The following is a 51,701-nucleotide window of genomic DNA, read 5'->3' as shown; positions in this document are numbered from 1 at the left end:
GGTGGCCACCCCGGCCCGGGCAATCCAGCATGGCCCAAACGGACCGCAATGTCATAAGACAAGCGGGATCCGCAGGTGCAGTCGATATTGGCCAACCGCAAACGAGAACTCGGCATCTTCATCGACAGCGGCCGCAGGTTAGGGGCAGAACTGGCGTTCAACCATGGCATCGACCTGGGGAGCCGGCGCGGGCTTGGCATCGGGATGTGAGGTGAAGCAGGCTGACGGCTCTGCGCCACTTTTTGCTGTTCGACAGCAATTTCACCGCGCCTGAAAGTAGACGCTCGAATTATGACTGGGTCTGGGACAGACCCGCCGTTAGGGCCAGCCGCAGCGAATGACCGCTCCTGTCCGAATCGGGCACTGACCGTGGGTGTCGGAAGTGCCGTCAACCTTCCGCAGAACGCCGTTTACGGTAGACGTTCTTGCCACCCCTGTTCAGGAACCCATCCAGGCTACTTCTATCATCGAGCTCTTTCGAGCACCTAGAAATACCTGGTCTGCGTGGCCGTCAGGCCTGCCGCGTTTGGCGACGCCAACCCCGGCAGGATCCGAAGCGGCAATCAATCAGCCGCAACGACTTTGCTCAATCTGAAAATGGTGGCCGATGACCGCGCGATGTCGACGGTAGCAGCAGGGACGCTGCGGGAGGTGAGGTCCAGGCGGGCCTCACGGCTGTCGAGGGACGGGCCGCTCAACGTGGCGACGCTCTGGTGGCGGGGCAGCGGCAGGCGGACGTCGGTGCTGACTTCCTTGTTAAGGATAGCGAGCAGCGTGCCCTGAGCCGTGTCGGCTGCATAAGCGACGACGTTGAGGCCCTGCGCGTCCAACTGGACGGTCCGCATGCGTGCGCCGCTGAACAGCCCGGCAAACTTCATGCCCCAATAGACCGGCTGCGGCTGCACTTGCCCGTCCATATTGCCGATCGGCGTGTAGAAGGGGCGCGGGCGGGGCTGCGCGTCGGGCAGCATCTTTTCGCCCGCAAGGCCGCCGACCGAGTTGGCAACTGCAGGGCCAGCGCCGCCGTGCAGGTTCACGCTGGAATAGCCCAGCGACATGAGCTGGAGCATATAATCAGCGGCCCAGAGCGCGGCGACATAGCTATCCGACACGCCCGGCTTGCCACCGTGGTAGGCGGTGTTGCCTTCCGTCATGCGGTAGGCAACGCCCATCTTGCGCGCGGCGTCGCTGGTCAGCTTGCCTTCCTGAGCCTCCCGAGTCGAGCGCAGGAGGAGGCGGTCGGGCTTGATCCGCGGATCATTGGGACCGCCCTTGTAGAAATGATGCGACAATGCCTCGATCCGCGGCGGATTCTTGATCGAGGCCCAGCGGTCGGCGATGGCAGGCAACCAATCGAGCTTGTAAGCGACGTCGGGCAGGATGAAGCGGGCATCCGGGCTGACCGCCGTGATCGCATGGGCAGCGGCGAGCCATTCGGCGAGATAGGTGTCGGGACCCCAGGTCTTGGGATCGCGCAGGTGCGAGCTGAACACATCAACTTCGTTGCCAATGACGAACGCGACCAGCCGCTTGCCAAGCCGCCGTTGGACATAGGCTGCCTCGCGCGCCATGTCATGCGGCACGCCATTGCCAAGGTTAAGGCCATAAATGCACCGCCATCCGGTCGCATCCAGGAAGCCCTTGAGCGCATCGATGGCTGCTGGGGTGACGGCGTAGCTCAGGTCAGGGCGCGGCTGGCCCGGCTTGATCGGCCGTTCGATGCGCGGCGGCTGCGTGTCGCCGGGGCGCTCCTTCCACCAGGAAAATTCGCTGGTGTTGCCACCGATGCGCAGGATGCCAGCCGGCGTCAGGTCACGGAAAGCGCGGACCAGCGGGCGGTTGCGCGCGTTGAAGAAATCGGGCGTTTCAAGCTGCTGCGTCTCGTAGGACAGGCCGACGAAGTCGCGGGGCACCAGCGGTCCTTGCGCCGATCCATTGAGTGAGAGCGACAGGGTCGCCGGAGTTTCCGCAGCGCGCGCCGGGACGATCAGCGCCCCGGCCGCCGTCAATATTCCCGCGTTCAGAAAATTACGGCGGTCTATCATTGCTCGAACCTCTTGGATGATAATTACCGGCGATCTACGTTTCTGCCGACTTTAAAGAAGCCAACAACGATGGGGCAGAGACAGTAAAGGTGCTTGGTCCCATACCTCGGCGCTGCCGAGAATGGCGGCTTTCTGTCGCCGTCAGGATTTCGGGCGCACCGCGCAGATCGACTTCGGCTGCGACGACCTAGGCGCTGTGCAACGCAACCGGAAAGAAGCGCGCCATGCTGGTAGGCGGCTTCCGCATGGTCCTGACCTGCTTGCGGCGCTCGCCGGTTTTCGTTCGCTCGGTTCAGCGCCATCGGATCGCCTACAGCGGCTTCACCCTTGCAATCCCTTGGTCCGCTGCCCGGACCAAAGGATTGCGGACCGGCAAGCTGAAACAGTCGGCAGCCACTTCGAACAAGTCTCCGACCTTCGTCTGCACCTTGTCGGTGAAGGAGAGGGTGGCTGTACCGAAGAAATGCACATGCACGTCGCCGGGCCGCCGGAACTGCGCATATTTGAAATGGTGATGTTCAAGATTGTGGATGCTGTGCGACATGTTGGCTTCACCGGACAGGAATGGCCGTTCCCACAGGGTTTCGCCGTCTCGCAAGATGCGGCTGACGCCACGAACATCGGCAGGCAAGTCGCCCAGCAGCAATTCCGGTCCCAAGGCCGCCTGCCGTAGCTTGCTATGCGCGAGCCATAGATAATTGACCCTTTCGGTCACATGATCTGAAAATTCATTGCCGAGGGAAAAGCCGAGACGAAAGGGCGTGCCGTCCGGGCCGTTCAAATAGATGCCTGCAATCTCAGGCTCTTCGCCTCCATCACCGGCGAAGTGCGGCATGGCGAGCGGAGCGTCCGGCGATACGAGGATCGATCCGTCGCCCTTGTAGAACCATTCCGGCTGCACTCCTTCCTGGCCGTCACCGGGCTTGCCGCCCTCTTCGCCCATCAGGAACATGCGCATGCTGTCGGTGGCATACCCTGCGGCAGCCGCTTTGTGCATTTTGTCGCGGCCTTCGGCGGAACCAAGATGGGTGAGACCAGTCCCGCTGATCAGCAGATGCGCTGGATCCGGGTGGTCGATCGGGGCCAGAAGTCTGACGCCTTGCAGCGAAATTCGGCTCCCACGCAACGCATTGGCCCGCTCCAGCAGCGTCTTGCGCCGTTCGATAGCGTCGAGAGCGAGGTCGCGAATGGATGAGACCCCCACCAGCTGGTGAGCGTCGCCCTGTGCGTCCAGTGCGGCGACGCCACGTCCGGCGTCATCGGCATATTGTATGAGTGAACGAATCATGCGGGCTCTCTTTCGCCATCGATCCGGCGAGGAAGTTTCCATGGGTTGTCATGCTTCACCGGTACAGGCAGCAGCTCGTCGGGAATGTCCTGATAGCAGACCGGCCGCAGGAAGCGCGCCATGGCCAGGGTGCCGACGGAGGTGGAGCGTCCGTCTGTGGTTGCCGGAAAGGGCCCGCCATGAACCATCGCCCAAGTCACTTCCACGCCGGTTGGCCATCCATTGGCAAGGATCCGTCCGGCTTTTCCCTGGAGCAAGGGCAGTATCCGGGAGGCGGTAGGCTCATCTTCGGGGTCGAGGTGGATGGTGGCCGTCAGCTGCCCCTCCAGCCCTCCGATTGCTCGCGCCATCGCGTCTATATCCTTGCAGCGGACCACCACTGATGATGCACCGAACACCTCCTCCCGCAGGGAGGCGTCGCTGGCGAAAGCTTCCGCACTGGCGGCAAACAGCGCTGCGCTGCCGCAGGTGGAGTGTGCGGGACCGACAGCGAGCAAATCTGCATTGGGATTGGCGCGCAATGCGGCGACACCCTTGGTAAAGGCGAGGTGGATGCCGGCCGTCAGCATCACTTGAGGCGAAGCCGCTGTCACAGCGCCTGTCGCAGCGGCGAAGAAGCGGTCGAGGTCCGGACCGTCCATGGCGATTACGATACCGGGGTTGGTGCAGAACTGCCCAGCCCCGAGCGTCAACGACGTTACAAAGTCCCTTGCCAGGTCTTCCGCCCGCGCGTTCAGCGCATGGGGCATGAGGATGACAGGGTTGATTGCGCTCATTTCCGCATAAACCGGAATGGGTTCTTCCCGCGTTGCAGCGATGGCTGCAAGAGCCAGTCCCCCCGCGCGCGATCCAGTGAAGCCGACTGCCTTGATGCGCGGATCGGCCACCAGCGCGCCACCCAGCTCATTGCTCGCGCCTGGGAGGTAGGAGAAAATGCCCGGATGCAGATCGCAGGCGGCGACCGCACGGCCGATCGCGCGCGCCACCAGCTCGCCCGTGGCGGGGTGGGCCGGGTGGCCCTTCACGACGACGGGGCACCCGGCTGCGAAGGCGGAAGCCGTGTCGCCCCCCGCAACAGAAAAAGCGAGAGGGAAATTCGATGCGCCGAAAACAGCCACGGGGCCGAGTGGTACATTCATGCGGCGCAGATCAGGCCGCGGGGGCGTGCGGTCAGGCATTGCAGGATCGATCGTGATGTCGAGCCAGAGACCGGCGCGGACTTCCGACGCGAAAAGGCGCAACTGGTTTATCGTGCGCGCCCGTTCGCCTTCAAGCCGGGGCCGTGGCAATCCGCTTTCGACCATGACATTGGCGATCAGATCGTCGCCAATGGCTTCAATCTCATACGCGACAGCTTCCAGAAAACTGGCGCGAGCCTCTGGACTGAGCGTGGCAAAGCTTTCCGCCGCGCTTGCGGCTAGCAAGCACGCGTCTGCTACATCTTCATTCCCCGCAGTGGAGAAATATTGTGGGCCGGCATCGCCATTCGTCGCGTCAAACCCTGTGAATTTGGGCGCCCGCTGACGTGCCTCTCTGCCAATTAAAATGCTGCCATCAATCACGAAGGAAAACTCCCGATCATCGAAATTTTCAGAACTATGCGGGCCATTTTGCCCCTGCGACCAACGGGGGTGCAGAGTCTCTTCGATCTCTCCGAGCCGAGCGCGACACCGCAGGATGAAACTTGGGCAAAGGAAATCATGGGGCTCGCTAAGCTGTGTGGCTCGTTCGTCTGATTGGCGAAGCCGAGCATTACCAAACTCATGAAGGCAGATATACTCATACAAGTAAAACATCAACCGCAAGCGGCGCTCGGGTAGGGTGAAGGTCGAAGTGACCCACACCGGCGGGATGAACGACGACGAGGGGGTAGAGATCGCGAACGCAGGCCGCGGCCGATCTGCGCAAAATGCAACGATGTGGTTTACTTATTAGGCAGGGGACGTATAACGGTCGACGATTGATAGGAGATCATGTGCGCCACTCTATTCGCTTCATGACGCTAATGCTTTGCAGCGTCGCTGCGGCTGCGTCGGCTCATGCAGGTGAGCTGCCGCGTCTGCGCACGGAAGATGGGCGGCATGCGTTGCTGGTGGATGGCAAGCCCTATCTGATGCTGGGCGCCCAGGTGCATAATTCCAGCAATTATCCCTCGGTACTGCCTCAGGTGTGGCCGGTGATGCAGGCGCTGAGCGCCAATACGATCGAAATTCCGGTCGCCTGGGAACAGTTTGAGCCTACCGAGGGCAGGTTCGACTATAGCTGGGTCGATACGCTGCTCGCCCAGGCGCGCAAAAATGACATGCGCGTTGTGCTGCTATGGTTCGGAAGCTGGAAAAACGGCGATTCAACCTATACGCCGGAATGGGTGAAAAGCGACACGAAGCGCTTCCCCCGTCTGCAGAAGCGGGACGGCCGCCCCACGACCACGCTTTCCCCGCTTGGTGAGGCGACACTTGCTGCCGACCGCAAGGCCTTTGTCGCGCTGATGCGGCATTTGCGCGAGGTCGATCGCGAGCACACCGTCATCATGGTCCAGGTTGAAAATGAGATCGGGAGCCACGGCGTTGCTCGCGATTATTCGCCTGCAGCCGAGCGGCTTTTCGCGCAGCAGGTGCCCGAAGACATCCGCCGCGCATCAGGAAAGCAGTCGGGGACATGGGCGGAGGTGTTCGGCAAGGAGGCGGACCAGGCATTCGCCGCCTGGACCTATGCGCGGTTCGTGCAGGAAGTTGCTGTGGCTGGCAAGGCTGAGAAGAACTTGCCCCTCTACACCAACGCCGCGGTCTTTGACGCGACGGGCACTGCCATGGCCGCCCAGGTTGCGAGCGGCGGCCCCAATTGGAATGTGCTGCCAATCTGGAAGACGGCTGCGCCTGCGCTGGATCTCATCGGACCTGATCTCTATCTGCCGCTTGAAAAGACCTATCTGGGCCTGCTGGATCGCTATGCGCGCCCAGACAATGCGCTGTTTGTCCCCGAGACGAGCAACGCAATCTGGGCTGTTCGTTTCTTTTGGGCCGCGTTGGGGCGCGGGGCTATCGGCTGGGCGCCATTTGGAATGGATGCGACGAGCTACTCCAATTACCCGCTCGGCGCGCGAAAGTTGGACCCTGCCACAATCGAGGCATTCGCCGCCCCTTACCGCCTGTTCCGGCCTATCGCGCGCGACTGGGCTGCGATCGCCAGCAAGCACCCGACCTGGGGCACCGCCAAGAACAGCGCAGGTGAGGACTCGACCTCCATGGGCAGCTGGAAGATTTCCGTCACCTATGGGCGCAACAATTTCGACATTCCCTGGCCGGGCATGGAGCCGCCGCCTTGGGCGAAGGAGCCTGTCGGTGGCGGTGTTGTCGCTCAACTCGGCCCCAATGAATTCCTGGTTGCCGGACAATATAGTCGCTTTCAGTTCATGCCCGTCGATCCGGCCGTGAACGGGCAGATCATGAGCGCGGAGGAGGGGACGTTCATCGATGGCCGCTGGCAAGCAAGCCGCCGCTGGAACGGTGATCAAATCTCCTACGGCTTCAACTTCAACGAACAACCTGCGCTGCTTCGCGTAAAGCTTTCAACCTACTAGGTTTCTGGATCAGCCCTGGCGGTGCGCAAAGCGCGCAAAATACAAACTGTTTCTAATCACGACTAAGTCGTCGAAATTTGAGGGGGTCTGCAGGAACATGGCAAATGACGTGGTCAGGATGATTTTAGGTCCCTGTTCCAGCGCTCGACCTGGACTGTCTCGGGTCGCCTGCCTGATGGCCACTGGCGCGATGTTGTTTTCCATGCACCCGCTGCAAGCGGCTGGCGCTGACCGATTTGCGACTTATGCGAACCCGGTCGATCTACCCTACCGCTACCAGGCGCCTTCGCCCTTTCGCCCGCTTCAGCCGCGGCCCAAGGAATCCTTCCGGGAAGCTGCAGATCCCACGATTGTCTTGTTCAAGGGCCGCTACTGGCTTTTCGCTTCGCACTCGAGCGGCTACTGGCATTCGACGGACCTTCTTCGATGGCAGTTCGTCCAGCCGACAGGTTACGCTGTTGACAAATTTGCTCCGACCGTCGTGGTCATCAACGACAAGCTGTATCTCGCCACCAGCGAGGATACCCCGCATATCTGGGTGACCGACGATCCAATGAGCGGAAAATGGCGCGTGGCGGCAGACATCAGCCCCGGCTATCAGGACCCTGCCCTATTTCTGGACGATGATGGACGGCTCTATCTTTACCACGGCTTGGCATCCAAGGGGCCGCTCCATGCTGAGGAGCTTGATCCCAAGACGTTTCAGCCGATCGCGAAGGTGGACATCCCCCAGTCGCGCAATCCGGACGAACGGGGCTGGGAAGTTCCCGGTGACAGGAACGAGAAGTTTAAAGGCATGACCTTCGTCGAGGGCGCCTGGATGACGAAGCGCAAGGGGCGCTACTATCTTGAATATTCAGCCCCTGGCACGGAGTTCAAGACTTATGCCAACGGGATGCTGGTGTCGGAAAAGCCGTTAGGGCCGTTCGTCTATCAGGATTATAGTCCGTTCGCGTTCAAGCCGACCGGCTTCATTACAGGAGCAGGCCATGGATCGACCTTCCAGGGGAAGGATGGGCAGTGGTGGCATGCGGGAACGATGACGATTTCCCAACGACATATTTTCGAGCGGCGTTTGGGGCTGTTTCCGACGAGCTTCTCGCGATCGGGTGAAGTTATCGCAGACACCTATCTGGCCGATTACCCGCGCTACATCGGGGGGAGCCGCAAACTTACGGGATGGATGCTGCTCTCGCGGCTGAAAAGCGTAAGCGCCTCTTCGACGCTGGACGGATATTCTGCGAAAGACGCGGTCGATGAGGATGTGCGGAGTTGGTGGTCAGCCAAGACCGGCGGGGCAGGCGAATGGTTTCAGGTAGATCTCGGCGCGCCCAAGCGGATCGAGGCGGTGCAGATCAACTTCGCCGATCAGGACGCCAAAGCGCTGGGGGTCAGTGCGGACGTCTATAATTATATCCTCGAACTCTCACTGGATGGCCGGACATGGAAGGCCGCAGTCGATCGCTCGCAAAACGGCGTCGATGCTCCCCATGACTATGAGGTCCTCCCCAAGCCAGAGCGCGCTCGCTTTGTCCGTTTGCGAAACATCCATTCGCCTGATGGGGGGAAATTTTCGCTCTCGGATCTGCGGGTCTTCGGCAATGGTGGAGGCGTAAAGCCCGCCAAGGTGCGCCGCGCGTCTCTTCGCCGGGACGGCGATGACGGGCGCAGCGCAGTGATCAACTGGGCACCGGCAAAGGGGGCCGAATTCTACGTCGTGCGGCTTGGGGTCCGCCCCGACCTGCTGAACCAGAATTACCAGGTTTATGATGGAAAGACGTCGATCACCGTAGCGAGCCTCAACATTGGGAAAGGCTACTGCGTCACGATCGATGCGGTGAACGAAAATGGCATCACCCGCGGGGGGAGGCCTGCCTGTTCACGATGAGCGGGCGTTCACACGCTCAAAATTCCCAATGTTACAGAAAAACAGGATAAAAGACCGATGGATGAGATGCCTGTCTGGACACGCCGCCAGTTCACAGCCCTGAGTGGAGCGGTTGGCGCCGCCGCGTTGACTTCGCCAGCGTGGGCGGAGGAAGCGAGCCAGGTTGTCGAAATAGATCTTCGGCGCGAAACAGGCAAGCTGGACCATATCTGGTCACGCGTCATGGGATCGGATCGTGCGGCGATCACGATGAGAGAACCATGGCGCAAGGATCTCGAACGCTTCAAGAACGAAGCCGGTCTTAAACGCGTGCGTTTTCACGGAATTTTCAATGATGAAATGGGCGTGGGCGCGAACGGCAATTTCCAGAACGTCAACGCCGTCTATGATGGCCTGCTGGACCGTGGCGTGCAGCCCTTCGTCGAACTGAGTTTCATGCCGCAGGCGTTGGCGAGCGGAACGAAGAAGTTCGGCTTCTACAGGGCTGATGTCAGCCCTCCGCGCTCGATGGAGAAATGGTCCGAACTGGTCGAGAAGTTTGTGCGGCATCTGGTACAGCGTTATGGCGCGTCGGAAGTGCGGCAATGGTATTTTGAAGCCTGGAATGAACCGAACCTGACGTCCTGGTTTTGGGGTGGAACGCAGGAGCAATATTTCGAGCTTTACAAGGCGAGCGCTCGCTCGGTTAAGGCTGTTGACCCGTCGATCAGGATCGGCGGCCCGGCGACCTCTGCTATCCAATGGATCCCTCAGTTTCTGGAATATTGCGAAAAGACTGGCACGCCGGTCGATTTCGTATCCACCCACATTTACCCTGGCGATGACCAGGCGATGATCTTTGGCAAGGCTGATCGATACCGGGAATATGACGTCGTGCCGGCGGGCGTGGCGCTCGCCCGCAAGCAGATCGATGCGACGCGGTTCAAGGGAGCCGAATTGTGGTTGAACGAATGGTCATCCGACAGCCCGGCCATGATCGCGCACGCCATTACGCAAAGCCTTCCTCACTGTCATGCCATGGGTCAATGGCAGATCAGCGGCGAATATGAGGAAAATATGGTCGCAAACTGGGTCTTCAAGGAAGGACAGAATGGTTGGGGAATGCTGGCCCGGGGCAGCGTCGCGAAACCTGAGTTCAACACCTATAAGTTGCTCAATCGCCTGAGTGACCGCAGACTTGCGGTAAAAGGACCCGCCCTGGCCTCGACAACGGACAGCGGAAAATTTGCCGCTCTGGTCTGGAATCTCGCCGATGTGCAGCAGGCGCCAGGCATCCCCGGCGCGAGCAGGGAGCGCAAGGTTACAGGTACGCGCAAAGCGATGCTCGTGAGGATGCGCGGCGCGCAGGCGGGGCAGCGGGTACAGGTGAGTTATGTCGATCAGGAGCGCGGTTCCCCTTATCCTGCATGGCGCGCCATGGGGTCTCCGCAATATCCCACGCGAGAGCAGATGGACGCCATCCGCAAATCGGCGGAGTTGGCTGCGCCTGAATTGAAAATGCTCAATGGACGTGGCGAAATCATCCTGGATCTTCCGCCAGAAGGCGTAGCGCTGGTTGAGGCTGTCTGATCCTGGGAAGGATGGTCTTCAGGCTGTAACATTGACCGACCCGAATGCGGACGGCCGACGATGTTGGCCGTGATGTCGAGTGTGTTGCGCCTGAATGGCCCCAAGTTAATAATCGAGAGAGAGATCAGATCATGTTCGCCAACAGGGTAACGGCAAAGCTTCTGGCAGCCACCGCGATGGCATTTTCAGTGTGGAACGTGCAGGCATCGGCTGAGTCCTTGTCGGAGGCGTTCAAGTCACCACCGATGGAGGCCAAGCCCCGCCTTCGTTGGTGGTGGCCGGGCGACGCTGTAACCGATGTGGAGTTGCGGCGCGAAGTCCAGCTGATGGCGCAGATGGGCTTCGGCGGTGCCGAGGTGCAATCATTTTCGCCAAATTTCGTGAAGTTGACCCCTGAAGAAAGGGCAGTGGTCAACGACTATGCCGAACCCAGCTTCGTCGCGCATCTGCGCGCGGCGGCGGATGCCGCGAAGAGCGCTGGTCTCAGTCTTGACTATACTTTGGGCTCGGCCTGGCCGTCGGGCGGTGGCGAAGCGATACCGCCGGAAAAGGCGTTCACCGAATTGGCCATGGCGCGCACGATGGTCATTGGCGGCACGTCCGGCCCAATCAAGGTCGAACAGCCCAAGCGGACCAAGAGGCTTGGCGCTCTCAACTTCTTCGATCCGCGTACAAAAGATCCTAAATATGCGGACTGGGGTAAGCGGATGGACGCGCGGGCGCGCACCGTGGCCGTGGTTGCGATGAAAGGCAGCGCGCCTGACCTGAAGAAACGCGGCGGCATGAACGGGATGACCATTTCGCCGTGGAGCGATGTGCTGACCTCCGGCACACTAGATCCGGCCAGCCGCATTGTCCTGACCGACAAGCTGCGGGAGGATGGCACGCTCGACTGGTCGCCTCCGCCTGGTGACTGGCAGGTCTTCGTCTTCCGGCAATTTGCTTCTGACGTCGGGGTCTTGGGCTCGGCCGGACGGGGGCCTCAGCTTATCCTGGACCACACCGACCCCACGGCCTTTGCAGCCCATGCCGCACGCGTCGGCGATCCCTTGGGCAAGAACCCGCCGGGCATGCGCTCGACCTTTGTCGATTCGCTGGAACTGATGCAGGATATTCAGTGGGGCCCAAAACTGCTGGAGGAATTCAAGAAACGGCGCGGATATGATCTGACGCCTTATCTTCCCTTCGTGGTGCAGCCGGGCTGGATGCAGGCATGGGACGAACATTATTCATTGCCCTATTTCGACGCCGCAAAGAGCGACATCGCCGAGCGGGTGAGGGCGGATTATCGCCATACGGTGTCGGACATGATCATCGCGGGCTTCATCGAGCCCTTCGTGGCGTGGAACCATGCCCATGGCCTGAAGGCCAAGTTCCAGGCGCATGGCGGCGCGTTCGACACCATTCGCGGCTATGGACTTGCCGACATCCCAGAAACCGAGGATCTGGTTCACAGCGGTGATCCGCTGTTCATGCGCCTCGCCCGCTCCGCCGCCAACCTTTATGGACGCCGCATCGTTTCGGCGGAAAGCCTGGTGTGGCCCGACCGGGCATATAGCGTTACGCCCACGGAAATGCGGCGGCGCACCGACCTCATCATCGCCGGCGGCGTCAACAGCATGATCCTGCACGGCATGAACTACCGTTTTCACGCCGAAGACTGGCCGGGCTGGCACGCCTTCCAACCGAGTCCTTTCTCCCTGGGGTTCAGCGGTCCGCTGAACGAAACCAACCCGGTCTGGCCTGCCATGAGGCCGCTTGCTGCCTATATGGGCCGGTTGCAGGCCGTCATGCAGGCGGGCGAGCCGGTAGTTCCGGTTGCTTGGTTCTATGGCCGCTACGGCTATTATATCGGTATCGAGGATGATGGCGCGGGCAAGCAGGCGGGCGAAAAGGCTTTCCTTGCCGCCGGATATGATTTCGACCGGATCAATCCTGACTCGATAGCGCAGGCGAGGGTCGAGGGTCGACGGCTCATATCCAAGGGAGGGCACGCTTATGGCGTGCTCGTGCTGCCGCCGATCGACGGCATTCGCGCTGATACGATGGAAGCGATAGCTGGCTTTGCCAAGGCGGGACTGCCTGTCTTCTTCACCGATCACGCACCCCGCCGCGATGAAGGACTGGCCGAGGCGAAGAAGCGCGACGCTCGCGTGAAGAAGGCGGTAGCTGGAGCGATGAAGGCGGGAGCCAAGATCGTGCCTGCAGCGGAGCTGCCTGCCGCGATCCGCGCCGCAGGTGTCGCGGGAAATCTTCGCTTTGATGGCGACGCTTCGGACCTGGTGTTCGTTCAGCGGTTGGTCGACGGGCAGACCGTCACCTTCGTTCACAATCGCAGTGACAGCGCACGAAATGTCACGCTGTCGTTGCCCGGCGTCGGCGGTGTTACGCGCTGGAATGCGATGGATGGCAGCGTCAGGCCCGTCTCCGCAAGCGCGACGGCGGACATGACGCGGCTGCCTCTGTCGCTTGCTTCCGGGGAAAGCGCACTCCTTGTCCTCGATCCCAAGGCCAGGCCCCAGACCTTGGCGGCCCCGGCTTTAATCGGATCAGCGACCTTGCCCGCCGAAGGCTGGGCGCTGTCCGTGTCCGGTCATGTAGCGCGCAAGCCCTACGCCCATGATTTCGGCGAGGTCGCGCTGCAGGACTGGAGCAAGGTGCCGCAGCTGGCGGGCTTCTCCGGCGAAGCGAACTACAGTCGTTCGATCACGGTCGATCCATCCTGGTTCAAGCAAGGCACCCGCGTCAGTCTAGACCTGGGACAAGTGTATGACATGGCGACGGTGACGATCAACGGCCGCACTTTGCCGCCGGTTATCGCCGCGCCGTTCCGCCTTGATGTAACGGATGCGCTGCGGCCGGGCGCGAATATGCTCAAGGTGACTGTGGCGAATGTTCCGCAGAACGGCATGATCGACCCCAGTAACCCGGCCTTCAAGAAGCTGAAGCCCGTCGCGGCGGGGTGGGTTGGCGCAGGACGGCTGGAAGCCAGTCGTTGATCAGAAGCGCGAGCGGGGAAGTCCCGCCCCCCTTTGCTCGCTCTGGTCGCGTCCGCAGGTCATTACCAGCGGTCGCGAGCGAGGAGCATCAGGTCGACGACTTCCCTTCCATGCGCTTCGATATCCTGGGCCGTGAGTTCGCGGACCAGATCATATTGCAGGAACCAGCCATGCACGGCGGTGAGGATATGTTCCGCCACCGCTTCAGGCCGGGCAACCGGAATGCCGTCTCTTTGCGCGGCGGCGCGGATGTCGTTCGCCAGTAGCCGAACCGCGTTCAGATAGCCCAGATCATGCATCAGGGGCGCAAGGTCGGGAAAGCGGTGGCGGTTCAGAAGGATCAGCGCGTGAAGGCCGCGGAAGAGCGGATCCACCAGAAGCGACGCCATGTCCGCAACCCGCAGGTGCAATATCTGGCCTATGTCGGTGATGCGGTCGGTGGCTTCGACCCGAGAGACGGCGTACCAACGCGCCAAAGTTTCCCTAACGACCGATCGAAACAGGTCGGATTTGGTGGCGTAGCGGCTGTAAAGGGTCGTGCGAGTTATTCCGGTTGCCGCCGCGATCTTTTCCATCGACACGCCGTCAAAACCGTCCGCAAGGAACATGCTGCGCGCGGTCGCAAGGATTGCTTGCTCGATCAGGGCCACTTCCGTGGAAGTGGGGCGGCCCCTTCTTAAAGCGAGTTTCGCAGGAATGGGAATTCGGCGTGCCATCCGCACCTTCTGATGCGGTGCCGTCGCGATGGCAACGCCGTTCCACAGCGGCCAGCTGATTGTCAGTGATCCTGCCTTACGAAAAACGCTTTATGCCCTTCAACATGAAGTCGCGGGCCCCGCGATGGCAGATTCAGGGGTGCGCGCGGCCGCTGCCGCGCGCAGAAAGATCAGGTTCTTCATAAAATTCATCAGTTCACAGGGTTCGGTGCGCCGGGGGTCGATGTTTGGGCGGACGGCCCCGGCCAGACCTGCGCGAAGAAGGGATTTGATGCGGCGACCCGCGGATAGCTTTCGATATCGGTCTGGCAGGTGGGGCACCAATGGCCGCCCGCCAGATAGAGGTTGGGCGACATAGAGAAACGATGACCGAGGCTGCATTCCCATTCCACGGGTGTGAAGGCGTCATCGACCGCGTCCACATGGCATTTTCCGCCCCGGAAACCGGCGGCGGCGCGCAGGTCATCTGCAGTCCACTCACCCTTAGGTTTGGCGTCATCATAGCCATGGGCGAGTGCGACCGCTTCGCGCGAAGGCTGCGCCAGGGGGAAGTCGTCCCAGCTGCTTGGGATGCGATCCCACTCCTCCCGTGATCCAAAATAGGCGTCGATATGCTCCACATCATTGGTCCGCAGCCAGGTAAGGGGTCCACCGGGACCTTCCGCGACCTTAAGTATCTGCTTGCGGGCGAGACCTGGGAAGAAGCGCATGAGAGTACGCAAAGCCCAGGGTATGCGGCGCGACAACTCGGCGAAGAAATCGTCGATTGAAAAGCGACGATAGGGGACGAGTTCCTGCAAACGGTCGGAATCGAGATACCATTGCCCGTGGAAGTTGCGCGTTGCCAGCCATTTGGGGTCGAGGATGCGGCGGAAATCGCTGACGCCCATCGCAGCCATCATCCTGACCATCAGTTGATGATTGACGAGCCGCCCGGTTTCACCACCGCCTATATTGTAGAAATGGCGCCAGAAATGATCTGGAATGCGGTCGCCGCACAGCTTGGCCATCAGATTTGCGGAATCCTCGACGGTCGACCATTCCATTACGCCGTTTGGAGGATTGTGGAACATGATCGGCCCTTGCGTCTTCCACATGTCGTAATGGGCCATGCCGGTCTGGCGGATGGAAACCCAGTGCCTGAGGCCTGATTCCGCGACGATTGCCTCCGCCCGCGCCTTGGTCCCAGCATAATGTCCATTATAGCCGATGCAGATGGGGTCGCCCGTCCGGCCCCAATGGTTGGGAGGATTGCGGCTGCCGGTCTCCGCAACCGTGCCGATATAGACAAGGCGGATCTGATCGGCGTGGGGCTGGCGTCGGATGGCATCCACGACATTCTGCGTGCCGCCGACATTTACCTTTTCAACGAGAGCAGGGGGAAGTTCATCGGCAAGCGGCGAAACCAGCGCACCCATGTGCAGGACGACGTCTACGCCCGCGACGGCACGATCTACCGATACGGGGTCGGTGAGGTCGCCCCATGCGTAATCGATATTGTGCTGCTTTTGCAGGCGGCGAATGACGGGATGAGATTTTTCTTCCGGGCGCACGAGGACCCGGACCGTCATGCCGGGCGTCTGCAATAGTTCGTCAACAACGGCTCTGCCCATATTGCCTGTCGCGCCCGTCACCAGGACAAGCTTTCCGGTTCCTGCCACCTTCGTTCCTTTTGCCGTTCTTCTGGATAGCGGCGGCTTAGGCCATTTAACTGCGCACGCCAATTGAAATGTACATTGATGTCCATTTATAGCGTGCCGCAGACTCAGGAGACAATTTATGACCAGCCCGCACAGCGAACCTCGTCCTGGCGACCCTCATTGGTATAGCGAGGTGCAAGCGCCGCTCATGATCGAGGATGCTGACGCGTTCGCTTGGGATGGCGCAGAAGACGTAGTCATCGTTGGCTATGGCGGCGCTGGCGTTGCAGCAGCGCTCCAGGCGCGGGAGGAGGGGCTTTCCGTGATCGCCATCGACCGTGCCGACGGGGGAGGGGCGACGCGCATCAACGGAGGCATCTTTTACGGAGGCGGCGGCACCCCTGCGCAGCTCGAAGCTGGCGTCGAGGACAGCGTAGAGGACATGTTCAACTATCTTCGCCTGGAAACCCAAGGGGTTGTCAGCGACGACACGCTGCGGCGTTTCTGCCAGGAAAGCGCGGAAACGGCAGGCTGGCTCGCCGGGCACGGTGTCCGCTTTGAAGGGCGGGTTTACAAAAAGAAGACCAGCTATCCCCACACCGACTATTCCCTCTATCATTCCGACAACAGCCTTGCGCCCAACTACAAGGCCGTGGCGAAACCTGCCGCGAGAGGCCATCGCGCGCTGGTCGATAAACTGGATGCGCCTATGGGCTACGGTAAGGGCCTTTATGACCCGTTGAGGGAATCGGCGCAGCGCGCCGGCGTCAAATCCCTGTCTTCGACAAGGGTCAAACAGCTCGTCATGGATGGCGATGGACGCGTGGTGGGCGTGGTCGCGGTTCAGGTGGAGCGCGATACGGCAGAAGGAAAGCGTTATGACGCACTGATGCGTCGCGCAACCGCGATGGTGCTTCGCTTGCCGCCGTCCATGCCTGGGGCTGCGATCATCGCTCGCCTGGCTTCACGCCTGTTCAACAAGGCCCAGGAAGTGGAGCGGCAGGCGGGCGCGACGCGCATGATCCGCGCACGTCGGGGCGTATGCCTCGCGGCGGGCGGCTTTATTTTCAACCGGCAGATGGTCGCGCATTATGCGCCAAAATATTTGAAAGGCATGCCGCTTGGTACGCCAGGGGATGATGGCAGCGGTATTCGCTTGGGTCAAAGCGCGGGGGGCGTTGTCTCGCGCCTGAACCATGTCAGTGCTTGGCGTTTCATCAATCCGCCCATGGCCTGGGCGCAAGGCATGATCGTCAACCGACAAGGCCGGCGATATGTCAATGAGATGCTCTATGGCGCATCGATCGGCATGCCGATGGTCGAGGATCATCAGGGCGTGTGCTGGATCATCCTTGACGATGAAGGCTATCGGCGGGCGAAGCTCCAGTCGAAAAGCAAGGCAATCTTACCCTTTCAACGTTACCCTGCGCTGGCCGCCATGCTTTTGGGATCGAAAAAGGCGGGCTCGGTCAAAAGCCTTGCCGAAAAGTGCGGGATCGCGCCGGACGGACTTGAGGCGGCGGTGGCAGATTATAATCAACTTGCCGAAAATGGCGCCCGCGATCCATTCGGCAAGGCATCGGAGGACATCGCCCCGATCGTGAAAGCGCCTTTCCACGCCATCAACATGTCTATCGACGCGAAATTGGGATTCCTGCCTGTCCTGACGCTCGGAGGCCTGCAAGTGCAGGAGGAAAGCGGTGCGGTCCTGGACCAAGAGGGTAAGCCCATCCGCGGACTTTACGCGGCCGGCCGGAATGCAGTCGGCATATGCTCCAACATCTATGTGAGCGGCTTGTCCGTTGCCGATTGTATCTTCTCTGGACGGCGCGCTGCGCGGTCCCTGGCAACGCCCAACTGAGCAGCCGGTAGGTCATACAGATCAAAGACAGAATGAGACTCTCTCGCTGCGCCGGTGCTGCACCCTGGGTCGAGCTGCACGGCGGCCCAGGGCGTATTGCCAACGGTCGTCGCGCCAGGCCCGCGACCGAAGTGTAAATCTACAGTCGAGCATATTTGTCAGCAGATCGTGTGATGAGTTGTGGTGGTGGCGCCCGTCATCAACAGGGGCGCCACCCGCAGGCCTTGGAAAACCGCTAACCCTGCATAGCTTCAAGTTCCAGTCCCTTCGTTTCCCGAACAGTCATCCAAACGAACAGCAGCGACAGCAGGGCAAAGGCAGTGTAGGCGCCATAGGTGACGGGCAAGCCGATATTCTTCGCCAGCCAGGGGAAGCTTGAACTTACGAGGAAGTTTGCGAGCCACTGTGCCGCGCCTGCCACCGCAAGCGCCGAACCTCGCATCTGGTTCGGGAACATTTCCCCGAGCATGACCCACATTACGGGGCCCCAGCTGAGGTTGAAGAATATGACATAGATGTTGGCGGCGAGGAGGGCGACAAGGCCCAGCCCCTCAGGCAGCCGGAGCACCCCGTCGATTATCGTCGCATTACTGAAGCACCATGCCAATGTTCCAAGCGTCACCGTCATGCCCGCAGAGCCGATCAGAAGCAGCGGCCGACGCCCGATCCGGTCGATGAGCAGGATCGAGATCAGGCAGGCCAAGATCGATACGGCGCCCGAAAGGATGTTGATCTTCAGCGCGTCGCTCTCTGTAAAGCCCACCGCCTGCCACAGCACCGCGCCATAGTAGAAGACGACGTTGATGCCGACGAGTTGCTGGAACACGGCAAGGCCAATGCCAACCCAGACAATCTTCCGCCAACCGCCGCCGGGCTTACGGATATCTGCAAGGCTCGGTTGGTGATCATGGGAAAGCGACGCGCCGATCTCATCCATCTTGGCAGCCGCCGCTTGGGGGCCGATAAGGCGATCAAGCACCAGCCTTGCTTGTTGCAGCCGTCCCTTGGCAATCAGGAAGCGCGGACTTTCCGGGATGCCGAACAAGGCGACCAGGAACAAAAGCGCGGGGAGCGCCTGAACCCAGAACATCCATCGCCATGCTGGCTGTCCGGCCCATGCGGTGCCAAGTGACGACCCAGCTATGTCTGCGAGATAGTAGTTGGCGAGAAATGCGCCCGTCAGCCCCGATATGATCATCACTTGCTGGATGCTCGACAGCCTTCCGCGAATATGTGCGGGAGTCACTTCACTGATATAGGCGGGTGAAAGGACACTCGCCGCGCCGACCGCCATTCCGGCGAAAAACCGGGCAATTCCCAGGACCGTTGCGCTGAATGCGCCCCCGGACGCAGCCGCGCTGATGATGAAAAGGATCGCTGCCACAATCATGACGGAGCGGCGCCCCCAAATATCGGCGAAACGGCCGGCGAGGAAAGCGCCCAAAGCGCACCCTGGAAGCAGGGCGCTGACGGTCAGCCCGAGTTGGGCCTCGTTGAGGCCAAATGTGTGCCGAAGCCCTTCCTGCGTGCCGTTGATAGCCCCCGAATCATATCCGAACATGAATCCGCCGATCGTCGCTACGGCGACTATTCGGCTGATCAGCGCCAGATTGACGCGCCCATGCGCAGCCCCATGCATAGCTGAACCCCTCCTGATTGTGAGCGCTAACATGGCGAACTTGGCGGTGCCGTCAAGTCTCTCCCTATAGCGCTGCGTCAGATCCTCGTATGACAAGCTCGAAATTCAGTCTGACATGCTCTGGCTGAGCGCTTGCGAGAGGTCGTTTGGACCGGACAGCGCGAGCAAGCAGGTCGATGGCGAGGCTCGCCATCGCCGAAATCGGTTGCCGCACCGTGGTTAACTCGGGCCAAATGGTCGTGGCGATTGCTGTATCGTCAAATCCGCAAACCGTGAGGTCACGCGGTACGTCCAATCCGCGTTGATGCGCGGCGCTGATGATACCAGCCGCCATATCGTCATTCGCAGCGAAAATCGCGCTGGGCGGTGATGGCTGGTCGAGCAGGGATGACGCGGCTATCAGACCGCCGCGATAGGTAAAATTGCCCTGTGCGATCAGTTCCTCTTCCGGCGCGATACCCGCCAGAAGCAAAGCGCGTTCATAGCCTTTCCGTCGGAGGTGGCTGGCGGTCTGGTTGGGGTCGCCTGCAGCAAATCCTATCCGGCGGTGACCGCGGGCAAGAATATGCTGTGTCATAGCGAAAGCAGCTTCCTCATCATCTATCAGGACGGCGTGAGAGGAAGGCGCCGGCTGTCCTGAGGCCACTTGAGCCACGGCGAGGCCGCTTTTCTGGAGGGCGCCCAGCAATTCGCCGTCATTGCAAAGTGGTGGCGGCAACAGGACCGCGTCGATGCGCTGAGCAGCCAGCCGGGCAGCAAGGCTCGCGGGCAGTTCCTCTGGATCATGCTCATCGACGATCAGTTCGGCTTCATTCTCCCGTGCTGAATGGAGGCTACCGAGGAGAAATTCGCTTAAATAGGCCGCGCTGGGATTGCGGTAGAGTAGGACGATGCGGCATTGCTTCCCACCAGCAAGGGAGCGGGCTGCTGCGTTTGGCACATAGCCGATGGCTGATATCGTTTCTTCGACCTTCTTGCGGGTCGTCTCCCTCACGCGCTGATCGCGGTTGATGACCCGGGAAACCGTCATCGGGGACACTCCAGCAATCCGCGCCACATCGGCAACGGTCGGCCCTTCGGTTCTCCTGCGCAAATTTTTTCTGGCGGCCATGGTCTGCTCCCATTGGTCTTATCGACTATTCGGCCAGAGACGGTTGAGCAAGCCTCTTGCGCAATACCTCATGGTAGCGCTACCTAAAGGCGGGAGGATGGAGCTGGATGTATCTGGGCATAGATATCGGAACGTCAGGGGTTAAGGCGGTCATCGTTGCGGAGAGCGGAGCGGTCATGGCTGCCGGAACCGCCCCGTTAGGTGTGTCCCGCCCCTTTCCGGGTTGGTCGGAGCAGGATCCCGATCATTGGTGGCAGGCGACCGAGGCCGCGGTTCTCGCACTTCCCGAAGATCTCCGGGCGCGGGTGCAAGGAGTGGGCCTTGCTGGGCAGATGCACGGCGCCACCCTGCTAGGCGCAGATCATCGTCCGCTGAGGCCAGCCATTCTTTGGAATGATGGCCGTAGTTCAGACGCATGCCGCCAACTTGAGCAACGGATTCCTGAATCGCGTTCCATCACAGGCAATCTTGCCATGCCTGGGTTCACCGCACCCAAATTGCTGTGGGTGACGGAGCATGAACCTGAGATCTTCGAACGCGTCGAGAAGATTTTGCTGCCCAAGGATTATGTGCGCCTTTGCATGACCGGCGACATGGCGTCTGATTTGTCCGATAGCGCCGGAACATTGTGGCTGGATGTGGCGGTGCGGGACTGGAGCGAGGTCATGCTTGGAGCCACCGGTCTTTCGAGAACTCACATGCCTCCGCTGTTCGAGGGCAATGCCGTTACGGGCGTGTTGCGGCACGAGGTCGCGGCGCAGTGGGGCATGGCGAGGGTGCCGGTGGCTGCTGGCGGCGGTGATAATGCTGCGGGCGCTGTCGGCATTGGTGTCGTCAATGAAGGCGATGCGCTGCTGTCGCTCGGCACCTCTGGCGTTATCTTCGTGGCCACTGGGGCTTTTCGCCCCAACCCTGAACGTGCGGTACACGCCTTTTGCCACTGCCTTCCCGATATGTGGCACCAGATGAGCGTGCATCTGTCTGCGGCCTCCTGCATCGAATGGGGGGTCAAGGCAACCGGAGCCGATGACCCGGCCGGATTCTTTGACCTTGCCGAAGCGGGAGGCGCGGGAGGGGGGCCTGAGATATTCCTTCCCTATCTTTCGGGCGAGCGCACGCCACATAATGATCCACATGTTCGTGCCGCTGTGCTGGGTATCGACAATGAAACGGACCGAGGGCGTATCGCAGCGGCTGTCCTGGAAGGCGTCGCATTCGCTCATGCAGATGGCATCGCCGTGCTGCGCGACGCCGGTACGGAAATCCAACAGCTTTCGGTGATCGGCGGGGGCGCGCGATCCCGATATTGGGGCACGATCATCGCCGCTGCACTGAATGTGCGCCTTGCTTACCTGGAGGGCGGGGAGGTGGGCCCCGCACTCGGCGCTGCGAAGCTCGCCCTCATGGCTGTGACTGGAGCCAGCGCGGCTGAAGCCTGTGTCCGTCCCCCCATTTCTCACATCATAGAGCCCGACGCCGCGCTAGCCGATCGCCTTGCGCCGCGGCTCGCCCGTTTTCGGGCCGCCTATTCCGCCGTTCAATCAATTCAAGGAGAAATCCGTGACCGCCAGCTATTTCGCTGAATTCCCGACCATCGCCTACGAGGGGCCGGAGAGTAATAACGACCTCGCCTATCGCTGGTACGACAAGGACAAGGTCATCCTGGGCAAGCGCATGGAAGAGCATCTGCGCTTTGCGGTCTGCTTCTGGCATAGCTTCTGCTGGCCAGGCAGCGATGTGTTCGGCGCCGGCACCTTCCGTCGCCCCTGGCATGCAGGCGCAAACGATACGGCGGCGGCTCGTGCCAAGCGGGAGGCTGCGCTGTCCTTCGTCGAGAAGCTGGACGTGCCCTTCTACTGCTTCCACGACGTCGATGTCATGGCCGATGCCGACACCATAGGTGGGTTCCGCAAGAGCTTTGCCGAGGCGGTTGATCATCTGGAGGAGTTGCAGGACAGACATGGCCGCAAGCTGCTGTGGGGGACGGCCAACCTGTTCAGCCACCCGCGCTACATGGCGGGTGCTGCAACCAATCCCGATCCGGAAGTCTATGCGTGGGCTGCGAGTCAGGTTCGTGATGCCCTTGACGCGACGCACCGGTTGGGCGGGGCAAATTATGTGCTGTGGGGCGGCCGCGAAGGCTATGACACGATCCTCAATACTGAAATTGGAATCGAGCAGGAGAATTTCGGCCGCTTCCTCAACCTCGTCGTCGATCACAAGCATCGTGTCGGGTTTACCGGAACGATCCTGATCGAGCCGAAGCCGCATGAACCGACCAAGCACCAATATGACTTTGATACCCAGACTGTTTACGGCTTCCTGAAGCGCTTCGGCCTGGAAAACGAGGTGCGCGTAAACATCGAGGCGAACCACGCCACTCTGTCGGGCCACACGTTCGAGCATGAGATCGCCATGGCGAGGGCGCTGGGCATATTTGGATCGATCGATGCTAATCGCGGCGATCATCAGAATGGTTGGGATACCGACCAGTTCCCCAACTCGGTCGAGGAGTTGACGCTGGCCATGTTGGAAATCATCCGTGCAGGCGGCTTCAGTGACGGGGGCTTTAATTTCGACGCGAAGGTCCGGCGACAGAGCGTAGATGCGATTGATCTGTTCCATGGTCATATCGGCGGGATCGACACGGTTGCGCATGCGCTCGTAAAGGCAGCCGCAATCATCGAGGATGGACGCGTCGACGCATTCCGTGCTGAGCGCTATGCGGCATGGCAGGGCGAACTCGGTCAGCATATCCGGTCGAGCGAGGGAACGCTGGGTTCGATCGCCGATCTCGCGGTTGGGCGCGATCTTGCGCCGCAGCCGCGTTCCGGTCGCCAGGAGTGGCTGGAGAACATGGTGAATCGCTTCTGATGGAACTGACTGCAGGCGAATATCGGCTGCTGCTGGCGCCGGAACGAGGTGGTTCGATCCTGGCGTTTGATTGGCAGGGCGAAGCGTTGTTTCGCCCTGTCTGCGGCCCGTCCATATTGGATGTTGCTTGCTTTCCGCTCGTGCCATTTTCCAACCGGATAGCCTTTGGCCGCTTTCAAGCGCATGGGATGGACGTACAACTCGCTCCGAACTTCCCCGGTTCTGATGATCCTCATACGCTGCATGGTTATGGTTGGCTATCACCTTGGACTGTCCAGTCTTACGGCCACTGCGTGGCAACTATCGGTCATCACCATCGAGCCGACGGTTGGCCTTGGAGCTATTATGCCGAGCAGCGGTTCGAACTTGCTGAGGATGGATTGACCATCGCTTTGTCGGTGACCAATCTAAGTGATAGTTTGATGCCGGCAGGCTTGGGAATTCATCCCTATCTTCCACGCGTGCCTGACGCTGTCTACCGTGGGTACCATCGCGGGGAATGGCAGAATAACGAGGACTGTCTTCCGCAAAGACTCGATGAAAGAGATTGTGCAATCGACTGGTGGCAGGGCGGTGCTGTTGCGCAACGCGAGGTTGATACTGTTTACACCAATCGTCATGGACCGATCTCGATCCTCTGGCCTTCTCGTGATTTGTCACTTCAAATCAACCCCAACGAGGCGCTGCCCCATACGGTGGTTTATACTCCAAAAGACCAGAATTTTTTCTGTATCGAGCCGGTCAGTCACTCAACAAATGCCTTGAATTCTATGTCGTCCAGCATGCGATGGCTGGATCTCTACGAGATATTTGAAGTGAGCACTTCATTCAGCGCTGCCAGGCTTAAGAAGCTTTAACCGGTTATCTACGTCATTGGCCGCGGCTGGCGTGAACGGATGTCTGACCGCACGCGTTTTGATCGATCCCGCGCGCGCTTCAGATGCAAATCAGGAAAATGTTTCCATAGCAGTTTACTTTTCGATTTGCTTGGGTAGACTTTACCGGTCGCGCACGGAAAGGGGGAATCATGCAGGAACCGACCACGACGCTTCTACGCACAAGATAGCGCTACCAAACGCGTGCTTTACAGGCCGAGGCTTCGTCTGCGGGTCTGATCTGCGTCTCTGTTCAGGGCAACTGTGCGGTTTCAAAGGTCGTGCGCGACAACCGGAGATAGGCAAACGATCAACACTTGTTGAGTTGGCGATCGTTTCCGGAGGCTCTGATTTATTATTGAAAACCAGTGTTATAATTTTAGATGGGAGAGGATAATGCAAAAGCATTCACGCAATTTAAACTTGTTACTCCTTGTGACTAGTTCTGCTTTTGGTCTGTCGGTGCCAGTTGCAGCCCAGACTGCGACCGGAAATGTTTCATCGGGCACCAATCAGTCGAGCACTGAAATTATCGTCACGGCTACTCGTCGGGCGCAAGCGCTGCAGGATGTTCCAATGAGCATCAACGTCGCCACTGGCGAACAGATTGAGCGGTTGAAGATCTTCGACGTCAAAGACGTGCAGCAGCTTGCTCCGGGGCTTGAATTGCGGAACGACAATGGCCGCGCCAATTCAGCAACGCTTCGAGGTGTGACGTTCGATCCCGACCAGGGCACCGGTCCCGCGGTTGACCTCTATTTCAATGAAGTGCCTATCGACGCGCAAACAGCGTTCACCGCAATCTACGATATTGACCAGATCGAAGTGCTGCGCGGCCCTCAGGGCGCGCTGCGTGGCCGTACAGCGCCGTCGGGCGCGATCACCCTGCGCACCCGCCGTCCCAACCTGAATACGATTGAAGGATATATTCAGGGCACGGCGACGGAAGACGCTGGCTACAACGTCCAGGGCGGCGTGTCACTGCCGCTCGTGACCGACAAGGTTGCGATCCGTGCTGCCGTCCTTGTGGATGGCAATCGCCTGAACCAGGTCCGCAACATCACCCGCGGCGACCGTTCACGCAGCCGTACCGAAAGCGCTCGCCTGTCGGTGGCTTTGCAGCCGACCGAGGGCTTCGACATCAACGTGATGTATCAGTACCTTAACGCTGATAACCGCCTTTACACGCAGGTCTTTGGTCCCGGCAACGCAGCCATCGGCAATCCGCCGATCGGGCTGGATGATCGGTTCAGCCTGTCCGAAGGCCGCAGGCGCTACCTCAACAACACGCACCTCGTCACGCTGGACGCCAAATATGACCTGGGTCCGGTTACGCTCGCATTTGTTGGCGGCCATCAGGAAACCAAGCTGACGCAATATAGCGAGAATGATCCTGGCAACGCCATTGCCAACTATGCGCCGACCCAGCTCACGCGGACGCCCTATAATGTTGATACGGCTGAACTCCGCCTGATGTCCAACAATGAAGGCTTCTTCAATTGGACTGCCAGCGTCTTCCACACGCATCAGACCGGCGATGTGACCGTCGAAAATCCGCTCGATTATATCGTCGGCTTCCCTGGTGTCCCTGCTCCGGTCGCAATCGTTCCGGTGACGGGCTTCATCAATGTTCCGGTCAAATCCAAGACCTGGGCGTTCGCTGGCAGCGTGCGGTTGAAGCCGACCGATGAACTGACGTTCGAAGCGGCAGGCCGTTACACGATGTCCAACGGTCAGCAGTTCGCGACGATCACAATTCCGGGTGCGGGCACCTTCCCCATCGTGGATTATAAGTCCAAGGAACGTCCCTTCACCGGCATGGCATCTTTGACCTATGAGGTCAGCCGCGATCTTACCGTCTATGCATCCTATGGCCGGGCGTTCCGCGGATCGACTGCTGGCGTCGGCATCCCGCAGAATGTCAGTGAGGATTTGGCGATCAGCAAGCCGGAACATTCGGACAATTTCGAAGTGGGCTTCAAGTCCGCTTTCCTCGACCGGCGTCTGTCGCTTGACGTGTCGGCCTTCTATCAGAAGTTCGACAACTTCATTTCGCGCTTCACCGGCATTGCGACTGATCAGGGAACCAACATCGATGTGACCGGTGACGGCGAGCCTGATGGTGTGTATGTTGGCCCGCCTGATGGCGACGTCGATACGACCGCCGACTACAACTATAATGGTAAAGCGACGGTGAAGGGCATCGAAGCAACTTTGGCAGGCCGCCCGACCGACAATTGGGACTTCTCGGTCAGCATGTCCTACATCAAGGGTCGTTATAAGAATGCCCTGCTGCCTTGCACGACGATCGATCCTGCCACTGGCCAGCCAGTCGTCATCCCGAACCCGGCCTTTGGCGGTGTCAACAATGTCAGCTTCTGCAGTCGCAATTCGCGGCTGGCCGATATTCCTGACTTCAGCTTGACGGCAAATACCGAAGTGCGCTTCGGCTCCGGTCCGATGCAACCCTTCGTCCGGGCGCTGTTCACCTACCGCCCGAGCGTCTATTCCGACCGCCAGCAGTTCCGCTATCCTTCGCGTGAACTGATCAATCTCTTCGTCGGTCTGCGTGGCGAAGAAAGTAGGTGGGAAGTCTCGGCGTTCGTCCGCAACCTCTTGAACCAGAACCGGATCACGAACATCAGCATCAACAACAGCACGTTCGAAGCGAGCAATGATCCGAGCGTCATCTACGACTCGGGCTACCGCACCGTGAACGTAACCAACCCGCGGGAATTTGGTCTTTCCGGGACTTTTAAATTCTAAGCCTCTCCACCTCCCGCCAGCCTTTGGTTGGCGGGATATTTTTTCTGGTGGAGCATCCTTGCCGTACCATGCGAAATGCAACGTACGTGTTTACTTCTCATTCCGTCGGTTATAAGGTGCGGAGAGCGGTCCTCGACTACAGGGCACGGGATCGGCGGTACATTCCGACGGAGAATTATCTTGGCTGATAGGCTCGCAATTACGCGGCGTATGTTCATTGCCTCTACTGCTCTAGCGACGCCGGTAGCCGCGATGGCTAGCGGTGTGGACAGGGCAGTGTATCGCGATCCCAAGGCTCGGATCGAAGATCGCGTCCGCGATCTGCTGAGCCGGATGACCCTGGAGGAGAAGGCCGCACAGATGCGGTCGATGGCGTACACCAAGTCGTTGTTCCTCGACGGAGACAATTTCTCACCAGAAAAGGCGAAGCAGGTTTTCGTCAGCGGCATCGGGCAGATCGGCAACCCGAGCGATACAAACGGTACGGCCAGGTCGGCCAAGGACGCCTATCGCACCGTGGGGGAAACGATTGACTTGGTGAACGCCATCCAGCGGCACCTTGTCGAAAATACCCGCCTCGGCATCCCAGCCCTGTTCCATGAGGAAACCGCTCATGGCCTGAAGGCGCGAGACGCGACTATCTTTCCGATTCCCTTGGGCCTTGGCAGCACCTGGGATCCGGCGCTGGTCCAGCAGGCGTACGAACTGGCGGCGCGAGAGGCCCGCCTGCGGGGCGCTACCGTCGCGCTCAGTCCGGTTCTGGACCTTGCCCGCGATCCGCGCTTCGGCCGGGTCGAGGAATTCTTCAGCGAAGATCCTTATCTGGTCAGCCGGATGGGCATCGCCTCAGTGCGTGGGCAGCAGGGGCAGCGACCCTTGGCGGCGGACAAGGTGTTCGTGACGCTCAAACACTTCATTCACGGCGCACCCGAGAGCGGGCTCAATATCGGTCCAGCTGACATGAGCGAGCGGACGCTGCGCGAGAATTTCCTCGTACCCTTCGCGCAGGTAATCAAAAACGCCGACCCTGCCGTGATCATGCCTTCGTACAACGAGCTTGGGGGCGTTCCCTCCCACGCCAACTACGAGCTTCTGCAACGTACCGGACGCGAGCGGCTTGGCTTTCGCGGGGCGTATTTTAGCGATTATGGCGGGGTCACCAATTTGATCACGCATCATCAAATGGCGGCGAATGACGATGATGCCGCCGTGCTGGCGGTTCATGCAGGCATCGATGCCGAAATGCCGGACGGTCAAGCCTATGCACGGTTGCCCGAGCTGGTGCGCGCTGGCCGGATCCCCGAAGCCAGCATCGACGCCGCGGTATCCCGCATTTTGGCGCTCAAGTTCGAGGCTGGTCTGTTTGAGAATCCCTATCTGAACAAATCCCTCGCCCTGCGTCAGGTCAATGCGCCCGCCAGCAAGGCGATTGCACGCAAGGTCGCGCAGAAGTCTCTGGTGCTGCTGAAAAATGACGGTTTGCTGCCGATTGATCCGGCCAAGCCGCGCAAGATCGCAGTCATCGGACCGAACGCGGTTGAGCCATTGTTTGGCGGCTATTCATCCGTTAACGCGCAGGCGGTGGGGATATTGGCGGGCGTGAAAGCGGCTGCCGGGCGAGCGATCTCCATCGAGCATGCCGAAGGTGTCCAGATCGTCAAACCCGACCCCACGGGTCAGCATCTGCCCGCCCGCGCCGCGCGCTACGCCGATCCGGCGGAGAATGCGACGCGCATAGCCCAGGCTGTGGAGGTCGCGAAACGGTCAGATGTCATCCTGTTGGTCGTCGGCGACGTGCCGGAAATCACCCGCGAGGCGATCCATGCTGGAGCGCCGGGCGATCGTAACAGCCTGAACCTGTTCGGCGATCAGGACGCGCTGGTGGATGCGATGATCGCGACAGGCAAGCCGATTGTTGCTTTGCTGATCAACGGGCGTCCGCTCACGGTTAGTCGCCTGGCCGAAAAGGCCAATGCTCTGGTGGAGGGCTGGTATCTCGGCCAGGAGGGAGGGAACGCCTTTGCCGATATGCTTTTCGGCAAGGTCAATCCGGGTGGCAAACTGCCGATCACCTTTCCCCGGTCGGTTGGCGACCTGCCAGTGTTCTACAACAAGCATTCTTCAGCCAAGATTGGCCAGCGCTATGTAGAAGCCAAGCCGACGCCGCTTTTTCCTTTCGGTTATGGCCTGAGTTACACGACGTTCGAGATGACCGCGCCGCGCCTCGCGAAGGCCACCATTGCGGTCGGCGAAACAGCAATCGTGGAGGTGGACGTCACAAATACGGGACAAAGGCCAGGCGATGAAGTGGTCCAGCTCTATGTCCGCGATGATGTAAGTTCCGTGCCGCGACCGGTACTGGAGTTGCGCGGATTTGAACGGGTGACCTTGAAGCCAGGTGAAAAGCGCACTGTGCAGTTCCGCCTTGATACCGACAGCCTGGCATTCTGGAACATCGACATGAACTATGTCGTGGAACCGGGCACTTTCACGATTCACGCCGGTCCGAACTCGGTAGATCTGAAGTCGGTGAAGCTTACGGTTGCCTGACCAGCGACATTAGCAAAGGTGGCGCGCGCCGACCGCGCACAGGAGTGAAGATGATGTGGGATCGCCGCGAAATAATTGGTGCCGGAGCAGCAGTCTTGGCTTCTTCTGCTCTTACTAAGCCGTCTTTTGGCCAGACCGATACCGAGCATGTGGAGATCGATCTTCGCCACGAGACGGGCGCGCTGGATCATATCTGGTCGCGTTGCGCGGGATCGGATCGGGCCTCCGCCACGATGCGGGAAAGTTGGCGGCATGATCTGGAGCGGTTCAGGGTCGAAACGGGCCTGGAACGCGTGCGGTTTCACGGCATATTCAACGATGATCTTGGCGTCTGGCCCGGAGGGATGAACGGCAAGGATCCAAATTTCCAGAATGTCGATGAAGTCTATGACGGCGTTCTGGCGAGGGGAGTGCAGCCTTTCGTTGAGTTGAGCTTCATGCCCAAGAAGCTCGCCAGCGGGAACACAAAGCTGAATTTCACCTACAACGCCAATATCACTCCGCCAGCGTCGCCGCAGGCATGGGGCGATTTTATCGGCGTTTTCGTGCGCCACCTGATCGATCGCTATGGTCTGGGCACAGTACGCCAGTGGTATTTCGAGGTTTGGAACGAGCCCAACTTGAGCTGGTTCTTCAGCGGTACGCAAGCGGACTATTTCGCTATGTACAAGGCCGCGGCGCGCGCGATCAAGGCAATAGACCCCAAGTTGCGCGTGGGCGGCCCCTCCACCGCGGCGGCACAATGGATGCCGGAGTTTCTCGGCTTTTGCGCTCAGGAAAATCTGCCCGTCGATTTTGTTTCGACGCATATCTATGCGGGCGATGACCAGAAGGAACTGTTTGGCGAGGCGAATAAAATTCCTCACAAGGATGTGATCCCCGCAGCCATGGCCAAGGTACGGAGCCAGATCGACGCGACGCTATACAAGGGCGCGGAACTGTGGCTATCGGAATGGTCGTCGGACAGTCCCGCGATGATCGCCCATGTCATCAGCAATTGCCTGCCTTACTGCCACGCCATGTCGCAATGGTGCATCAGCAATGTGTTCGAAGAGATCAACTTCCCCAATTTCATCCTGAAGGAAGGCGACGGCGGCTGGGGCATGATCGCCCAGCGCGGCATCCCGCGCCCGTCCTTCAACACCTACAAGCTGCTGCACCGGCTGGGTCAGCGCAGGCTGGCGACCACCGGACCGGCTCTTGCGAGCAAGACCAGGAACGGCGCAGCTGCACTGATATGGAATCTTGCCGAAGTGAAGCAGCCTTCCGGGATACCGGGCATGAGCAACGAGCGGATCGTCACGGGCGAACGCAAGAAGATTAAGGTCAAGCTGAAGGGCGCTTCTCCAGGAAAGAGCGTGCGGGTCAGCTATGTCGATCAGGAGCGGGGTTCGCCTCTCCCGAAGTGGCGAGAATTGGGGTCGCCGCAATATCCCAGAAAGGATCAAATCGATCAGATCCGCCGGGCTGCCGAACTCGCGCCGCCGGAAACGCGGCGCCTGGATAAAGAGGGCGTCTTGACGCTGGACCTGCCGCCTGAAGGCGTCGCATTGGTTGAAATGTTTGAATGAATAGAAGCCTAAATTCGCTTTTGTGGGCGTCTTGTGGTGCAGGCGATAACTTCATAAGTGAGACTGCCTAACGAAGACGGGACATCTGGGTGAAGGAATCGAAGAAGCGCGGTTCGCCGGTTGACGCAAAGCCTAAACCTCAAGCCACGCGGGTTAGTAGGCGCATGGGACGCCCGCCAACCAAGAAAGCGGGCGAGATAGAGGAAGCCATTCTGTCAGCGGCGAAGGAAATGTTCCTGTCGCTCGGCTATGAAGCAACCTCAATGGAAGCGGTGGCGCAGGCGGCCGGTGTTTCCAAACGAACATTGTACATCCGTCATTCGACCAAGGAAGCGTTGATAAAGTCTGTAGTGGAAGATCGCATCCGCACCTGGTCTAACGAAGCAAGTGCCCGCAACAGCGAGGTGCCCGAGACATTTCCCGAAAGCCTGAAGCGGCACGCCCAGACCTTTGTCCACATGCTTGCCAACCCTGAAGTTCGGCAATTTGATCGGTTGATCTTGACGACGGCCCATCGCTTCCCCGAGATCGCTGAATCTTTCTACAACCTCGGCTACAATTACGAGCTCGGCTTCCTCACGAACGAAATCATCATAGGGACGCAGAACGATGCTGTGCCTCCTAAGGAGCCCAAGCGCGTAGCGCTGCAGTTGTTGAGTATGATCCAGGGGTGGCGCAGGACCGAGGAAACGGTGCGCGAGATCAGCACTGAAGAAGCGGCGGAATTCGCGTCTCAGGCGGTGGACGTGCTGTTGCGTGGTAGGGACAGTTGGTAAAGTATTGGCCTGGTTGACACGATTGGCCGGAGCATATGACAGCCGGCCAATCGCGCGAGGCTTACTTGGCCTTCAGTTTGGCGAGGTCGGCGTCGACATCGGCAAGTACCTTGTCCGTGATCTGATCCGGCGAATATTGCTGAATATCCTTCAACGTCATCGAACGAGCCATATCGACCTGATCATTCGTGGTCATGCCGGGAACGTGCTTTTCCAAAACAGCCTTTGCAGCGGGATCGTCAAGCAGGGCGCCGATTTCCGTCGTCGAGCTTGAATAAGCTGCCTGAGCAAAAGCGGGCAGGGGTGCCATCGCGACTACCGCGGCGACCAAGATCAATTTCTTCATTTTTCTCTCTCCATCAATGAGTGGCAAACTATTTAGCAGGATGTTGGTTTAATGCAACGAACCTGTTTACTTCTCCCGTGATAAAGCGCTATGCCTTGCCCGTTGCTGAACAACGTTGAGTAGGGGTGAGGTGATGAAGGCGGTCGCGAAGCGGAAGGTGTTCCGGGTCCTTGGCGTGCTCGCCGTGATTTTGATCCTCGTTCTGGTGGGCCTGTCATTGATGTTCATGACCGCCGTAGGGCCGGGTAATTTTGGTCGGTTGGTCCTGGGCATTGGCAGCAGCTACGATAAGACGCCGCCGCAAATCTCCGCTAAGCTTGCCTACCCTGCTATTCTCATTTTTTCCAAGACCAATGGATTTCGCGACGACGCGCAGATAGTTGCGGCGAATCGTGCGCTGGAGGAGATTGCCCGTCAGCGTGGCTGGGGCAGCTATGCGACCGAGAATGCCGCCATATTCAACCCGGACCAGCTTGCCCGTTTCAAGGCTGTGATATGGAACAGCGTGAGCGGCGACGTCCTGACCTCGGAGCAACGTGCCGCCTTCCGCAAATGGATGGAGAAGGGTGGCGGCTTTGTCGGGCTGCACGGTGCGGGCGGCGATCCGCAATATGCCTGGCGCTGGTATGTCGATGACCTGATCGGGGCCCAGTTCATTGGTCATATCATGGACCCGCAATTCCAGATGGCTACGCTCGATGTCGAAGATCGGAACCATCCCGCTACCCGTCATCTGGGCCCGACATGGCGCCGGACGGACGAATGGTATTCCTTTGCGACGAACCCTCGCGACAAGGGCTACCACATTCTCGCGACGATCGATGAGGGAACTTACCGCCCCGAAGAAAAACTGCTACCTTTCACCAAGCCGAAGGACATCCGCATGGGTGCCGATCATCCGATGGTTTGGACGCATTGCGTGAAGGATGGACGCGCATTTTATTCCGCGCTGGGACACGCGGCCTCCACATATCGGGAACCGCAGCATCGTGAAATGATCGCTGGAGCGATCAGCTGGGCCGCCGGGCTTCAAGGGCCGGGTTGCGCCCACGGCAAAGAAATAACCTCATAATCAGCGGTCTGAAGACCCCTCTCTTTTTACTGGAGTTGCCTGAAAATGTTGCGCCAGCCCAATGTCAGCCGCAGGTCTGTCCTGATCAGCTCCGCCTGCCTTTTCGCATGGCAGGCCTCGGGAATCCCCGCTGCGATGGCCGCTGCCCGCCGTCCGCTTTCCGGCCGGGTCAAGTCGCTGATCGCTCAGATGACAATCGAAGAAAAGGCGGGGCAGCTGACGCTTATGCCCACGCCTTGGACATCAGCAGCAGCAGCCAAGATCAATCCGGAAGCGGCCTTGCGCAACGTCGAGAATTTAACGGACGACGCGCAGGCCGGGCGGCTGGGCGGCGTGTTCAACGGTTTCGGGGTCGAGGCGCATCGCAAGCTTCAGACCGCAGCGATGAAGGGCCGCCTTGGCATTCCCATGATCTTCGCGGGCGATGTGATCCACGGTTACCGCACGGTTTTCCCGGTGCCGCTCGGGGAAGCGGCAAGCTTTGACCCGGACCTTGCCGAGCGCACCGCCCGTGCGGCCGCCGAAGAAATGGCGGCAACCGGTTTCGACTGGGTCTTTGCGCCGATGGTGGACATAGGCCGGGACGCACGCTGGGGCCGTACGGTCGAAGGGGCGGGCGAGGATGTGCTGCTGTCGAGCGACATGGCTCGTGCGCGGACCCGCGGCTTTCAGGGCCGCTCTCTTGCCGACGACGCTTCAGTTGCCGCCTGCATGAAGCATTTTGTGGCTTATGGGGCTGCAGAAAGCGGGCTGGACTATAACACGGCGGACATTTCGGAACGCACGCTGCGCGAAGTCTATCTGCCACCGTTCCAGGCCGCCGTGGATGCAGGCTGCGCCACGGTCATGGCCGCGTTCGAGGATATCGCTGGCCGTCCAATCCATGGCGGCCGTGAGTTCCTGACCGACATATTGCGCGGTGAGATGGGCTTCGATGGGCTGGTCGTCGGCGACTATAATGGCGATGTTGAAATCGCCGCGCGGGGCCTTGCAGCCGACGCAAGGGACGCCGCGCGGATCGCCATCATGGCAGGGCTCGACCTGAGCATGGCCAGCGGCATCTACCGCGATCATCTGCCTTCGTTGGTGCAGGCTGGCGAAGTGCCGATGGAGCGGGTGGATGAGGCGGTCGGCCGCGTCCTCGCGCTCAAGGAAAGGCTCGGTCTGTTTGAGGATCCTTTCCGCCGCATGGACCTGAAGCGGCAAAAGGCGCGCATGCGCACCAAGCCGGCGCTCTCGCTCGCACGCGAGGCGGCCCAACGTTCTATCGTCATGCTGAAGAATGATGGCGACCTTTTGCCTTTGCCGCGCAAGGGCAAGCGGATCGCCATCATCGGCCCCTTTGCGGAGGGCCCCAGCAATCTGCACGGGCCTTGGACGCTCTTTGCCGACAACAAGGAAGCGGTCGATCTTGCCAGTGCCGTGCGATCGGCGGTCAGTGACGCTTCGTTCATCAGCGTGGTGAAAGGTAGCGAAGTTACCGTGCCGATCGACGGCGGCATCGATGCGGCCGTGGCAGCCGCGCGATCAGCGGATATCGTTATCCTTGCCGTGGGCGAACGCGAAGCGATGTCGGGCGAGGCGGCCTCGCGCGACTTGATCGTGGTTCCTGCCCCGCAGCAGGCCCTGGCAGAGGCGGTAGCCGCTGTCGGAAAGCCGATGATCGTCGCCTTGCGAAACGGCCGCGCACTCGCGCTGGAAGGTGCGATCCTTAATGCACCGGCGATCCTCGTCACCTGGTTCCTGGGTTCGGAAATGGGCAATGCCGTGGCCGATATCCTGTTCGGCGCCACAGGTCCGTCGGGGCGCCTTCCGGTCAGCTTCCCGATTTCAGCAGGCCAGGTGCCTTATTATTACGCGCATCGCCGGCCCGGGCGTCCGGCCAACGCGCGATATATCACATCTAGATATGACGCTCGTTTCCCTTTCGGACATGGCCTGACCTACGGGGAAATCAGCTATGCCGATCTTGCCATGTCCTCCAAGCAGATCCCGAAGGACGGCAGCTTGCGCGTGACCGTGACGATCAAGAATGAGGGGAAATACGCTGCGAGGGAATTGGTGCAGCTATATGTCCAGGACGTCGTTGCAAGCGTCACCCAGCCTGTCCGGGAGCTGAAGGCATATAAGCATGTCGATCTGCCGCCAAAACGATCGCAGCAGGTCACATTTGACCTGGCTGCGGCTGATCTAGCCTTCCTTGGTGTGGATCTGAAGCCCGTCGTCGAAACCGGAAAGTTCAAGCTGTGGGTCGCGCCTTCCGCCGAAGCTGCCGGCCTTGCCGAAGAATTCGAGGTCTCATGATCTCGCAATGGTAACACGCTATTAGCGTGCGAGCTGCTGGTAGTCAGCTGACGAGCCGCGATTCGGTAACCAGGCGTTCGCGGATGACCCGATTGAAGGATCAACTTCTTCCGATTCCTGTTTAATTGAGCATGTTGACGAAGTGTCCGTCGATCGAATCCGATTTCCACATTTTCGCCGAGCGGCCCCTTGCGAGCAGGTCGGTCTCGACGAACACCCGGCACCCGAAGCGGCCGTAGCAATATCGCGTAGCATCGTGAAACACGGGCGATGCATTCATATCTCGGCATCTGCGGTAAAGTAGGAAAGCGGGAACTGAATGTGTTCGCCAAGACGTGTTCAATCAACGTAGCATGAGCTCGATCTCGCCCGATAAGCTGTCGGTTTCGGCCCAAGGTTGATCGAATCTGGCAGACGACGTCCTCTCCCCTCAACAGCACTCGCGTATCGCGTGAAAGTACGTTGTCACACACGGCTCGAGGCCTGTTCAAGCGTAGCTGCGGGCATCCAGTTGAGCTTTTGCTACCGAGCCGTCTTAGAATATTTAATCGTTCTTCAGATGGGCAGTCATCCGAGCTTCAAGGCTTGGGCGATGCACGATGATCGCAATCTGCAATTCGTGAATGCAATCCGGTACTATCCTCGATGGTTGCGGCATGATGCTGCCCTTCTTGGTCAGCGCAACCCGCGCCGCCTTCTGCTTGAACGCTTCACTCTCGACGGTCTCTTTGAACGAGGCTGAAGCTCTCAAGTGACCGGCACAAAACGGTTTAAAGTCCAGGCCATTTTACTCTTGCAGAACAGAGCCATTCACAGAACAAGGTCCGACGTGAAAAAAATCTGCGTATGAAACTCGTACAAGCGCCCTCGCGGCGGCAATTTGATGATCATTGTTACCGCAGCCAACTGCGCAGGCGAGGCTGCCCTACGTTGCCTGATCGTCCGTGCGATATTCGCTCGCTATGACGCTATCGTAATCAGAAATTTCGTAAATTGCGAAGAAATCAGGGGCATTAAGCATCTCCCCGTTAGCAAACCTGGCGGCATTTGGGCTCGTGCATAGCCAAGCAATCGTGTTCGCGGTCTCCTCCGGGCGGCGCGGCGGGTGACCACCGCCGATGGCCCGAACCGCGTCATCTCCCCAGCGAGCTTGCATACTGTCAGTGAGTGTGAACTGCGGTTCCACAAGAAAGGCAAGAATCCCCTCACTCGCATACTCAAGGTTGATGAATGCCGGAACTCGATTCAGTGCCGCCTTTGCGGCGCTGTAAAGCAATCCCTCGCCGGGCGTCGGCGCGGCCACGGCCGCGCCACTGGAGACAAAAACCACACGACCCCCGCCGGGCGGCATTGAGGTGATCGCTTTGCGACTTATATAAATCTGATTTATAAGGCTACCGGCAAAGTTATCCTCGGCCTGTTGCATTGTGAAATCAGCGATCCGGTCCATCGTGCCCGGACCTTGATAAATGGCGTTATTGACGAGGACGTCGATGCGCCCAAAGTGTGCGATAGCTGCGTCCAGCGCCGCGTCGATCGACGCTCGATCGAGCAGGTCAAACCTGACACCTAGTGCCGTGCCGCCTGTAGCGTCGATAGCGGCAACAGTTTCCTCAATACTGCCAGGCACTGGCTCACCGACCCCAACTGACCCGCCGCCGGCATATTGCGTACGGCCCATGACGACGACAGCGAACCCGTGCGCAGCAAGCGTCAGGGCTGTGACCTTGCCGATTCCACGGGTAGCGCCAGTGACAATTGCGACCTTCTTCATACGTTTTCCTGCGTTTAAATTAGCGCTTAAGGGATCGCACGCTGTAGCGGTCGATCCACCTGACCCGTTCAGTTCTCGCTTGAAGGACGGGGCAGTTCTGGTGCCCAGGCTACCCCGTTGATGTGCCCCCCCCCGTCGGCAAACAGAGTGTTTCCTGTGAGATAACGTGCGTCTTCACTCGCAAGGAACAAAGCAACACCGCCGATGTCGGCTTCCGGATCACCCATCCGGCCCATGGGATTTTCTGCGGATGCTGACGATGCTGCGCTAGGTTGTAATCTCTCGAACTCGCGGAAGGAGGCAGATGCTGCGGCGGGGCAGATGATGTTGGCGCAAATGCCCAGCATCGCCCATTCCCGCGCGACAGTTCGCGTAAGCGTTCGCAGTGCCTCCTTGCCAACATTGTAGTCGACGGTCCCGATATGTGCATTGACGCCGTTCAGTGAGCAGATGTTGATGATCCGACCCCAGCCATTTGCCTTCATGTGCGGGAGCGCTCGGTCCATAGCCCATTTTGGGCCGAAGACGTTGATTGCGAAAGACTGATGAAAATGTTCGTCAGCCATAGCTTCAGCGCGCGAAAATGTTCCGCCGCTATAAGCATTATTGACGAGAATATCGATGCTGCCGAACCGATTTGCGGTGGCATCGACAGCTGCCTCCATCTGGCTGCGGTCGGTGACGTCGGTCCGAATGAATTGAGCTTGGCCACCCTCGCTACGAACGGCTTCAGCTGCAATCTCACCCTTTTCCTCGTTATACTCCGCGATCATAACTGCAGCACCTGCACGTGCGAAACGCTTTACAATACCGAGTCCGATGCCATCGCCTCCGCCAGTGACAATTGCGGTTTTGCCTGCAAGTCGTAAATCCGCCATCTTAAATCCTTCAGTTCGCGCAGTCGCTGGACCGGTCGACTATGTTAAATCGGGGTATTTAGGTCCGCGCCGCGATTTATGGTTAGCCCTGTTCTGCCTTGTTAAACATGTTTACAGGACGCCCGTTGATTACATGATCGAATTCTATCACTATATTTTCACTGAATGGCCGTCCACAATCAGATGGGCTGCAATAAAAACCGGCCAACTATAACGGTCGTAGCAGAGAGGCGTCGCACCGCTGAAGACGGCTGACACGGCCATGACCGCGTCGATATCTGTGTTGCCGGGCCGGGCGAGATTAAATGATCCGGCAAGCTCATAACTATGCGCCTTCATTGCGGTTAGACGAGATAGACTGTTCTTGGACAGAGCGGAGATATCATGGCCCATTTTTAGAAAAGGAGGTCAACAACTCTATCTGACCCTGCATGCTCTTATAATACGAATACCGGCCATCTATGGAAAGCACGCGCCTGAGGTGGAATATCTGGATCTCGTCTCTCATCCACAACATAGCGGGTGTGCAGAGATCCGGAAGTTAGCAGTCTCGATTTTGAGTCAGAGGTCAAAGATCTAGAAACCATCGCTCCCTCATGCCTCATTCGAGCGTAGCTAGCGCCTCAGCCGAAAAAGGCCGCAATTCACCAAGCCGTCCTTCCCTTATCTTGCGCGGCCACGCGGGATCAACGATCAGCGCCCGGCCAAGGGCGATCAGGTCATAATCGCCGCGATCAAGGCGCCGGAGCACGTCCTCGATAGAGGCAGGTGGGATGAACCCTTCAAAACCGGGGTTCCGAAGCCCCACAGACCCGACAGAAACCGTCGGCAATCCCGTCAGCTTCTTTGCCCATCCAGCGAAATTGAGGTCCGATCCGTCAAACTCCGTCCGCCAGTTACGCATGCCAGAACAATGGAGCATGTCGATGCCGGCTTCAACCAATGGAGCAAGCCAGCTTTCCATCTCCTGGGGTGAATTGGCGAGACGAATGCTACCATCTGGCGACTTGTCCTGAGAAACACGTAACAGCAGCGCCATATCGGTGCCGATCGCGTCGCGGACGGCGCGGATAACGGCGACCGCAAATTCGGCCCTATCCGCAAGTGTGACGCCCCCCCACCTATCTGTGCGGAGATTTGTCGCTTTCCAGAAAAATTGGTCGATCAAATACCCGTGAGCGCCGTGGATTTCGATAGCATCGAAACCAGCATCAACAGCATTGCGGGCCGCCTCCGCATAAGCGGCAATCGTGTCTGCAATTGCGGCTTCTGTCATAGGCTTGCCGACCGCCATCCCCGGCCAGGCAAAGCCCGAAGGGCTGTCAGGCTCTCCAAGCGGAAGGGTGCCGAAGCCCTCCCGAGGCCGTGCTCCGACATGCCAAAGTTGAGCGGTTATGGGCGCCCCGCCATCATGGACTTCCTCAACCACACGCGCCCAGTGCTCCACTGCATTGTCATATAGCACGGGTGATCCAGCATCATTCAAAGAGCCGGGACGTCGAATGCCCACGCCTTCAGTAATGATGAGCCCGACGTCACCCTCCGCGCGGCGACGATAATATTGCGCGACACTCTTTCCCGGAATGCCGCCAGGCGAGCCGCTGCGCGTCATGGGTGCCATGACGATGCGGTTTTTCAGGTGTAGATTTTTCAAAGCAAACGGATCGAAGAGGCCTGTCATCTCTCATCCTAACGATATTGCGACTTCTGCCACGTCACGAACAGCGGGTCTCGAGTGGTCGGTTGCAGCGACACGCTAACACTGATGCCGTCGGGCAGCCCCCACCCCGAAAGCGTAATTAAGATTTACCATTAGTGAATCATATGAGACTAATAGTATAATTACGACATCTGCATTTTCCAGTTTCAACCAATATACTGAATAATTACTTTAAGAAAAATCGATCAATTCTTAAACCTGTGAGATTGCGCTACGCACATTATCGGACAGCGATGGTTGCATTATCAGTGCCTCCATTATTTGTCAGATCGGAGCCATCGTGAAGCTGCAAACTAACAAATTCCTATTGAGCATCTAACTATATATCGGCTGCAGAGTCGCCATTCGATAGCTTCTGCCGCGCTGGTGCAATAGCCCCTTATCATGGAACGGACTGTTACATTCTGCGTAACGACTCTAGTTGCGGATTGCTCAAATAGCGGGCGTACCAGGGATTGTTTCTGACCCGCTCGACGCCCTGAAGGTACAATCTAGAAATTCGAGGAAACTCCGCAGTTTGCCAGTTTGATACGCCGATCGCTGATAGACAGCATATATGCCCTCGTTTCCGGTGCGGGGACGAATAATCCTATGATCAGACAATAGACGGATCAGACGCCCGCCTGCCAGTTCCCGCTTTATCTCCTCAAGCGGCATAATCCCAATGCCAACACCTGCGAGCAACGCGCTGCGGTTCATTCCCCCATCATCCACGCTCAATTGCCCAACAGGCATGACCCGCGTTGTCGCACCGTCAGGGCCAGCGAACTCCCAGACCGGTTGTTCTACCTGTGCGCCGTACAGGATCGCCGAATGCTCGGACAGATCCTTCACGCTTATGGGAGCAGCGCGCTTGGCAAGATAAGCTGGCGAAGCCAGGAGCACCAGCTGGGTGATCGGCCCCAGACGCTTCGCAACCAAATCGCCACTGTCGGGAAGATCGAAACGAATATCGACATCGATATTCTCGGTGACGAGGTCCTTGTTTTCATCGGTTGAAATTTGCAAATCGATCTCAAGGTGTGGATGAGCGTCAAGAAATGCAGGCAATGCGGGGATTACCCGTTGAGACGCAATCAACCCACGGATCGCCACACGGAGCAAACCGCGCGGCTCTGCCTCGAGTAGCGAAACGCTATCGAATATCTCGTCCATTTCACTCAGCATTGGAAGCAACCGAGCAAGCAAAATTCGGCCCGCCTCCGTAAGTGTCAAAGCACGCGTTCCCCGATTGAAGAGCCTGACGGAAAGATTTCTCTCCAGCGCACTTATTTGCCTAGACATTGACGCATTGGAGAGTTGAGCCTGACGTGCGGCCGCAGCAAAGCTTTTATGCTGTGCTGCAAGAACGAATAGTCTCAATCCCGACAGATCACGCAATGTCTCTTCCTAACTCCAGAAACGCATCTCCAACGCTGGATTAGAGGGCGCGCGGCCGCGAATTGAGTTGGCACACTAATGCCAACAGCCCTCAAAAGGCAAACTTTGCACCTCTGGGGATGCCGTCTTGCAAACGACCATCATTGCCGTTCGCGTGTAGCACCCTCAATGAAGGTAGCCGCTGTTCGGGATAGCTGCTGCCAGACTGCAGCACCGCCGCCTCATGCACAAGCCCTCTTCACGGTGCGGCTGATAGTGCGACATGGAGCAGTAGCGACTGATACATATCCTACCCAGATGCCAGCGGACCGATGGGGAAGGTAAGCGCAATCGCCTGTTTGGAAGGCGATTGCGCTGGGCTTGCTCAGGTGCCGAAGTGATACCGAAGCGACATGCCGTACATTCTGGGCTCGCCATAAATGTAGGAGTTGAAGCCGCTCTGATAGGATACACCCTGGCTGCTGATGATATATTTCTCATTGGTCAGGTTCGTGGCGAAAGCGCCAAGATCGAAGTTCGATCCAGCGACATTTTGCCACTGTATGTTCAGTCCCAGCAAGCCATAGCCATCTCCCGGTCCGCACCGGACCGACCCGGCATAGGTTCCGCTATTCACGCGGGGACAGTTGCCGCCGATATAGGCGAACGGCTCGTCAATGGGTGCCTTGGACGGTGACGTATATTGCGCATCGATGTAGGAATAGGTTGCCGAAATGCTGACCTTCCCAATCGATTCATCAAGCGGCAAATCGACCCTGCCGGTGATGCTGAACTGGTTTTTCGGCGTGAACTGAAAAGGGATGTCGGTCAGGACGCACTGACCCGTTGCGCCATTGAACGGAACACCCACGCCGCAATCGAAGCCGGGCGGCAGGCCAAAGGCAGGAATGCCGGCGGGAAACAGGGATGGCGCGGTATATTCATCATATTTTGCGGCGGTGTGGGAATAGGTGCCCGACAGCGTGAGCCAGCGTGCGGGCCGCACCTCGCCCTCGAACTCCACCCCCTGGATGTGCGCCTTGCCCGCGTTGCTGGTTTGCGCGCCAAAGACCTGCTGCCCATTGTAGAAATAGGCGGTTCCCCCGGTCCTCTGCAAATCCTTATAGCTTGTGTAATAATAGTTGATGTTCGTGCGGATCGGAATGCTGCCGACATGCCAGTCGGCTTTTATGCCGCCCTCGTAAGCGGTTACGAATTCCGGCTGGAAGGAACGAAGATCAGGTGCAGGGGTCGAAGTGCCGACACCGCCCGTCTTGTATCCCCGGCTGACCTTTGCGTAGAGCAACACGTTCTGGTTCACATTATAATCGAGGCCGACTGTCCAGTTCGGCGCCTTGAACTTGGCACTGGACCTCGTGACGGGCGCATCGGGCAACCCGAAGTTCGAGAAGGCCGTCAGCTTGTCCCATGTATAGCGATAGCCCGCGGTCAGCCGCAGCCCATCAAGGCTTTCTGACAAGCTGCCGAAGGATAGCGTTCCTTGTGCATACAGGGCTTGGCTGATCGTCCTCTGGCCGCGACGGGTCGGATTGAAAGCTGAAACCAACTGCGCGCCCAGCGGCTTCACGCTCTCATAATAGGCGCCCACGGTGAAGTTGAGCGCTTCCCCCGCGAGCTTGCCCTGAAACTGGGGCTCAAAAGAATATTGCCGTGCATCGGTGTAGTAGTTGTACTTTGAAAGTCCACCGGGACTGATCTCATCGGCGCCGATCAAAGTACCGCCCTGTGTGGATGGAGGCCTGTGATCGTCAGGATAGCCATCGCCATCGAAAGGCGCGCTGTTCTTCAGATGCTGATAGTTGGCGATGTTACGGAACGTCAAAGTATCGGTAAGTTCTGCCGAGAAGATGTCGGTGATGGAAAAATAGCGTGTCCGTTCGCTCCAAAGCAACGGGCTGAGTGCGACCGACCGGATACCGCGACCGTTCTGTTGCTGGAGATAGGTGCTGAATGGCAGCCCCGTTTGAGGATCAACGCCGCCCGGGACAGCATTAAGCACCGTTCCCGTGCCATGTTCCTGGACGCGGCCCACGGTCGCGAGGAGATAATTTTCGATGCCGGGCGCCATGCGCCAGGTCAAACCTGCACGGAAGGAATAGCGATTGCGATTATCCAGGTCCGTGTCCGTGGTGATTTCGTGCGTGAAACCGTCGCGCTTCTGATAGATGCCGGCGACGCGCAGCAGGAGCGCATCTTCGACAATCGGCAAGTTCAGGGCGCCGCGCAACTCGATCGAATCATAATTGCCATATTGGATCTGGCCATAGCCTTCGAGTCGTTCGGTTGGACGCTGCGGTTCGAACAGGACCGCGCCGCCGGTTGTGTTACGGCCAAACAGCGTGCCTTGCGGCCCGCGCAGGACCTGCAGGCTGGCGAGGTCGTAATAGTTGAGGCCGCCGCCATTCTGGGCGTTGTTGCGCTGATCCGCGATCAGCGGGACTTCAGCCGAATAGAGGACCACGCCCGGCGCCGCGTTGAAGGTCGCGCCTTGACCACGGATCGTGATATTCTCGGTATTGCGCTGCTGTCCCGATCCGCCGACCACAAGCGAGGGCACTTGCCCCAGCAGGTCCTGCGTATTCGAGATGTTACGTTGCGTCAGTGAGTTGGCGTCGAACGCGGTCGCGGAGATCGGGACATTCTGTAGCCGTTCTTCGCGCCTGCGTGCCGTAACGATGATTTCCGAAAGGCCCGATCCGCTGGCCGAGGCGGTGGGAGCAGGCTCATCCTGTCGCGCCGATGTCTGGGAAAAGGCCGTTCCAGCGCAACCGACGAGGACGGCTGTTCCCATCAGCGCCCGGATCAAAGTCAAATGTCGCATAGTCATGATTCTTCCCCTTTATTGATTATTATTCTGTGTCATTATGCTGGTGTGAGCCCAGTTCTTATGGCGTAGCAAAGACAGGCCCATCCGATACGAATGAACATCTGGCCCTTACTTCGATTGACCGCGTCCGGTCTGATCTGCCTCTTTTTCAGAAGCGCTTGTCGACTTAGGAGGCGCCCTCACATTCAGAAAATTGCCCGAAAATTCGGGACCCGCCCGTCATCCTCGTCCAACGACATGCTGCCATGCTGGACTGGCTTCGAATACTTGGAGATTGACAAGGTTTTGTCAATCAGGAAAATTTGGGTCTGGGGTGGCGGGGAGGAGAGTGCGCTTGAGAAATGCAGTTGAGTTGCCGATGAGCGCCTTAACAGCCCGCATTTTCCGGGATTATATAATAGCTCTCCCGCGTTGCCTCGCGTCGGTTTCGCTTGCTGATCGCCGCTTGGCGACAGATATAGGCGACCGATGAGCGATGACCTGAAAACAGCCAGACGTCGGAAGCCTGGCGTCTATTCGCGCGGAGCCGAGACGGTAGACGCGATCCTCAAGGCTGCGTTGCATGTGTTGGTGGAGGAAGGCGCGGGCGCCTTTACGCTTCAGCGCATCGCTACGGAATGCGGTTTGAAGGTGGGGCATGTGAACCACCATTTCCCCCGCAAGGAAATGCTGGTCGAGGTTCTGCTGGACGAAATCCTGCTTGCCGGTGAAAAGCAGGTCAAATGGGCTATGGAGCAGCCTGATTTCCTCGCCGGGGACGGGTTGGCCCGGCTCATCGCGCACATCCTGGATGATGTCAGCACGAAACAGACGGCGCATTTGTTCACTGAGCTTTGGGCGATGGCGAACCACAATCAGGTCGTGGCTGACCGGCTGGAAGCGCTGCATCGCCATGTTCACCGCCTGATTACCGGAATGGTTGAGCAACTCAATCCGGCACTAAGTCATGATGACGCCGCAGTGGTCGCCATATTCATCTATGGTGCGGTCGATGGCATGACGATGTTTTCAGGCTATAACCGGCCGTGGGCGTCCTGCATGCCCGGCGTGAAGAATATTGCGATCAAGGGTCTGGTCGACCTGGCGAAGACGATCACGTCGGCGGAAATAGCGAATCTGCCTCCCGCTCCGATCAAGTCCCGGAATATATAAACCGACGGGAGACCGCGGTATAAGCAGGAAGGTCAGGCGGGGGTTTTCAACGCCTTGCCCCTGCTTGCGCGCGCGAAACCAGCCCTTCTTAAAAAATCGCCATTGACAAAACTTGGTGATTACCAAATATTCTCGTCATGCTTTTGCGGCAGAGCATCGCCTGCTGTGAAAGAAGCAATTTATAGCATGAAGCCGAAGCGGACAATGAATTCGCGCGGCTGACTTGCTGCATGTAGGATCATCCGGATTGCCAAATCAAAAGTGCAAAATTCGGGGCAAGATGATCCGAAGATAAATGTTCAGGGCAATATAATCATTGTCCGCATTAAGATAAAAATCGAGAGGTGATATGGGTATTCAGGACAAGCTGGACCGCGCGCAATATACGGTATCTGTTGAGGACTATGCAGCAGGCATTGCGGATCGTCTCAAGTTTTTGATCGAGACCGACACGCAGGTTTCTGCTGCACTTCCGGACCCGCTGATCAACACGGCCAAGCGTGTCAGCGGGATGGGTTTTGCACGGATCGTGGCGACCTGCATGGAGGGTTATGCCGATCGCGCGGCGTTGGCCGAGCGGGCGGTGGCGTTGAAGGTCGATCCGGCAACGGGCCGCGCCACGCGTGAGATCCAGAAGCATTTTGAGACCACGAGCTATGCCGCGCTCTGGGAGCGGGCGCGGCATCTGGCGGCCTTTTGGCATGACGGTGCCGGGCAGCCGCTCAAGGCCGACCATTTCCTGTGCATCCTGGCCTTTGGCAGTGTGGATTTCGTCACGGTTGATCTTGCGGGCATTCACAATGGCGCCGTCCTTGTTCCGCTCCAGGCCAATGGGGCGCTGCAACAGTCGCTGTCCATCTTCAATGAGGTGGCGCCCAGCTGGCTGGCGGTCAGCCTGGAATATATCGAGACCGCGGTCCAACTGGTCATCCAGGGCCATCGCCCGCGCGGATTGCTGTTGTTCGATTATCATCCGCAGGTCGATGACGAGCGCGAGCGGTTCGAAGCGGCCCAGGCAAAGCTTGCCGAGGCGGGGCTCGCGCATCTGCTGGTCACGCTGGACGATGCTCTGGCAAAGGGCAGGGCCCTGCCGCCCGCGCCTTTGTTCGAGAAGGCCGATGGAGAGCGGCTGAGCACCATCTATTATACGTCGGGCAGCACCGGCCTGCCCAAGGGCGCGATGCTGCCTGAGCGGATGATCAAGCAGTTGTGGCTGGTCGATTCGCCCATGCCGATGATCAACCTCATCTACATGCCGATGAACCATACATCGGGGCGCAGCATCGTCTTCTCGCTGCTGGGCCTTGGCGGGATCGGCTATTTCACGGGCAAGAAGGACCTGTCGGAACTGTTCGACGACCTGCGCATCTGCCGCCCAACCTACATGATGCTGGTGCCGCGCGTGTGCGAGATGATTTACCAGCATTATCAGGTCGCGCTGGAACGGCGCTCCGTGCCCGGCGCGGACATGGATGCGGTCAAGGCCGAGCTGCTGCGCGAGACGCGCGACGTGGTCCTGGGCGGGCGGTTGCTGGTCGCGTCCTTCGCCTCGGCCCCGCTTGCCCCTGAAGTGTTGCAGTTCATGGAAGAGTGCCTGGGCTACAAGCTTGGCAATAATTATGGCGCGACCGAAGTCGCCGCCGTCCTGGCCGACAACCGCATCCAGCGCCCGCCGGTCCTTGACTATAAGCTCGATGACGTGCCTGAGCTTGGCTACTTCAGGACCGACAAGCCCTATCCGCGCGGCGAACTGCGCATCAAGACGTCGAGCATCATGCTGGGCTATTACAAGCGCCCCGATGCCACCGCCGCGGTGTTCGACGAGGAAGGCTATTACAAGACCGGCGACATCATGCAGGAAATCGCGCCGGACCATCTGGTCTATGTCGATCGCCGCAACAATGTATTGAAGCTCGCTCAGGGCGAGTTCGTCGCGATCGCCCGGCTGGAGGCGATCTTCACCAATGGCGATCCGCTGATCAAGCAGGTCTATCTCTACGGAACCAGCGAGCGCGCTTTCCTGGTCGGCGTGTTCGTGCCCAATGTGGCGACGCTCCAGCAGATGGGCATCGCTGATGATCCGGCCGCGATCAAGAATGCATTGCGCGAAGCCATCCAGACCATAGCGCGCGCCGAACAGCTGCAACCCTATGAGGTGCCGCGCGACTTCATCGTCGAGCAGGAACCCTTCAGTGCCGAAAACGGCCTGCTGGCAGGCATCGGCAAATATCAGCGGCCCAAGTTCAAGGAGCGCTATACCGCCGCGCTCGAAGCAGTCTACGACCGGATCGCGGCTAGCCAGCAGGATGAACTTGAGACGCTGCGCCGGGAAGGCAAGGACCTGCCCGTGCTGGAAACGGTCGCCCGCGCGGTCAAGGCGACGCTGGGCCTTGAGGATGTCGACCTGTCGAAGCGGATGAGCTTTGCAGACCTTGGCGGCGACTCTCTTTCGGCGGTGTCCTGCTCCTTGCTGCTCGAAGATGTGTATGACGTGGAGGTGCCGGTCTCGGTCATCAATAGTCCTGCCGGAAGCATGCAGGATGTCGCCCAGTTCATCGAACGGGGGCGAAGCGGCGGAGCCAAGGGGCCGACCTTCGCTTCGGTGCATGGGGCAGGGGCCAAGGAGATCCGCGCAAGCGACCTGACCTTGGATCGCTTCATCGACGGCGCCGTGCTGGATGCGGCGCGGGACGCCCTGCCGCCTGCGAGTGAGGTCCGGACGGTGTTCCTTACCGGCGCGAACGGCTATCTGGGGCGGTTCCTCTGCCTGGAATGGCTTGAGCGCATGGCAGCGGTGGGTGGCAAGCTGCTGTGCATTGCCCGTGGCCAGGATGGCGAGGCTGCACGCCAGCGCATCGCCGCGGTGTTCAACAGCGATCCGCAACTCAAAAGCCGCTTTGACCAGCTTGCCAAGGATCATCTGGAAGTTCTGGCAGGCGACCTGGGCGAACCGCAGCTTGGCCTTGCCGACGCCGATTGGGAAAGGCTGGCGCAAAGCGTCGACCTGATCGTCCATCCGGCCGCGCTGGTGAACCATGTCCTGCCTTATCAGCAGCTGTTCGGCCCCAATGTGGTCGGCACCGCCGAGGTTATCCGCCTTGCGATCACGCACCGGCTAAAGCCTGTCAACAATGTCTCGACCGTCGCAGCGGCGCATACGCCGGAGGGCGCGATGATCGACGAGGATGCCGATGTCCGCACGACATCCCCGGTCCGCCCGCTGTCGAGCGAAGGCTATGCCGACGGCTATGCCAACAGCAAATGGGCGGCAGAGGTGTTGTTGCGCGATGCGCATGACCGCTTCGGCCTGCCGGTCGCGACCTTCCGCTCCGACATGATCCTGGCGCACAGCCGCTACGAGGGGCAGCTCAATGTCCCCGACATGTTCACCCGCCTCGTCATGAGCATCGTGGCGACGGGCTTGGCGCCGCGATCCTTCTACAGCGGTACGGCAATGCCCCATTATCCAGGACTTCCGGTGGACTTCACGGCTGAAGCCATCGCTGGCCTGGGCGCGAAGGCGACGAGCGGATACCGCACCTATCATGTCATCAACTCCCATGATGACGGCATTTCCCTCGACAGCTTCGTCGACTGGATCGACGCGGCGGGATATCCGGTGCAACGGATAGAGGACTATGCCGACTGGCTGGACCGGTTCGGCACGGCGCTGCGCGCGCTGCCCGACGGCATAAGGCAGCAAAGCTCCCTGCCGCTGCTGCACCAGCTACAATATCAGATGCCCGGCGAGTTCGGGACGTCGGTTCCTTCGGCGCGCTTCCGTGCCGACGTGATCGCGCATGAGGTGGGCACGGCAAAGGATGTGCCCCACCTGTCTCGCCCTCTTATCGTCAAATATCTGGCCGACCTTTCGCGGCTTGGCCTCATCCAGGGACTTTAGAAAAAGCCATGACCAACATGACCAAAGCCTATGCAGCGCAGAGCGCAGACACCGATCTGGAGCCCTTCTCCTTCACCCGCCGGGACCTGCGTGCCGACGACGTGGCGATCGACATCCTCTATTGCGGCGTGTGCCATTCCGATCTTCACCACGCCCGTAATCATGCCGGATACACCCTCTATCCCACCGTTCCTGGCCATGAGATCGTCGGCCGGGTAACGGCGGTCGGCAGCGAGGTCAGCAAGTTCCAGCCCGGCGACATGGTCGGAGTCGGCTGCTATGTGGACTCTTGCCAGAAGTGCAAGCCATGCCATGCGGGCGAAGAGCCCTATTGCGTGGAATACGCAACGCCGACCTACGGTTTCATGGACCGGCATGACGGCATGCCGTCCTATGGCGGCTATTCTGAAAACATCATCGTATCGGACAAGTTCACGGTGCGCATTCCCGAGGGCATGGACGCCAAATCCGCAGCGCCGCTGCTGTGCGCGGGCATCACCACCTACTCGCCGCTGCGCCACTGGAAGGTCGGCCCCGGTCACAAGGTGGCGGTGGTGGGCCTGGGCGGCCTCGGCCATATGGGGCTCAAGTTCGCCAAGGCGATGGGCGCGGAGGTGACCCTGTTCACCCGCAGTCCCGACAAGGAGCAGGAAGCGCGGCGCCTGGGCGCTGACCATGTGGTGCTCTCCACCGACGAGGCGCAGATGGCAGCAGCAGCCAACAGCTTCGACTATATCCTCGACACCGTCCCCAACGCGCACGACGTCAATCCCTATGTCGCCACCCTGGCGTGGAACGGCACGCTCATCCTCCTGGGACTGCTCGGCGCGATCGACCCGCCGCTCCACAATGTGCCGCTGATGATGGGCCGCAAGTCTGTCGCCAGCTCCAATGTCGGCGGCATCGCGGAAACCCAGGAGATGCTCGACTTCTGCGCTGCCAACGGCATCACCTGCGATGTCGAGATGATCGACATCCAGGATATCAACGCCGCCTATGAACGTATGGAAAAGGGCGACGTCCACTACCGCTTCGTCATCGATAACGCATCGCTGCGGAAATCATAAAGGGAGTGGTCGTCGATAACGTATCAGCGCGCCGGGCTTGGTCCGGCGGGCACGTTCGACTTCTCGCTATACATTCATCGGGGATCGCCACGATATGAGCAGCCTTGCGCAGCGCCGCGCCGCCGCAGACCCGGACAGACGCAAAGCGCGCAGGATGCTTGTTCGGGCGTTCCTTGCCCAGAATGTGGCCACAGGCTCCGCATTTGGTGGGTTCGCCGTCAGCATATTAGCGATCCAGGACCGTTTCGATACGACGCGGGGCATGGCCGCCATGGTTCTTGCGCTGACCGTGCTGGCGATGAGCGGGCTGGGACCGCTTGTGGCAGGATTGATTTCCCGCATCGGCCTGCGCAGCACGATGATGCTCGGCCTTGCGCTGTCGGTGACAGGCTATGTTCTGCTTGCCCTTGTTCAGTCGATTGAAGCCACGCTTGTCATCTGCACCCTGGCAATTGGTCCGGGCGCTTCGCTGCTCGGAGGTCTGCCGCCTAGTATTCTTGCGGGCAACTGGCATCCGCACGCGCGTGGGCGAGCGGTTGGGATCGCCTATATTCCGCTGTTTGTAACGGTAATCCCGTTGCTTGGCTCGATAATGATGCAGCGATTTGGTCTGCCGGCGTTGTTCCTTGCGCTCGCGGGGCTGCACATTTGTCTTCTGCCGGTCCTTCTGGGGGTTTCGGAGCCGCCTGAATGCGCGCAACCAGAACATGTGGCGGAAAATCCGGCTTCAAGGCCTGCTATTCTGTCGCAGCCATTATTTTGGGCGATCTTGGTCGGAGAAGGTGTGCTTCAGGCAAGCACCATCACCGGTTCGGCACATATTGTCGCCATAGCAACCGAATACGGCGTGGCCGCCTCCTCCGCGGCGCTGCTCCTGTCCATCAAGGGTCTTGCGAGCATCTTTGGGTCCATCCTGGCAGGACTGGCTTGCGACAAATTCGGAGCTTCGCGGACGCTGAGTGTTGCAGGTGCCGGATTGACAGCCAGTTGGGTGGTGATCTCGATGAGTGGCTGGTTCCCCGCGCTCGCCCTGGCGATGATCATCATGGGCATATCGGGCGCCGCTATTTTTCCGCTGGTTACAGTTCTTGTCGCTCAACTCTTCGGGATTGCGGCGTTTCCTCGCGTGGTTGGCTTTCTGGGTGCTTTCACCCTGCCGTTTACCTTCGGCGCTCCGGTTGCAGGATGGCTTCGCGATACGATGAACAATTATCATCTGGCAATGTTGCTGCTGATGGCGCTGTCCTTCGGGGCGGCTATGAACTTCGCCTGGATCGGTAGAGCAATGCGCGGCAGCCGAGCCTGATAATGAAGACGCGAATCACCGAGCTTACCGGCACGCGCTATCCTATCATCCAGGGTGGCATGCAGTGGGTGGGCCGCGCCGAGCTTGCGTCGGCGGTGTCCAATGCCGGCGGTCTGGGTATCCTGACGGCGCTGACGCAACCGACGCCCGAGGCGCTGGCGGCCGAGATCGAGCGGTGCCGCACCATGACCGACAAGCCGTTCGGCGTGAACCTGACCATTTTGCC

36 protein-coding genes are annotated in these 51,701 nt (G+C 59.4%); 20 read left to right on the top strand and 16 right to left on the bottom strand.

What is annotated here, in order from left to right:
- Positions 1–75 precede the first annotated feature (75 nt).
- Positions 76–210, top strand: coding sequence for a hypothetical protein (locus MU848_RS19010; protein ID WP_281494445.1), 135 nt, complete (start codon positions 76–78; stop codon positions 208–210).
- A gap of 353 nt (positions 211–563) precedes the next feature.
- Here the strand turns inward: MU848_RS19010 and MU848_RS12735 are convergent, their stop codons facing one another.
- The 3 genes from MU848_RS12735 to MU848_RS12725 form a co-directional block, all read right to left on the bottom strand.
- The gene (locus MU848_RS12735; RefSeq protein WP_097093118.1) at positions 564–2,045 is read right to left on the bottom strand and encodes a hypothetical protein; all 1,482 of its coding nucleotides are present in this window, start codon (positions 2,043–2,045) and stop codon (positions 564–566) included.
- A gap of 310 nt (positions 2,046–2,355) precedes the next feature.
- Positions 2,356–3,333 (bottom strand): AraD1 family protein, encoded by a 978-nt coding sequence (araD1, locus tag MU848_RS12730; protein ID WP_196225606.1) that lies wholly within the window; start codon positions 3,331–3,333, stop codon positions 2,356–2,358.
- The gene (locus tag MU848_RS12725; protein WP_230463269.1) at positions 3,330–4,895 is read right to left on the bottom strand and encodes an aldehyde dehydrogenase (NADP(+)); all 1,566 of its coding nucleotides are present in this window, start codon (positions 4,893–4,895) and stop codon (positions 3,330–3,332) included. The genes araD1 and MU848_RS12725 overlap by 4 nt, the downstream gene beginning before the upstream one ends.
- 434 nt (positions 4,896–5,329) lie before the next feature.
- On the opposite strand from MU848_RS12725, the gene MU848_RS12720 reads away from it, so the two are divergent.
- A complete protein-coding gene (locus MU848_RS12720; RefSeq protein ID WP_196225608.1) occupies positions 5,330–6,913 on the top strand; it encodes a DUF5597 domain-containing protein in 1,584 nt (527 codons plus the stop codon).
- A gap of 9 nt (positions 6,914–6,922) precedes the next feature.
- Here MU848_RS12720 and MU848_RS12715 read toward each other — a convergent pair whose 3' ends face one another.
- Positions 6,923–7,117: a hypothetical protein gene (locus MU848_RS12715; protein WP_196225609.1), complete on the bottom strand. Its 195-nt coding sequence runs from the start codon at positions 7,115–7,117 to the stop codon at positions 6,923–6,925.
- Here MU848_RS12715 and MU848_RS12710 point away from each other — a divergent pair.
- The 3 genes from MU848_RS12710 to MU848_RS12700 all read left to right on the top strand — a co-directional run bounded on the left by MU848_RS12710 (position 7,104) and on the right by MU848_RS12700 (position 13,369).
- Positions 7,104–8,801 (top strand): family 43 glycosylhydrolase, encoded by a 1,698-nt coding sequence (locus MU848_RS12710; RefSeq protein ID WP_247232683.1) that lies wholly within the window; start codon positions 7,104–7,106, stop codon positions 8,799–8,801. The genes MU848_RS12715 and MU848_RS12710 overlap by 14 nt on opposite strands.
- Positions 8,802–8,858: 57 nt before the next feature.
- Positions 8,859–10,370 (top strand): GH39 family glycosyl hydrolase, encoded by a 1,512-nt coding sequence (locus tag MU848_RS12705; protein ID WP_247232681.1) that lies wholly within the window; start codon positions 8,859–8,861, stop codon positions 10,368–10,370.
- A 131-nt stretch (positions 10,371–10,501) separates the two neighbouring features.
- Positions 10,502–13,369, top strand: a complete 2,868-nt coding sequence (locus tag MU848_RS12700) for a glycosyl hydrolase (RefSeq protein ID WP_247232680.1) — start codon at positions 10,502–10,504, stop codon at positions 13,367–13,369.
- Between the two features lie 62 nt (positions 13,370–13,431).
- Here the strand turns inward: MU848_RS12700 and MU848_RS12695 are convergent, their stop codons facing one another.
- Positions 13,432–14,085 (bottom strand): TetR/AcrR family transcriptional regulator, encoded by a 654-nt coding sequence (locus MU848_RS12695; RefSeq protein ID WP_268934774.1) that lies wholly within the window; start codon positions 14,083–14,085, stop codon positions 13,432–13,434.
- 191 nt (positions 14,086–14,276) lie between these two features.
- Positions 14,277–15,746: an NAD-dependent epimerase/dehydratase family protein gene (locus MU848_RS12690; RefSeq protein WP_230463272.1), complete on the bottom strand. Its 1,470-nt coding sequence runs from the start codon at positions 15,744–15,746 to the stop codon at positions 14,277–14,279.
- Between the two features lie 118 nt (positions 15,747–15,864).
- Here MU848_RS12690 and MU848_RS12685 point away from each other — a divergent pair, with 118 nt between their 5' ends.
- Positions 15,865–17,586, top strand: coding sequence for an FAD-binding protein (locus MU848_RS12685; protein ID WP_196225613.1), 1,722 nt, complete (start codon positions 15,865–15,867; stop codon positions 17,584–17,586).
- A gap of 235 nt (positions 17,587–17,821) precedes the next feature.
- Here the strand turns inward: MU848_RS12685 and MU848_RS12680 are convergent, their stop codons facing one another.
- Together MU848_RS12680 and MU848_RS12675 are read right to left on the bottom strand one after the other, a co-directional pair.
- Complete coding sequence (locus MU848_RS12680) at positions 17,822–19,225, bottom strand: sugar porter family MFS transporter (protein ID WP_247232677.1); 1,404 nt, start codon at positions 19,223–19,225, stop codon at positions 17,822–17,824.
- Between the two features lie 64 nt (positions 19,226–19,289).
- Positions 19,290–20,336, bottom strand: coding sequence for a LacI family DNA-binding transcriptional regulator (locus tag MU848_RS12675; protein WP_247232675.1), 1,047 nt, complete (start codon positions 20,334–20,336; stop codon positions 19,290–19,292).
- A gap of 107 nt (positions 20,337–20,443) precedes the next feature.
- On the opposite strand from MU848_RS12675, the gene xylB reads away from it, so the two are divergent.
- From xylB to MU848_RS12640, 7 genes are all read left to right on the top strand, one after another.
- Positions 20,444–21,919, top strand: coding sequence for a xylulokinase (xylB, locus tag MU848_RS12670; RefSeq protein ID WP_247232673.1), 1,476 nt, complete (start codon positions 20,444–20,446; stop codon positions 21,917–21,919).
- Positions 21,897–23,210: a xylose isomerase gene (gene xylA, locus MU848_RS12665; protein ID WP_247232671.1), complete on the top strand. Its 1,314-nt coding sequence runs from the start codon at positions 21,897–21,899 to the stop codon at positions 23,208–23,210. Before xylB ends, xylA begins: the two co-directional genes overlap by 23 nt.
- A complete protein-coding gene (locus MU848_RS12660) occupies positions 23,210–24,067 on the top strand; it encodes an aldose 1-epimerase (protein WP_247232669.1) in 858 nt (285 codons plus the stop codon). The genes xylA and MU848_RS12660 overlap by 1 nt, the downstream gene beginning before the upstream one ends.
- Positions 24,068–24,481: 414 nt before the next feature.
- Positions 24,482–26,851: a TonB-dependent receptor gene (locus tag MU848_RS12655; protein WP_281494444.1), complete on the top strand. Its 2,370-nt coding sequence runs from the start codon at positions 24,482–24,484 to the stop codon at positions 26,849–26,851.
- Positions 26,852–27,103: 252 nt separating this feature from the next.
- Positions 27,104–29,401, top strand: coding sequence for a glycoside hydrolase family 3 N-terminal domain-containing protein (locus MU848_RS12650; protein ID WP_247232659.1), 2,298 nt, complete (start codon positions 27,104–27,106; stop codon positions 29,399–29,401).
- A 95-nt stretch (positions 29,402–29,496) separates the two neighbouring features.
- The gene (locus MU848_RS12645) at positions 29,497–30,972 is read left to right on the top strand and encodes a GH39 family glycosyl hydrolase (protein ID WP_247232657.1); all 1,476 of its coding nucleotides are present in this window, start codon (positions 29,497–29,499) and stop codon (positions 30,970–30,972) included.
- 89 nt (positions 30,973–31,061) lie between these two features.
- Positions 31,062–31,748, top strand: a complete 687-nt coding sequence (locus MU848_RS12640; RefSeq protein ID WP_247232655.1) for a TetR/AcrR family transcriptional regulator — start codon at positions 31,062–31,064, stop codon at positions 31,746–31,748.
- 61 nt (positions 31,749–31,809) lie between these two features.
- Here the strand turns inward: MU848_RS12640 and MU848_RS12635 are convergent, their stop codons facing one another.
- The gene (locus tag MU848_RS12635; protein WP_097093137.1) at positions 31,810–32,094 is read right to left on the bottom strand and encodes a hypothetical protein; all 285 of its coding nucleotides are present in this window, start codon (positions 32,092–32,094) and stop codon (positions 31,810–31,812) included.
- A gap of 133 nt (positions 32,095–32,227) precedes the next feature.
- Between MU848_RS12635 and MU848_RS12630 the strand changes: the two genes are divergently transcribed.
- Both MU848_RS12630 and MU848_RS12625 read left to right on the top strand, forming a co-directional pair.
- Positions 32,228–33,166, top strand: coding sequence for a ThuA domain-containing protein (locus MU848_RS12630; RefSeq protein WP_247232688.1), 939 nt, complete (start codon positions 32,228–32,230; stop codon positions 33,164–33,166).
- Between the two features lie 45 nt (positions 33,167–33,211).
- Positions 33,212–35,470: a glycoside hydrolase family 3 N-terminal domain-containing protein gene (locus MU848_RS12625; RefSeq protein WP_380800795.1), complete on the top strand. Its 2,259-nt coding sequence runs from the start codon at positions 33,212–33,214 to the stop codon at positions 35,468–35,470.
- A gap of 121 nt (positions 35,471–35,591) precedes the next feature.
- Here MU848_RS12625 and MU848_RS12620 read toward each other — a convergent pair whose 3' ends face one another.
- The 7 genes from MU848_RS12620 to MU848_RS12590 form a co-directional block, all read right to left on the bottom strand.
- Positions 35,592–35,750, bottom strand: a complete 159-nt coding sequence (locus MU848_RS12620; RefSeq protein WP_247232651.1) for a hypothetical protein — start codon at positions 35,748–35,750, stop codon at positions 35,592–35,594.
- A 264-nt stretch (positions 35,751–36,014) separates the two neighbouring features.
- Positions 36,015–36,221, bottom strand: coding sequence for a hypothetical protein (locus MU848_RS12615; RefSeq protein WP_247232649.1), 207 nt, complete (start codon positions 36,219–36,221; stop codon positions 36,015–36,017).
- A gap of 174 nt (positions 36,222–36,395) precedes the next feature.
- Positions 36,396–37,244, bottom strand: a complete 849-nt coding sequence (locus MU848_RS12610; RefSeq protein ID WP_247232647.1) for an SDR family NAD(P)-dependent oxidoreductase — start codon at positions 37,242–37,244, stop codon at positions 36,396–36,398.
- 68 nt (positions 37,245–37,312) lie between these two features.
- Entirely contained in the window at positions 37,313–38,122 is an 810-nt protein-coding gene (locus tag MU848_RS12605) for an SDR family NAD(P)-dependent oxidoreductase (RefSeq protein ID WP_247232645.1), read from the bottom strand.
- 601 nt (positions 38,123–38,723) lie between these two features.
- Entirely contained in the window at positions 38,724–39,803 is a 1,080-nt protein-coding gene (locus MU848_RS12600; RefSeq protein WP_247232642.1) for an oxidoreductase, read from the bottom strand.
- Positions 39,804–40,274: 471 nt separating this feature from the next.
- Positions 40,275–41,222: a LysR family transcriptional regulator gene (locus MU848_RS12595; RefSeq protein WP_247232641.1), complete on the bottom strand. Its 948-nt coding sequence runs from the start codon at positions 41,220–41,222 to the stop codon at positions 40,275–40,277.
- Positions 41,223–41,586: 364 nt separating this feature from the next.
- Positions 41,587–44,049 carry a TonB-dependent receptor gene (locus MU848_RS12590; RefSeq protein WP_247232638.1) on the bottom strand — a complete coding sequence of 821 codons (2,463 nt, stop codon included), beginning with the start codon at positions 44,047–44,049 and terminating at the stop codon, positions 41,587–41,589.
- A gap of 468 nt (positions 44,050–44,517) precedes the next feature.
- Here MU848_RS12590 and MU848_RS12585 point away from each other — a divergent pair, with 468 nt between their 5' ends.
- From MU848_RS12585 to MU848_RS12565, 5 genes are all read left to right on the top strand, one after another.
- Positions 44,518–45,201: a TetR/AcrR family transcriptional regulator gene (locus MU848_RS12585; RefSeq protein WP_247232636.1), complete on the top strand. Its 684-nt coding sequence runs from the start codon at positions 44,518–44,520 to the stop codon at positions 45,199–45,201.
- A gap of 349 nt (positions 45,202–45,550) precedes the next feature.
- The gene (gene car, locus MU848_RS12580; RefSeq protein WP_247232634.1) at positions 45,551–49,102 is read left to right on the top strand and encodes a carboxylic acid reductase; all 3,552 of its coding nucleotides are present in this window, start codon (positions 45,551–45,553) and stop codon (positions 49,100–49,102) included.
- 8 nt (positions 49,103–49,110) lie between these two features.
- Entirely contained in the window at positions 49,111–50,169 is a 1,059-nt protein-coding gene (locus tag MU848_RS12575) for an NAD(P)-dependent alcohol dehydrogenase (RefSeq protein ID WP_281494443.1), read from the top strand.
- Positions 50,170–50,263: 94 nt separating this feature from the next.
- The gene (locus MU848_RS12570) at positions 50,264–51,475 is read left to right on the top strand and encodes an MFS transporter (protein WP_247232625.1); all 1,212 of its coding nucleotides are present in this window, start codon (positions 50,264–50,266) and stop codon (positions 51,473–51,475) included.
- 2 nt (positions 51,476–51,477) lie between these two features.
- On the top strand, positions 51,478–51,701 hold a 224-nt coding region (locus MU848_RS12565), incomplete at its 3' end, for an NAD(P)H-dependent flavin oxidoreductase (RefSeq protein WP_247232623.1).

It is taken from the genome of Sphingobium agri (assembly GCF_023051225.1).
Classification (GTDB): domain Bacteria; phylum Pseudomonadota; class Alphaproteobacteria; order Sphingomonadales; family Sphingomonadaceae; genus Sphingobium; species Sphingobium agri.
Note: the sequence above shows the minus strand (reverse complement) of the source record. Positions and strands in the feature narration are given on the sequence as shown.

What these genes read in the sequence shown, in the direction of transcription:
- MU848_RS12735 (WP_097093118.1), bottom strand. Translation starts at nt 2,045, where the DNA reads ATGATAGACCGCCGTAATTTTCTGAACGCGGGAATATTGACGGCGGCC.
- araD1 (WP_196225606.1), bottom strand. Translation starts at nt 3,333, where the DNA reads ATGATTCGTTCACTCATACAATATGCCGATGACGCCGGACGTGGCGTC.
- MU848_RS12720 (WP_196225608.1), top strand. Translation starts at nt 5,330, where the DNA reads ATGACGCTAATGCTTTGCAGCGTCGCTGCGGCTGCGTCGGCTCATGCA.
- MU848_RS12710 (WP_247232683.1), top strand. Translation starts at nt 7,104, where the DNA reads ATGTTGTTTTCCATGCACCCGCTGCAAGCGGCTGGCGCTGACCGATTT.
- MU848_RS12715 (WP_196225609.1), bottom strand. Translation starts at nt 7,117, where the DNA reads ATGGAAAACAACATCGCGCCAGTGGCCATCAGGCAGGCGACCCGAGAC.
- MU848_RS12705 (WP_247232681.1), top strand. Translation starts at nt 8,859, where the DNA reads ATGGATGAGATGCCTGTCTGGACACGCCGCCAGTTCACAGCCCTGAGT.
- MU848_RS12700 (WP_247232680.1), top strand. Translation starts at nt 10,502, where the DNA reads ATGTTCGCCAACAGGGTAACGGCAAAGCTTCTGGCAGCCACCGCGATG.
- MU848_RS12695 (WP_268934774.1), bottom strand. Translation starts at nt 14,085, where the DNA reads ATGGCACGCCGAATTCCCATTCCTGCGAAACTCGCTTTAAGAAGGGGC.
- MU848_RS12685 (WP_196225613.1), top strand. Translation starts at nt 15,865, where the DNA reads ATGACCAGCCCGCACAGCGAACCTCGTCCTGGCGACCCTCATTGGTAT.
- MU848_RS12680 (WP_247232677.1), bottom strand. Translation starts at nt 19,225, where the DNA reads ATGCATGGGGCTGCGCATGGGCGCGTCAATCTGGCGCTGATCAGCCGA.
- MU848_RS12675 (WP_247232675.1), bottom strand. Translation starts at nt 20,336, where the DNA reads ATGGCCGCCAGAAAAAATTTGCGCAGGAGAACCGAAGGGCCGACCGTT.
- xylB (WP_247232673.1), top strand. Translation starts at nt 20,444, where the DNA reads ATGTATCTGGGCATAGATATCGGAACGTCAGGGGTTAAGGCGGTCATC.
- MU848_RS12660 (WP_247232669.1), top strand. Translation starts at nt 23,210, where the DNA reads ATGGAACTGACTGCAGGCGAATATCGGCTGCTGCTGGCGCCGGAACGA.
- MU848_RS12655 (WP_281494444.1), top strand. Translation starts at nt 24,482, where the DNA reads ATGCAAAAGCATTCACGCAATTTAAACTTGTTACTCCTTGTGACTAGT.
- MU848_RS12650 (WP_247232659.1), top strand. Translation starts at nt 27,104, where the DNA reads ATGGCTAGCGGTGTGGACAGGGCAGTGTATCGCGATCCCAAGGCTCGG.
- MU848_RS12635 (WP_097093137.1), bottom strand. Translation starts at nt 32,094, where the DNA reads ATGAAGAAATTGATCTTGGTCGCCGCGGTAGTCGCGATGGCACCCCTG.
- MU848_RS12630 (WP_247232688.1), top strand. Translation starts at nt 32,228, where the DNA reads ATGAAGGCGGTCGCGAAGCGGAAGGTGTTCCGGGTCCTTGGCGTGCTC.
- MU848_RS12625 (WP_380800795.1), top strand. Translation starts at nt 33,212, where the DNA reads ATGTTGCGCCAGCCCAATGTCAGCCGCAGGTCTGTCCTGATCAGCTCC.
- MU848_RS12620 (WP_247232651.1), bottom strand. Translation starts at nt 35,750, where the DNA reads ATGAATGCATCGCCCGTGTTTCACGATGCTACGCGATATTGCTACGGC.
- MU848_RS12610 (WP_247232647.1), bottom strand. Translation starts at nt 37,244, where the DNA reads ATGAAGAAGGTCGCAATTGTCACTGGCGCTACCCGTGGAATCGGCAAG.
- MU848_RS12605 (WP_247232645.1), bottom strand. Translation starts at nt 38,122, where the DNA reads ATGGCGGATTTACGACTTGCAGGCAAAACCGCAATTGTCACTGGCGGA.
- MU848_RS12600 (WP_247232642.1), bottom strand. Translation starts at nt 39,803, where the DNA reads ATGACAGGCCTCTTCGATCCGTTTGCTTTGAAAAATCTACACCTGAAA.
- MU848_RS12590 (WP_247232638.1), bottom strand. Translation starts at nt 44,049, where the DNA reads ATGACTATGCGACATTTGACTTTGATCCGGGCGCTGATGGGAACAGCC.
- MU848_RS12585 (WP_247232636.1), top strand. Translation starts at nt 44,518, where the DNA reads ATGAGCGATGACCTGAAAACAGCCAGACGTCGGAAGCCTGGCGTCTAT.
- car (WP_247232634.1), top strand. Translation starts at nt 45,551, where the DNA reads ATGGGTATTCAGGACAAGCTGGACCGCGCGCAATATACGGTATCTGTT.
- MU848_RS12575 (WP_281494443.1), top strand. Translation starts at nt 49,111, where the DNA reads ATGACCAACATGACCAAAGCCTATGCAGCGCAGAGCGCAGACACCGAT.
- MU848_RS12570 (WP_247232625.1), top strand. Translation starts at nt 50,264, where the DNA reads ATGAGCAGCCTTGCGCAGCGCCGCGCCGCCGCAGACCCGGACAGACGC.